The organism is Specibacter cremeus, assembly GCF_003946885.1.
In the GTDB taxonomy this organism is placed as follows: domain Bacteria; phylum Actinomycetota; class Actinomycetes; order Actinomycetales; family Micrococcaceae; genus Specibacter; species Specibacter cremeus.
This window is the reverse complement of the sequence record NZ_RWKQ01000001.1, coordinates 1-57,671: the sequence shown is the minus strand read 5'-3', so window position 1 is coordinate 57,671 and position 57,671 is coordinate 1. Positions and strand designations below refer to the sequence as shown.

44 protein-coding genes and 1 tRNA gene (1 of these 45 running past the window's edge) are annotated in these 57,671 nt (G+C 69.1%); 33 read left to right on the top strand and 12 right to left on the bottom strand.

Going from position 1 to position 57,671, the window contains the following annotated elements:
* Positions 1-3,447, bottom strand: partial view of a multifunctional oxoglutarate decarboxylase/oxoglutarate dehydrogenase thiamine pyrophosphate-binding subunit/dihydrolipoyllysine-residue succinyltransferase subunit gene (locus tag EJC77_RS00225; RefSeq protein ID WP_125609561.1) — the 5' portion only. 327 nt of this gene lie to the left of the window's left edge; 3,447 of the gene's 3,774 nt are visible here — the first part of the coding sequence; the start codon lies at positions 3,445-3,447; its stop codon lies beyond the left edge, outside the window.
* 202 nt (positions 3,448-3,649) lie between these two features.
* On the bottom strand, positions 3,650-4,678 hold the full coding sequence (locus EJC77_RS00220; RefSeq protein ID WP_125609560.1) for a LacI family DNA-binding transcriptional regulator: 1,029 nt from the start codon (positions 4,676-4,678) through the stop codon (positions 3,650-3,652).
* A gap of 247 nt (positions 4,679-4,925) precedes the next feature.
* Here EJC77_RS00220 and EJC77_RS00215 point away from each other — a divergent pair, with 247 nt between their 5' ends.
* Together EJC77_RS00215 and EJC77_RS00210 are read left to right on the top strand one after the other, a co-directional pair.
* A complete protein-coding gene (locus EJC77_RS00215) occupies positions 4,926-5,774 on the top strand; it encodes a sugar phosphate isomerase/epimerase family protein (RefSeq protein WP_125609559.1) in 849 nt (282 codons plus the stop codon).
* Between the two features lie 61 nt (positions 5,775-5,835).
* The gene (locus EJC77_RS00210; RefSeq protein WP_125609558.1) at positions 5,836-6,843 is read left to right on the top strand and encodes a Gfo/Idh/MocA family protein; all 1,008 of its coding nucleotides are present in this window, start codon (positions 5,836-5,838) and stop codon (positions 6,841-6,843) included.
* 199 nt (positions 6,844-7,042) lie between these two features.
* On the opposite strand, the gene EJC77_RS00205 is transcribed toward EJC77_RS00210, so the two are convergent.
* Positions 7,043-8,785 carry a transposase gene (locus EJC77_RS00205; protein ID WP_125609557.1) on the bottom strand — a complete coding sequence of 581 codons (1,743 nt, stop codon included), beginning with the start codon at positions 8,783-8,785 and terminating at the stop codon, positions 7,043-7,045.
* Between the two features lie 408 nt (positions 8,786-9,193).
* Between EJC77_RS00205 and EJC77_RS00200 the strand changes: the two genes are divergently transcribed.
* From EJC77_RS00200 to EJC77_RS00100, 21 genes are all read left to right on the top strand, one after another.
* Positions 9,194-10,723: an ABC transporter substrate-binding protein gene (locus EJC77_RS00200; RefSeq protein WP_125609556.1), complete on the top strand. Its 1,530-nt coding sequence runs from the start codon at positions 9,194-9,196 to the stop codon at positions 10,721-10,723.
* Positions 10,724-10,797: 74 nt separating this feature from the next.
* On the top strand, positions 10,798-11,739 hold the full coding sequence (locus EJC77_RS00195; protein WP_125609555.1) for an ABC transporter permease: 942 nt from the start codon (positions 10,798-10,800) through the stop codon (positions 11,737-11,739).
* Entirely contained in the window at positions 11,736-13,601 is a 1,866-nt protein-coding gene (locus EJC77_RS00190) for a dipeptide/oligopeptide/nickel ABC transporter permease/ATP-binding protein (protein ID WP_125609554.1), read from the top strand. The genes EJC77_RS00195 and EJC77_RS00190 overlap by 4 nt, the downstream gene beginning before the upstream one ends.
* Positions 13,598-14,488, top strand: a complete 891-nt coding sequence (locus EJC77_RS00185; protein ID WP_125609553.1) for an ATP-binding cassette domain-containing protein — start codon at positions 13,598-13,600, stop codon at positions 14,486-14,488. Before EJC77_RS00190 ends, EJC77_RS00185 begins: the two co-directional genes overlap by 4 nt.
* Before the next feature lie 76 nt (positions 14,489-14,564).
* Positions 14,565-15,425, top strand: coding sequence for a sugar phosphate isomerase/epimerase family protein (locus EJC77_RS00180; protein WP_240629590.1), 861 nt, complete (start codon positions 14,565-14,567; stop codon positions 15,423-15,425).
* A gap of 126 nt (positions 15,426-15,551) precedes the next feature.
* Entirely contained in the window at positions 15,552-16,718 is a 1,167-nt protein-coding gene (locus EJC77_RS00175) for a Gfo/Idh/MocA family protein (protein ID WP_125609552.1), read from the top strand.
* A gap of 103 nt (positions 16,719-16,821) precedes the next feature.
* Positions 16,822-17,871 carry a LacI family DNA-binding transcriptional regulator gene (locus tag EJC77_RS00170; protein WP_240629588.1) on the top strand — a complete coding sequence of 350 codons (1,050 nt, stop codon included), beginning with the start codon at positions 16,822-16,824 and terminating at the stop codon, positions 17,869-17,871.
* Between the two features lie 547 nt (positions 17,872-18,418).
* A complete protein-coding gene (locus EJC77_RS00165) occupies positions 18,419-18,838 on the top strand; it encodes a hypothetical protein (protein ID WP_125609551.1) in 420 nt (139 codons plus the stop codon).
* 156 nt (positions 18,839-18,994) lie between these two features.
* Positions 18,995-20,419, top strand: coding sequence for a glucuronate isomerase (uxaC, locus tag EJC77_RS00160; protein ID WP_125609550.1), 1,425 nt, complete (start codon positions 18,995-18,997; stop codon positions 20,417-20,419).
* A complete protein-coding gene (locus tag EJC77_RS00155; RefSeq protein ID WP_125609549.1) occupies positions 20,416-21,840 on the top strand; it encodes a mannitol dehydrogenase family protein in 1,425 nt (474 codons plus the stop codon). Before uxaC ends, EJC77_RS00155 begins: the two co-directional genes overlap by 4 nt.
* 305 nt (positions 21,841-22,145) lie before the next feature.
* Positions 22,146-23,639, top strand: coding sequence for a glucuronide transporter (gene uidB / locus EJC77_RS00150; RefSeq protein ID WP_338069443.1), 1,494 nt, complete (start codon positions 22,146-22,148; stop codon positions 23,637-23,639).
* Between the two features lie 35 nt (positions 23,640-23,674).
* Positions 23,675-24,904 carry a D-mannonate dehydratase ManD gene (manD, locus tag EJC77_RS00145; RefSeq protein WP_125609548.1) on the top strand — a complete coding sequence of 410 codons (1,230 nt, stop codon included), beginning with the start codon at positions 23,675-23,677 and terminating at the stop codon, positions 24,902-24,904.
* Between the two features lie 44 nt (positions 24,905-24,948).
* Positions 24,949-27,210 (top strand): gluconokinase, GntK/IdnK-type, encoded by a 2,262-nt coding sequence (locus EJC77_RS00140; protein WP_125609640.1) that lies wholly within the window; start codon positions 24,949-24,951, stop codon positions 27,208-27,210.
* A gap of 328 nt (positions 27,211-27,538) precedes the next feature.
* Positions 27,539-29,044 (top strand): GMP reductase, encoded by a 1,506-nt coding sequence (gene guaB1 / locus EJC77_RS00135; RefSeq protein ID WP_125609547.1) that lies wholly within the window; start codon positions 27,539-27,541, stop codon positions 29,042-29,044.
* 80 nt (positions 29,045-29,124) lie between these two features.
* Positions 29,125-29,688 (top strand): gluconokinase, encoded by a 564-nt coding sequence (locus tag EJC77_RS00130; RefSeq protein ID WP_125609546.1) that lies wholly within the window; start codon positions 29,125-29,127, stop codon positions 29,686-29,688.
* Positions 29,689-29,975: 287 nt separating this feature from the next.
* Positions 29,976-31,310 (top strand): hemolysin family protein, encoded by a 1,335-nt coding sequence (locus tag EJC77_RS00125; protein WP_125609545.1) that lies wholly within the window; start codon positions 29,976-29,978, stop codon positions 31,308-31,310.
* Complete coding sequence (locus EJC77_RS00120; protein ID WP_125609544.1) at positions 31,307-32,362, top strand: hemolysin family protein; 1,056 nt, start codon at positions 31,307-31,309, stop codon at positions 32,360-32,362. The genes EJC77_RS00125 and EJC77_RS00120 overlap by 4 nt, the downstream gene beginning before the upstream one ends.
* Before the next feature lie 107 nt (positions 32,363-32,469).
* The gene (locus EJC77_RS00115) at positions 32,470-33,387 is read left to right on the top strand and encodes a metal ABC transporter solute-binding protein, Zn/Mn family (protein ID WP_240629586.1); all 918 of its coding nucleotides are present in this window, start codon (positions 32,470-32,472) and stop codon (positions 33,385-33,387) included.
* Positions 33,388-33,438: 51 nt separating this feature from the next.
* Positions 33,439-34,266 (top strand): metal ABC transporter ATP-binding protein, encoded by an 828-nt coding sequence (locus tag EJC77_RS00110; protein WP_125609542.1) that lies wholly within the window; start codon positions 33,439-33,441, stop codon positions 34,264-34,266.
* Complete coding sequence (locus EJC77_RS00105; protein ID WP_125609541.1) at positions 34,263-35,156, top strand: metal ABC transporter permease; 894 nt, start codon at positions 34,263-34,265, stop codon at positions 35,154-35,156. The genes EJC77_RS00110 and EJC77_RS00105 overlap by 4 nt, the downstream gene beginning before the upstream one ends.
* 113 nt (positions 35,157-35,269) lie before the next feature.
* Positions 35,270-36,736: a lipase maturation factor family protein gene (locus EJC77_RS00100; RefSeq protein WP_125609540.1), complete on the top strand. Its 1,467-nt coding sequence runs from the start codon at positions 35,270-35,272 to the stop codon at positions 36,734-36,736.
* Positions 36,737-36,757: 21 nt separating this feature from the next.
* On the opposite strand, the gene EJC77_RS00095 is transcribed toward EJC77_RS00100, so the two are convergent.
* A complete protein-coding gene (locus EJC77_RS00095; RefSeq protein ID WP_125609539.1) occupies positions 36,758-37,198 on the bottom strand; it encodes a MarR family winged helix-turn-helix transcriptional regulator in 441 nt (146 codons plus the stop codon).
* Between the two features lie 94 nt (positions 37,199-37,292).
* Between EJC77_RS00095 and EJC77_RS00090 the strand changes: the two genes are divergently transcribed.
* Positions 37,293-38,420 (top strand): YhgE/Pip domain-containing protein, encoded by a 1,128-nt coding sequence (locus EJC77_RS00090; RefSeq protein WP_125609538.1) that lies wholly within the window; start codon positions 37,293-37,295, stop codon positions 38,418-38,420.
* A 13-nt stretch (positions 38,421-38,433) separates the two neighbouring features.
* On the opposite strand, the gene EJC77_RS00085 is transcribed toward EJC77_RS00090, so the two are convergent.
* Entirely contained in the window at positions 38,434-38,853 is a 420-nt protein-coding gene (locus tag EJC77_RS00085) for a Fur family transcriptional regulator (protein ID WP_125609537.1), read from the bottom strand.
* Between the two features lie 76 nt (positions 38,854-38,929).
* Here EJC77_RS00085 and EJC77_RS00080 point away from each other — a divergent pair, with 76 nt between their 5' ends.
* Positions 38,930-39,574 carry an MBL fold metallo-hydrolase gene (locus EJC77_RS00080; RefSeq protein ID WP_125609536.1) on the top strand — a complete coding sequence of 215 codons (645 nt, stop codon included), beginning with the start codon at positions 38,930-38,932 and terminating at the stop codon, positions 39,572-39,574.
* 39 nt (positions 39,575-39,613) lie between these two features.
* Here EJC77_RS00080 and EJC77_RS00075 read toward each other — a convergent pair whose 3' ends face one another.
* Together EJC77_RS00075 and EJC77_RS00070 are read right to left on the bottom strand one after the other, a co-directional pair.
* Positions 39,614-41,014, bottom strand: coding sequence for an APC family permease (locus EJC77_RS00075; RefSeq protein ID WP_125609535.1), 1,401 nt, complete (start codon positions 41,012-41,014; stop codon positions 39,614-39,616).
* A 57-nt stretch (positions 41,015-41,071) separates the two neighbouring features.
* Positions 41,072-42,745: an amidohydrolase gene (locus EJC77_RS00070; RefSeq protein WP_125609534.1), complete on the bottom strand. Its 1,674-nt coding sequence runs from the start codon at positions 42,743-42,745 to the stop codon at positions 41,072-41,074.
* A gap of 140 nt (positions 42,746-42,885) precedes the next feature.
* On the opposite strand from EJC77_RS00070, the gene EJC77_RS00065 reads away from it, so the two are divergent.
* From EJC77_RS00065 to EJC77_RS00045, 5 genes are read left to right on the top strand one after another with little or no spacing between them, the layout of a single operon-like run.
* Positions 42,886-43,497: a TetR/AcrR family transcriptional regulator gene (locus EJC77_RS00065; RefSeq protein WP_125609533.1), complete on the top strand. Its 612-nt coding sequence runs from the start codon at positions 42,886-42,888 to the stop codon at positions 43,495-43,497.
* A gap of 10 nt (positions 43,498-43,507) precedes the next feature.
* The gene (locus EJC77_RS00060; protein WP_125609532.1) at positions 43,508-44,341 is read left to right on the top strand and encodes a sulfurtransferase; all 834 of its coding nucleotides are present in this window, start codon (positions 43,508-43,510) and stop codon (positions 44,339-44,341) included.
* A 22-nt stretch (positions 44,342-44,363) separates the two neighbouring features.
* Positions 44,364-45,413 carry an NAD(P)-dependent alcohol dehydrogenase gene (locus EJC77_RS00055; protein ID WP_125609531.1) on the top strand — a complete coding sequence of 350 codons (1,050 nt, stop codon included), beginning with the start codon at positions 44,364-44,366 and terminating at the stop codon, positions 45,411-45,413.
* Between the two features lie 15 nt (positions 45,414-45,428).
* Positions 45,429-45,857: an HIT family protein gene (locus EJC77_RS00050; protein ID WP_125609530.1), complete on the top strand. Its 429-nt coding sequence runs from the start codon at positions 45,429-45,431 to the stop codon at positions 45,855-45,857.
* A gap of 7 nt (positions 45,858-45,864) precedes the next feature.
* On the top strand, positions 45,865-46,608 hold the full coding sequence (locus EJC77_RS00045) for a nucleoside/nucleotide kinase family protein (RefSeq protein ID WP_205786729.1): 744 nt from the start codon (positions 45,865-45,867) through the stop codon (positions 46,606-46,608).
* Positions 46,609-46,666: 58 nt separating this feature from the next.
* Here the strand turns inward: EJC77_RS00045 and hrpA are convergent, their stop codons facing one another.
* Together hrpA and EJC77_RS00035 are read right to left on the bottom strand one after the other, a co-directional pair.
* Positions 46,667-50,695 (bottom strand): ATP-dependent RNA helicase HrpA, encoded by a 4,029-nt coding sequence (gene hrpA, locus EJC77_RS00040; protein WP_125609529.1) that lies wholly within the window; start codon positions 50,693-50,695, stop codon positions 46,667-46,669.
* A 27-nt stretch (positions 50,696-50,722) separates the two neighbouring features.
* The gene (locus EJC77_RS00035; protein ID WP_125609528.1) at positions 50,723-51,358 is read right to left on the bottom strand and encodes a class I SAM-dependent methyltransferase; all 636 of its coding nucleotides are present in this window, start codon (positions 51,356-51,358) and stop codon (positions 50,723-50,725) included.
* Between the two features lie 168 nt (positions 51,359-51,526).
* Between EJC77_RS00035 and EJC77_RS00030 the strand changes: the two genes are divergently transcribed.
* Both EJC77_RS00030 and EJC77_RS00025 read left to right on the top strand, forming a co-directional pair.
* Positions 51,527-52,711: an SLC13 family permease gene (locus EJC77_RS00030; protein WP_125609527.1), complete on the top strand. Its 1,185-nt coding sequence runs from the start codon at positions 51,527-51,529 to the stop codon at positions 52,709-52,711.
* 35 nt (positions 52,712-52,746) lie between these two features.
* Entirely contained in the window at positions 52,747-53,244 is a 498-nt protein-coding gene (locus tag EJC77_RS00025; RefSeq protein ID WP_125609526.1) for a PRC-barrel domain containing protein, read from the top strand.
* 6 nt (positions 53,245-53,250) lie between these two features.
* Here EJC77_RS00025 and EJC77_RS00020 read toward each other — a convergent pair whose 3' ends face one another.
* The 3 genes from EJC77_RS00020 to EJC77_RS00010 form a co-directional block, all read right to left on the bottom strand.
* Positions 53,251-54,840 carry a sensor histidine kinase gene (locus tag EJC77_RS00020; RefSeq protein WP_125609525.1) on the bottom strand — a complete coding sequence of 530 codons (1,590 nt, stop codon included), beginning with the start codon at positions 54,838-54,840 and terminating at the stop codon, positions 53,251-53,253.
* Between the two features lie 27 nt (positions 54,841-54,867).
* Positions 54,868-55,566: an ankyrin repeat domain-containing protein gene (locus EJC77_RS00015; RefSeq protein ID WP_205786721.1), complete on the bottom strand. Its 699-nt coding sequence runs from the start codon at positions 55,564-55,566 to the stop codon at positions 54,868-54,870.
* A gap of 392 nt (positions 55,567-55,958) precedes the next feature.
* Positions 55,959-56,031 (bottom strand) — tRNA-Arg (locus EJC77_RS00010).
* Positions 56,032-56,181: 150 nt separating this feature from the next.
* Here EJC77_RS00010 and EJC77_RS00005 point away from each other — a divergent pair.
* Positions 56,182-57,495 (top strand): MFS transporter, encoded by a 1,314-nt coding sequence (locus EJC77_RS00005; protein WP_205786719.1) that lies wholly within the window; start codon positions 56,182-56,184, stop codon positions 57,493-57,495.
* The last annotated feature ends 176 nt before the right edge of the window (positions 57,496-57,671 follow it).

Genomic DNA, 57,671 nt, shown 5'->3' with positions numbered 1-57,671 from the left:
CCCCGAGACCAGCAGGACCCGGTCCACGGCGGTGTCGTCGCTGATCGTGGCATCGCCGATGACGGTCCGGAACGTGCCCTGCGTGAAGTCCTCCACGCTGGACGCGGCCGCCTTCAGGCGCAGCAGTTGCTTCGGGGTGAAGATGACCAGCGGCTTGCGCGGCTTGCTGTAGGCCTGGCGGCGCAGCAGGTGGAAGTGCGACGCCGGCGTGGTCGGGTTTGCGATGACCAGGTTGTTCTCCGCGCACAGCTGCAGGTAGCGCTCGATGCGGGCGGAGGAATGGTCCGGGCCCTGGCCCTCGTAGCCGTGGGGCAGCATGAGCACCAGCGACGAACGCTGCCCCCACTTCTGCTCGGCGGAGGAGATGAACTCGTCAACGACCGTCTGGGCGCCGTTGGCGAAGTCGCCGAACTGGGCCTCCCACACGACCAGCGCGTCGGGACGCTCCACCGAGTAGCCGTACTCGAACGCCATGGCGGCGTACTCGGACAGCAGCGAGTCGTAGATCCACAGCTTCGCCTGGTCGTCGCTCAGTTCGCGCAGCGGCGTCCACTCCTTGCCGTTGTCACGGTCGTGGAACACGGCATGGCGCTGGACGAACGTGCCGCGGCGCGAATCCTGCCCGGCCATCCGAATCGGCACGCCCTCGACGAGCAGCGACCCGAACGCGGCCAGCTCGCCGAAGCCCCAATCGATCTGGCCCTCGCGCGACATCGCCTCGCGCTTCTCGAGCAGCGCCATGAGCTTCTGGTGGACCGTGAAGCCCTCCGGGATGCGTGTGTGCGCGGCGCCGATGCGGGCCAGCAGCTCCGCGGAGATGGCCGTCGAGCGCGGCTCGTTGAAGCCGGCGTCGGCCTGCTGGGCAATCGGGCGTTCCAGGTCGGAGACGGCCTGCGAATCGGAGGTGATGATCGGGATGGGCGACGTCTGCGCCGCATGCGTCTCGGCGAACACGCGCTCCAGGCGTTCCTGGTAGTCGCGCAGCAGCTGCGTGGCCTCGTCCTCGGTGATGTCGCCGCGGCCGATCAGGGCCTCCGTGTACAGCCGGCGCACGGACCGCTTGGCCTCGATCAGGTTGTACATCAGCGGCTGCGTCATCGACGGGTCGTCGCCCTCGTTGTGGCCCCGGCGGCGGTAGCACACCAGGTCGACGACGACGTCCTTGTGGAAGCGCTGCTGGAACTGGTAGGCCAGCTCGGCGACGCGGACCACGGCCTCCGGGTCGTCGCCGTTGACGTGGAACACGGGCGCCTGGATCATCTTCGCCACATCGGTCGAGTACACCGAGGAACGCGACGACGACGGCGCCGTCGTGAAGCCGACCTGGTTGTTGACCACGACGTGGATGGTGCCGCCGGTGCGGTAGCCGCGCAGCTGGGACAGGTTCAGCGTCTCGGCGACCACGCCCTGGCCGGCGAACGCGGCGTCGCCGTGCACCATGATCGGCAGCACCGGGAACTTCTCGCCCTGGTCCAGACGGTCCTGCTTGGCCCGCACGATGCCCTCGAGGACGCCGTCGACGGCCTCCAGGTGGGAGGGGTTGGCGGCCAGGTAGACCTTCGTGACGTTGCCGGCGTCGGAGGTGAACGTGCCCTCCGTGCCGAGGTGGTACTTCACGTCGCCGGAGCCCTGCACGCTGCGCGGGTCCTGCACGCCCTCGAATTCGCGGAACACCTGGGCGTACGTCTTGCCCGCGATGTTCGTCAGCACGTTCAACCGGCCGCGGTGGGCCATGCCGATGGCGACCTCGTCGAGGCCGTCGTCGGCCGCGTCGGAGATGATCGAGTCCAGCAGCGGGATCAGCGACTCGCCGCCCTCGAGCGAGAAGCGCTTCTGGCCGACGAACTTGGTCTGCAGGAACGTCTCGAACGCCTCGGCGGCGTTGAGCTTGGAGACGATGCGCAGCTGCTCCTCGCGGCTGGGCTTCGAATACGGGTGCTCGAGCTGATCCTGGAACCAGTCGCGCTGCTCCGGCTCCTGGATGTGCATGTACTCGACACCGGTGGTGCGGCAGTAGGCGTCGCGGAGCACGCCGAGGATGTCGCGCAGCGGCAGCTTGGTCTTGCCGCCGAACCCGCCGGTGGGCCATTCGCGGTCCAGGTCCCACAGGGTCAGGCCGTACGTGAGCACGTCGAGGTCCGGGTGCTTGCGCTGGCGGTACTCCAGCGGGTCGGTGTCGGCCATCAGGTGCCCGCGCACGCGGTAGGAGTGGATCAGCTGCTGGATGCGGGCGACCTTGTTGATCTGGTCGGCCGGGTCGACCTGCCGGTCGGTGCTCCAGCGGACCGGCTCGTACGGGATGCGCAGCGATTCGAAGATCTCGTCGTAGAAGTCCTGGCTGCCGAGCAGCAGCTGGTGGACGATCCGCAGGAATTCGCCGCTGCCCGCGCCCTGGATGACGCGGTGATCGTACGTCGAGGTCAGTGTCAGGACCTTGCTGACGGCGTTCTGCGCCAGGATCTTCGGGCTGGAGCCCTGCGAGTCCGCCGGGTAGTCCAGCGCGCCGACACCGATGATGGCCGCCTGGCCCTTGGACAGGCGCGGCACGGAGTGCACGGTGCCGATGCCGCCCGGGTTCGTCAGCGACACGGTGGTGCCGGCATAGTCGTCGGCGGTCAGCTTGCCGCTGCGGGCCCGCTTGATCAGGTCCTCGTAGGTGTGCCAGAACTCGGAGAAGTTCATGGTCTCGGCGCGCTTGATGTTCGGCACCACGAGCAGGCGCGACCCGTCCGGCTTGGGCATGTCGATGGCGATGCCGAAGTTCACGTGCGGGTGTTGGATGGCCACCGGCTTGCCGTCGATCTCGTCGTAGGAGACGTTCATCGACGGGAACTGGCCCAGCGCCTTGATCACGGCGTAGCCGATCAGGTGCGTGAAGGAGACCTTGCCGCCACGGGCGCGGGCAAGGTTGGAGTTGATGACGAGGCGGTTGTCGATCAGCAGCTTGGCCGGGATGGCGCGCACGCTGGTGGCGGTGGGCACCTCGAGGCTGGTGATCATGTTCGCGGCGATGGCCTTGGCGGGGCCGCGCAGCACGGTGGTGACGGACTCCTCGGCGGCGGACATGTCCCGTGCCGTCTTGGGCAGTTGGGCGGGGATCGGGGTGGTGCCGTCACGGGCGGCGTCCTTGGCGGGGGCCGCGCGGCGGGCGGCGGGAGCGGCGGCCGGGGCCGGGGGAGCGGACGACGGCGGTGCCACAGGGGGTGCCGCGGGCGTGGGGGGAACCGTGGCCGCAGGGGCGGCGGGGACGACCGGGATCTCGCGTGTCACCGGATTGGCGTGCCGGCCGTTGCCGGCCGCGGCATCGGAATCAAACTCCGCAAACAACGGCCACCACTTGGAATCCACCGAGTTCTTGTCCGCCTGGTACCGCTCGTACAGCTCATCGACGAGCCACTCGTTTCCGCCAAATTCTTCCGGTAGACGGTGACTTGATTGCTCTGGCACGTGTAATACGCCTCTTCCATGAGTTCTAATGGCCCGCTGTCGCACGGATCGTCCGCCCGGCGCATCGTCGTGGTATGGCGACATGCAACCCATACCGTGTGCAAGTCTAGTGAGCTAACCGGGCTCCCGGCCAATCTGCGAGGTGAGTCACACAGTGTGTCGGGAACTTTCCGCCGAAGGGTTTGTCCGGCGCGGGATTGCCCTACGGCCGGTCGGCGGGAACCGGCCCGGTGGAGGCCCGGATGGTCAAGTGGGTCGGCACCACCGAATGACGCCGCGGCGATACGCCGTAGCCGGGATTTATCTTTCCCAGCAGCATGGTCACGGCCACCCGGCCGGCCTGCTCCACGGGTGCGGTGACGGTGGTCAGCGGCGGGCTGCAGAAGTCCGCGCCGAAGATGTCGTCGCACCCCACGATGCTCATGTCCGTGGGGACGCGGACACCGCGTTCGCGCAGGCGTTGCAGCATGCCGATGGCGATGAGGTCGTTGAAGACGATGCACGCGGTGGCGCCGCTGTGCACGGCGGCGTCGGCGGCGGCGGCGCCCGAATACGTTCGTGGCGCGAACGGCCCCAGGCGGGTGACGTCGGCACCACGGTCCTGCGCGGCGGCGGACAAGGCCGCCCAGCGCCGTTGGCTGGAGCTGGAGCCGTCCGGCCCGGCAATGAAGGCGATGCGTTCGTGGCCGAGGGAAAGCAGGTGGTCCAGCGCCTGGTTCGTCGCCGTCGGCGTGTCGAGGACGACCGAGGGGATGCCGGGGATGTCCCTGTTGATGGTGACCAGGGGGAGCTTGTCGGCGGCCCGGGCCAGTGCCTCGTCGCCGAGGCGGGGCGCGGTCAGGATGACGCCGTCGGCGGTCTGCCGCAACTGCTCCAGCGTGATGGCCTCGACCTCGTCCGACTCCTCGGTGTCCACCAGCAACTGGGTGTAGCCCGCGGCCTTGAGCTGGAGCTGCGTGCCGCGGATGATGTCGAAGAAGAAGGGGTTCGTGATGTCGGCCACGAGGACGGCGACGGCCTTGGTGCGTCCGGAACTGAGCGCCTTGGCCTGTGCGTTGGGGACGTAGTTCAGCTGCGCCGCCGCGGCCTCGATGCGGGCACGGGTGCGGAAATTCACCCGCTCCGGCATCGACAGGGCACGGGACACGGTGGAGGCCGCGACGCCACACAGGGCGGCCACGTCGTGGATGGTGGCGGGCCGGTCCGGCGAAACGCCTGTGGGAACAGTCATGATGGGCACGTCCTAGGAGGGATCCAGCAGGTTGCGGGCAGAATCACGAGGGACATCGATGTGATGGACGACACTGTCCTGCACTGCCACCATAGAACCATTGCCACATTTTGGCAATCGGTTGTCAAAACTCGCCTGAATGCCCTAGGCTCGGTGTAACGCATTAGCATGTGTGGTCGGTCACACCGCAAGGTGTTGCTCTAGCCCGAGCCGCCGACCCCGGCTGAAGAATCGTATGGAGGCCCGTATGTCCAACGCCAACCACGCAACCTGGACGCTCTCCGGCTTCGGGGACGAGATCGACCCCGATCCGGCGGTCCAGGCGGCCGTCATGCTCGCCCTGGGGGCTGGCCACATCGAGGTTCGCAGTGCGTGGGGCACGAACGTTGTGGAGCTTGAGCCGGTGCAGGTGGCCCGGCTCAAGGAGATCCTCGACGGCGCCGGGCTCAAGGTCTCCGCCGTAGCCAGCCCGATCGGCAAGGTCGACGTCGGCCTGCCGGCCGACCACGAGGTGGTCCGGCTGCGTCGCATCATCTCCGTGGCGCAGGCCCTGGACACCCGCTACATCCGCATCTTTTCCTACTTCCGTGGGGCGCAGCAGACGCTCGAGGACATCCGCGATGCCGTCATGGAGCGCATGAAACTGCTTGCGGCGGAGGCCGAAAAGGCCGGCATGGTGCTGCTGCACGAGAACGAGAAGGACATCTACGGAGACACCCCGGAGCGTGTCCTGGACATCATGCAAACGGTGGACTCCCCGGCCCTGCGCGCGGCGTGGGACAATGCCAACTTCGTCCAGGTGGGCGTCCGGCCGTTCACCGACGCCTACGCCATGCTCCGGCCGTACCTGGAATACCTGCAGGTCAAGGACGCCATCGCCGGCAGCGGCGAGGTGGTGCCCACCGGTCAGGGCGACGGCGAACTGGAGGAAACGCTGGCCGCCCTCATCGCCGACGGGTACGCCGGTTTCGCCTCGCTCGAACCCCACCTGGCCAGCGCGCACGAGCTGGGCGGCTTCTCCGGGCCCGGCGCGTTCGGCGAGGCCGCACGCGCCTTCCGCACCATGACCGACCGCCTCGGCGCCACGCTGGCCTGATTCCGGTGCCGGGCGTGAACACGGTGAACAATCGGCCAGCACAAGAAACTTGGGAGTCCACATGCCACGGGTAGCCATTATTGGATGCGGGGACGTCTCCACCGTCCACTTCGACGCCATCGACGCGATCGACGGCGCCGAGCTGGTGGCCGTGTGCGACACCGATCCGGACCGGTTGTCCGCGGCCGTGGCCACCCGGCGCGTGCCGGGGTACCAGGACCACATGACGATGCTCACACAGGCGAGTCCCGACGTCGTCCATGTCTGCACCCCGCACAACCAGCACGTGCAACCGGCCGTCGACGCGCTGGAACGCGGCGTGAATGTCATTGCCGAGAAGCCGCTGGCCAACACCCTCGAGGAGGGCCGGCGCCTGGTTGAGGCCGCCGCAAGCAGCTCGGCGCGGATTGGCATCTGCTTCCAGAACCGCTACAACGCCACCGCCCAGGCCATGCACGCGATGTTGGCGACGGGGGAGTTGGGCCGGGTGCTGGGCGGCTCCGGCACCGTCATGTGGCACCGCGGTGCCGACTACTACCGGAACCGGCCCTGGCGCGGCAGCTGGGCGGGCGGCGGTGGCGGGCTGCTGATGAACCAGGCCATCCACACCCTCGACCTGCTGCAATGGCTGGTGGGCGATGTCACCGCCGTCCGTGGCAGCGCGGCCACCCACGTGCTCGGCGACACCATCGATGTGGAGGATACGGCCGAACTGGTCCTGACCCATGCCACGGGTGCCAGCAGTGTCTTTTATGCCACGCTTGCCAACGCCGTCAATGCGCCCGTCACGGTCGACATCGTGACCGAGGCCGCGACGCTGAGCCTGCGCGGGGACCTGACCGTCACCTATGCCGACGGTCGCGTCGAGGTGATCCCGGAGCGTCGCGCCGAGAGTGGCGGCCGGGACTATTGGGGCGTCTCGCACCGGCTCCTCATCGCCGATTTCTACGCGCAGCTGGGGCAGAACGGCGCGTTCTGGATTGACCCGGCCGAGGCGCAGAAGACACTGCGGATCATCAAGGACGTATACCGCCAGAGCTATCCGGATGCGGTGGCGCGGGTCTCCTAGGTGGGTGGTGTCGAACGGCTGTTTATGTTGCGTCGTTGCGGGTGGGGGTCAATTTTTCGGCGCTGTGAGGACGGTCGGCGCCGCAGGGGTTTGGTCGGATTTTGCCGCCGGCACCCATTTTCGGGCCTGCAGGGGGCGGCTGGGGGCCGGCGAGGCCCTTCCCGGGGCGGCCTGGGTCCGGGAAGCACCTTCCCGGCCCTCATGCCGGGACCACCGCCGGTGCGGAGGGGGCGATCCGGCTGATTTTGAGCACGCCAAGCCGGGCGATGTTGACGGCGGCGGCCAGCAGGGAGAAATCGGCCTTTACCTTGGCCAGGCCCCGGACCCTTGCCCGGCGCCCGCCGTGCTTGCGGCGCATCAGGTGGCCGATCTTGCGTTCGACCTTCGGGCGGGTGGCCCGGTACTCGGCCAGCCACCCCGGATCCTGTTGTGTGTGGCGGGCCCTGACCAGTTCGGCCTCGTACGGGCCGATGCTGATCGTCCGCCCGGACCTGGAGGCCGTGCAGGCGCCGGCCAGCGGGCAGGCCGCGCAGGCGGCACCGAAGGCGGCGGTTCCGCCGCCGGCCTTCGCCTGGCGGATGGGCACGGTCACCCCTGCGGGACAGGTCACCGTTCCGGCAGCGGTGTCGACGGTGAAACGGTCCTTGGCGTAACGCCCGCCCGGGGCCACCGGCGGCTGAACCTTCACCATCACGGTAGCCCCGGCCGCCTCAAGCGCCACCAGCAACGCCCCGGCCCCGTACGCGGCATCCCCATACACGGCCAGACGATCCTGCTCCCGGGCGCCGCCGCCGTCCACGCCCCGGCCGGCCTCGTCGCCGGCATCCGGGGCGGGCTCGTCGTGGCCGTCGCCGGCCTCGATGGCCGGTCCGTCGTGGCCGTCGCCAGTGTCCTGGCCAAGGTCCTTTTCCGTGTCCTGGCCTGCGGATTCATCCGCCGGATCCGGGGAGGCAGGGATGCCCAGTTCGCCGGCGAGGAGTCCGGCGGCCGGGTCCGCGTCGCCGGTGTTCCCGGCCGTGGCATCGGTCGCGGTGATGATCTCACTGTCCGGGTCGATCGCCAGATGGCCCTTGTACCCGTCGAAGCCGCGCGCGGCGGTCTTGTGCCCGTGCCGGGCCTCGAGGTCGACGGTGGAAATCACCCGGTCCTTCGCGACCCGCCGGGCAATGCGGAACACCCCGTCCACGCAATCCAGGTCCTGGCCCAGAACGGTCGCCAGCAGTTCCCCGACCCGGGCCACAACATCCGATACTTGCTGCCCGTCAAGCAGGGCCAGGGCCGCGTGCCCGTCCTTCGCCAACGCATCCACGACCTCCGTCCGGGCGGCCGCATCGTCCCAGGCGCAGACCGGCTTCCCCGCCGAAACATACTCATCATCGCGGGTGAGCACGGCGCGCAGCCGGGCCTCCAGGCCCGCGTCGGCGACCCGCAGCAGGCCCCGGATTGCCGAGCGGATAAGCGTCACGGTGTCCATCGTGGCGACCGCATCATACAACGGGGTCGAATCCAGCACCCGCTTGCGCCCCACCAGCCCGGCAGCCCTCGCCGCCTCCAGGGTCGCCTGAAAGATCCGGTCCGGAGCATCCGAGGCGGCCAGGCGCGCCCGCATGTCCACCAGCACCGTGTGCACGAACCCCGGATGGTCAAAGGCCAGCCCGCCGGCGGCGTACTTCCACCGTGCGTCAAAGGCGAACCGGTCCACCGCCTCCCGGTCCGAACAGCCCTCGATCCGCTGCAGGACCATCACGACCGCCACGATCATCGGCGGCACGGAGCGCCGGCCCACATCGGTGAACAGGTCAGCGAACATCCCGTCCGGGAAGAGGTTAAAGCACTCCCGATGCAGCACCGCATAAATCGAGTCCTCCGGCACCAAGCCCTGACAATAGCCGACGGTGCCACGCAGCAGGTCACCCTGCGTCGGCGCCAGACCCAACGTCATCGATCACTCCTGAGTTCCGGGAATCTGTCCACCTCAATTTTCCCAAGGAGACAGCCCACGCCCGTTGACCGCCACGCCACCAAACGAAAAACACCACCCACCTAGTCCGTCGGTGGTCAAGCTTGTCGAGACCCATGCGCGAGTCCTCCCGCACTCGCCGCCCGGCATGCACCGCACGGACCTCGTATGCCCCACGCTCGGTCGCTCAGGCAATCGGTTCCCGATCCGCATTGGCCGAAATTCCAAGGAATCTCGGCCCAATGAAACCATGGCCTGGAACTTCAGCAAACTTCTATGACAATCGGTTGCCAAAAGCTGCCAACGCCAGTACTGTGAGACGTATGCCACATCGGGTGGCGTTCACCACGATCGGCAAAACGTCTACTTTTCAACCATTAGGAGCCAACGATGAAGTTTGGTCCAAAATCCTCGGCACTGGCAGTTCTTGCCGCCGCAGCCATTGCCCTGACCGCCTGCGGCGGCGGCACGAGCGCTAGCGGCGGCGGTGGCGGCGCGGCCGCCACGACGCTCACCCTGGCCAGCCTCCAAGACTTGAAGACCTTCGACCCCACGGATGCACACATCGGCCACCGGATGCCGATCTACCAGGCGGTGTATGACTCCCTGATCCGCCGGGCGCCTGACGGCAAGCTCGTGCCCATGCTGGCCACCGAGTGGTCCTACAACAAGGACAACACCGTCCTGACGCTGAAGTTGCGCACGGACGTCACCTTCAGCGACGGAGCCAAGTTCGACGCCGCTGCCGCCAAGGCCAACCTGGACCACTTCAAGGCAGCCAAGGGCACTGACGCCTACCAGGCAGCCTCGATGAAGAGCGTCGACGTGGTGGACCCCTCCACCATCGCCATCACCCTGAATTCTCCCGACCCGGCCTTCAGCTACTACCTGACCCAGGCGCTGGGCCTTCAGGCGAGCCCCAAGGCGATCGGTACGGACGGCATCAAGACCGTTCCGGACGGCTCGGGCCCCTACGTCTACGACGCCAAGAGCTCCGTGAAGGGGTCCCAGTACGTCTTCACCAAGCGCTCCGGCTACTGGGACAAGGACCTGCAGAAGTTTGACAAGGTCACCATCAAGTACCTGGTGGACCTGACGGCACGCACCAACGCCCTGGTCTCCGGGCAGGTCGACGCCGCACTGCTGGACCCCAAGTCCGGCAAGCAGGCTGAAGGCGCCGGCATGGTGCCCCACAAGAGCCAGGTGGACTGGCAGGGCATTCTGCTTTACGACCGCGACGGCAAGATCAACCCCGCCTTGGCCAACGTCAAGGTGCGCCAGGCCATGAACTACGCCTTTGACCGCAAGACGATCCTTGCGCAGCAGTACCTGAACGAGGGCACCGTTACCGACCAGGTCTTCGGCCCCGAGAGCGGCGCCTATGTCCCCGAGCTGGACAACACCTACCCCTACGACCCCGCCAAGGCCAAGGCACTGTTGGCCGAAGCCGGGTACCCCAAGGGATTCACCCTGAAAATCCCGACTGTTGCGAGCTACGACCCGATCAACGCCGTGTTCAAGCAGCAGTTGTCCGACGTCGGCATCACCCTGCAGACCGAGTCCATCCCGGACGCCAACTATGTTTCCGACATGGCTGCGGGGAAGTACGCCGCAGCAACCTTCAACCTCTACCAGGGCGAGCCGTGGGTGGCCATCAACCAGATGGTCTCCACCACTGCGTTGTACAACCCCTTCAAGAACGAGGACCCGGAGCTGACGGCGATGATCAAGGCCGTCCAGAACGGCGGGGCGAACAGTGCCGAGCTGGCCAAGAAGGTCAACGAAAACGTCACCAAGAACGCCTGGTTCGTGCCCATGTTCCGTTTGAACCAGATGTACTTCAGCAACAAGAAGATTGACGTCCAGCCCGAGCTTCAGCAGGCCGTGCCGTCCATCTACAACTACGCTCCCGCAAAGTAGCGGCGCACGTGCCGGGGGCGGGCCCCGCCCCCGGCACACCTCCCCACCCTTGATCCCTCCACCTGGAGCACCCCATGGTTTCCTTCATCCTCAAACGAATTGCCTCCGGCATCTCGGTGCTTGTGGCCATCTCCTTCTTCACCTACTGCCTCCTGTACTTCTCCAGCGCCAACATCGCCCGGAACATCCTCGGTGAGTACGCCAGCCAGGAGCAGGTCCAGGCCAAGGAGATTGCGCTTGGACTCCATCGGCCGCTGCTGACCCGGTTCTTCGAATGGGCCGGCAACGCGTTGCACGGCGACTTTGGCGTCTCCTGGTTCACTTCCGAACCCGTGGTCAGCGCCATCACCACCCGGCTGCCCATCACGCTGACCCTCGTCATCGTCTCGATAGTGTGCATTGCCATCGTGGCGACCCTCCTGGGGATGGCCGCGGCCGTCAAGCGCGGCTGGATAGACCGGCTCGTCCAGGGTGCCGCCGTCGTAGGCGATGCCATTCCAGACTTCGTTTTGGCGATCGTCCTGGTCTCCGTATTTGCCATCACCCTGAAGATTTTCCCGGCCACCAGCAGCATCTCCCCGGACTCCGGCGCAGACGCCTGGGCGGCTTCCATGACCCTGCCCGTCATCGCCCTGCTCATCAACGGAATCGCCAGCATCGCCCAGCAGATCCGCAGCGCAGTCATCAAGCAGCTTGAAAGGGATTACGTGCGCACACTGCGCAGCCGCGGCATCCCCGAGTGGGAAATCCTCTTCAAGCACGTGCTGCGCAGCGCCGCCCCGGCCGGGCTGACGGTCCTGAGCCTGAAGTTCGTGGGCATGCTCGGCGGCGTCGTGATCATTGAGCAAATCTTCGCGTTGCCCGGCATGGGTGCGCTGGCAGTGCAGTCCACCAGCATGGGCGACATCCCGCTCGTCATGGGCGTGGTGCTGTACACCGTCATCATCGTTATCATCGTCAACTTGTTGGTGGACCTCATCAACGGCTGGCTGAACCCCAAGGTGCGTGTGTCATGAGTGTGCCAGTCGAGCTCGTCGGCCAGAGCGGGACGGTGGTCCGTTCCAACGTCATCAAGAAGATCCTGAAGAACCCCCTGGGCCTGTCGGCCGTCGTCGTCCTGCTGTTCATGGTGGTTCTGGCGGTGCTGGCCAATGTGCTGACCTCCTTTGACCCCAACTTCGCCAACATCGGCAAGACCCTGGCATCCGGCGACGCCGTGAACCTGCTCGGCACCGACAGCGTGGGCCGCGACGTCTGGAGCCGGCTCGTGTTCGGCGCGCGGACCACCTTGCTCTCCGCACTGCTGTGTGCCGCCGTCGCCATCGCCATCGGCCTGCCCTCCGGCCTCGTCGCCGGGTACTACGGCGGCAAGTTCGACGGCGTATCCAACTGGCTGGTCAACGTCCTGATGAGCCTGCCCGGCATCATCGTGCTGCTGACCGTCCGGGCCGCCCTGGGGCCGTCCGTATGGCTCTCGATGGTTGCCTTCGGCATCCTGATGGCGCCCGGCTACTTCCGGCTGACCCGCACGGCCGTCCAGTCCGTTCGCAACGAGCTGTACGTCGATGCCGCCCGCGTGGCCGGCCTTAGCGACACCGCCATCATGTCCCGGCACATCTTTTCCGTGGTGCGCGCCCCTATCATCATCCAGACAGCCGTGATCTGCGGGGTGGCCATCGCCATCCAGTCCGGCTTGGAGTTCCTGGGGTTGGGCGACCCGTCGGTGGCCACGTGGGGCGTCATGCTCAACGAGGGCTTCAAGAACATCTACCTCAGCCCGCTCCTGCTCGTATGGCCGGCCCTGGCGATCGGCCTGACCATCGGCGCGCTGGTGCTGCTGGCCAACGCCATCCGCGATGCCCTCGAGGACGCCGAGAAGATCAAGGCCCCCAAGCGCGGAGGCAACACTGCACAGGCTTCCCTGGCCACGGTCCGGCGCCGCCCCGACCGCACCTTTTCAGCCGTTGTGGAGGCCGGCACCGAACACCATCTGGTCAAGGTCTCCCACCTCGGCGTCGGCTACCCCCAGGCCGACGGTTCCATCAAGAAGGTTGTGGACGACGTCTCCTTCCATGTTGATCGCGGGGAGGTCCTGGGCATCGTGGGCGAATCCGGCTCCGGCAAGTCCCAGACCGCCTTCTCCATCCTGGGACTGTTGCCGGACGCAGCCCGCATTGTGGGCGGCAGCATCCAATTCGACGGTAAGTATACGGTGGCCCCCACCGATGACCGCGTCAGCCAGACGCGGCTGAGCGAATACCGCGGCAAGCGGATCTCCTACATCCCCCAGGAGCCCATGAGCAACCTGGACCCCGCCTTCACCATCGGCTACCAGCTCGTCACCCCCATGATGCGGGTGCTGAAGATTTCCAAGTCCGAGGCCACCAAGCGCGCCCTGAAGCTGCTGGACGACGTAGGCATCCGCTTCCCGGAGAAAACATTTGAGGCCTACCCACACGAAGTATCCGGCGGCATGGCACAGCGCGTTCTCATTGCCGGGGCCATCAGCTGCGAACCGGACCTGATCATTGCCGATGAGCCGACCACGGCGCTTGACGTCACCGTACAGGCGGACGTCCTGGACCTGGTCCGGGACCTGCAAAAGCGCCTGGGTGTTGGCGTGATCCTGGTGACCCACAACTTCGGCGTCGTCGCCGACCTGTGCGACCGCGTCGCGGTGATGCAGAACGGCCGGCTCGTTGAAGACGGCGACGTCCGCGACATCCTTCGCAACCCGAAGGACCCCTATACACAAAAGCTCCTGTCCTCGATGCTCGAAGACAAGGAGCCCATGACCATGCTGGTTTCCGCTGGCATGCCAGCCGCGCAAGCCGCTGCACGCAATGACGAGCGTGACGAGAAGGAGATGGCCCGATGAGTACCACCAAACATCATGGCGCCGCTTCCGGAGCCGAGCTGCTCACCGTTTCCGGCCTGGACGTTGAGTACCCGCTCAAGGGATTCCGGCGCAAGCCGTTCCGGGCACTGACCGACATCAACATCTCCGTCAAGCCGGGGGAAACCCTCGGCCTGGTCGGCGAGTCGGGCTCCGGCAAGACCACGCTGGGGCGGGCGGTGCTGGGCCTGGCCCCTGTCACCCGCGGCACCATCACCTTTGAAGGCAACGACATCAGCCATGCCACGCGCGCCGAACGCCGGCGCCTGGGCAGGGACCTTCAGGTCGTGTTCCAGGATCCCTACACCTCGCTGAACCCATCCATGGAAATTGGCTCCATCTTGGCCGAGCCGCTGGGTGTCCAGGGCCAGTCCCCGGCACAGGCCAGGGCACGGGTGCGCGAACTGCTGGACCAGGTGGGCCTGCCCTCCGATGCCATCAACCGCCTGCCGCGGGAGTTCAGCGGCGGCCAGCGCCAGCGTGTCGCCATTGCCCGGGCCCTGGCATTGTCGCCGAAGCTGATTGTATGCGACGAACCCGTCAGCGCTCTTGACCTGTCGACCCAGGCCGTGGTGCTGGACCTGTTCCTGCAGATCCAGCGCGACACCGGCGTGTCCTACCTGTTCGTTTCCCATGACCTCGACGTGGTCCGGCACATCAGCCACCGCGTCGCCGTCATGTACCACGGTGAAATCGTCGAACAAGGGCCTGCACACGTGGTTACGCGGAGCCCGGAACACCCCTATACCCAGCGGCTGCTGCTGGCGTCGCCCGTGCCTGACCCGGACCGCCAGGCCAAGCGGCGCAATGACCGGCACCGGCTCCTGGATGCACAACGCCTGGAAGAAGCCAGCCCGATCTCTGCGTAGCCCGCGCACAAGATTTACAGTCTGGAACGACCGCCGGGACGAGCCCCACAGGGCCCCGGCCGAAGAAAGGAATGACATGGCCAAAATTGGTGTGCAGGCGATGATGCTCAGGGACAGCTTCGCTGAAGTAGGCGCCTTTGAGACGCTCCGCAAGGTCAGCGCGATCGGCTACAACGCCGTCGAGATCTCCCAGATCCCGATGACCCCCGAAAACGTGGCGGAACTGGAGAAATCCCAAACCGAACTCGGCATGGACATCGCCTCGCTGTCCGTGATGATGGAGAAGCCGGTGGGCCGTCCCGGCGAATCGCTGAAGGACGACTTCGACAAGATCGTGGACGACGCCAAGCGGCTGGACACCAAACTGCTGCGCATCGGCATGCTGCCCTTCCCGGCCATGAAGTCGATCGACGCCGTCGTCGACTTCGCCAAGGAGACCAACGGCTATGCCGAGCGCCTGCAGGAGCACGGTATCAGCCTCTACTACCACAACCACCACATCGAGTTTGCCAAGTTCGACGGCAAATACATGCTAGACATCATCAACGAGAACTCCCCGGCCATGGGCCTGGAGATCGACGTCCACTGGGTCCAGCGCGGAGGCCTGGACCCCGTCCGCACCCTCGACAAGTACGCCGGACGCACGGCCATGGTGCACCTCAAGGACTACCGGATCGGCATACTGCCCGAGTCGGCGTTCGGGCTGCTGGAGACCGGCGATATTGCCGGCTTCATGGCGGAGTTCAAGAACGTGGTCCAGTTCGCCGAGGTGGGCGAGGGCAACCTCGACTTCCCGTCGATCATCGAACACAGCCAGGCCGCCGGAGCGCAGTACCTGCTGGTGGAGCAGGATGAACTGTACGGGCGTTCCGTGTGGGATGCCTTGCAGACCTCCCACGACAACCTGGTCGGCATGGGTTTCAGGGACCTTTTCTGACCCTTCGATCTCGACAGGCTCGATCACCAGTGGTCCCGACTGATTTCGACAAGCTCAATCACCGTTCGGTGGTCGAGCTCGTCGAGACCACACCATGAACAACAGCTGCGAAACGGAGCAGAACACATGAGCAAGAAACTACGCCTCGGCATCATCGGCCTCGGCCAGCAGGGCGGCATGTACGCCAAATTCATCACCGACGGCCTGGTGCCCAACATGGAAATCGGCGCCATCACCGACACCGATCCCGCCAAGCGCGAGGCGGCGTCGGCAACCTACCCCGGCGTCCACGTCTATGACGACTACATCGCCATGCTCGACAGCGGCGACGTCGACGCCGTCGTCACCTGCGTCCCGCACTACCTGCACCCGGAAATGGGCATCGCCGCGCTGTCACGCGACATCCACGCGCTGGTGGAGAAGCCGGCCGGCGTCTACACGAAGCAGGTCAGGGAACTCAACGACTTCGCGGCGACCAAGCCCGGGCTCTCCTTCGGCATCATGTTCAACCAGCGCAACAACCCGCTGTACAAGCGCCTGAAGGAGATCGTCGACGGCGGCGAGATCGGCACCATCCTGCGCACAAACTGGATCATCACCACGTGGTGGCGGCCGCAGGGCTACTACAATTCGAGCGCGTGGCGTGCCACCTGGGGCGGCGAGGGCGGCGGCGTGCTGGTCAACCAGGCCCCGCACCAGCTGGACCTGTGGCAGTGGATCTGCGGTGTGCCGAAATCCGTCTACTCGAAGGTCGCCTACGGCTTCCGCCGCGACATCGCCGTCGAGGACGAGGTGACCGCCGTCGTCGACTACGGCAACGGCGCCACCGGCACGTTCGTCACCGCCACGCACGACATGGTCGGCACCGACCGGTTTGAAATCCTGGGCGATGCGGGCAAGATCGTGGTCGAGGGCAGCAAGACCGCCACCGTCACCCGGCTGAAGAAGAAGGAACGCGAGATCAGCGAGAACATGGGCATGGACGACGTCCACAGGCTGTTCATGGGCCAGCTGGACATGGACGAGTACCTCACCACCGAGGTCATCGAATTCGATTCGCCCTGGGGTGCGCAGCATGCCGGCGTGCTGGAGAACTTCGCCGCCAACGTCCTGGACGGCACGCCGCTGCTGGCGCCGGGCTCCGACGGCATCAACGGCGTCCGCCTCGCCAACGCCATCCACCTCTCCAGCTGGAAGGGCGAGGAGGTGCCGCTCGACTTTAACGAGGACGAGTTCCTGCAACTGCTGAACAAGCGCATCGGCGACGAGGGCAAGTACCCGCAGCGCGGCTAACGGCACACCAGTGCGATACCCGTGCCAGGCGGGGCCGGATATGCGAATATCAGGCCCCGCCTCCGGTTACGATGGCATCTGGAGAATCGTCCCGGAGGATCATTTGAGCGACAGCATGGACATCGCCGACGATGCAACGCGGCCCGTCGCCAAGGCGCGCGGTGGCCGGACGGCGCCGACCATCTACGACATTGCCGCGCTGGCGGGCGTGAACCCGTCGACGGTGTCGCGGGCGCTCAGCAAACCCGGCAGGGTCAGCGCCACGACGCAGAAGAAGGTCGAGGATGCCGCCGCGCAGTTGCACTACCAGGTGAATGTCTTTGCCAGGGCGCTGCCCACCGGGCGCACCAACACGATCGGCCTGATTGTCTCCGACATCACCAACCCGGCGTTCTTCGAGGTCATTCGCGGCGCCGAGGCGGCCGCCGCCGAACGCGACTACACGCTGGTGCTCGCCGAGTCGGCGGAGTCCGCGGAAGGGGAGCTGACCGCAGCCCAGCGCATGCTGGCGACCGTGGACGGCATCGTGCTGGCCAGCCCGCGGCTCTCCGACGAGCAGATCCGGGCGTTGGCGGCGCAAAAGCCGGCGGCCGTCATCAACCGGCGCGTCGAGGGCGTCGATTCCCTGGTTGCCGACACCGACGCCGGGGTCACCGACGCGGTGCGTCATCTCGCCTCGCTCGGCCACACGTCGCTGGCGTATGTCGCCGGGCCGGAGCGGTCGTGGATGTCCGCCCGGCGCTGGGAGAGCATCAAGGCCCGCTGTGACTGGTCCGGCATGTCGGCCACCGTGGTGGCTTCCGGCGTCCCAACGCTCGACGGCGGGCGGCGGGCGGCGGCCGCGGTGCGCGCCAGTGTCGCCACCGCGGTCTTTTGCTACAACGACCTCATGGCGATCGGGCTCATGCGCGAGCTCCAGGGCGCCGGCGTGCGGATTCCCTCGGACCTGAGCATTCTCGGCTTTGACAACATCTTCGGTTCGGACTTCACCACGCCGCCCTTGTCAACCATCAAGTCGCCGCTGCGCGAGTCCGGCGTTGCGGCCGTGCAACGCATCCTCGAGGAACTGGACCAGCCCCGCACCGCCTTTGAGTCCCCCTCGCTGGTGACCGAACTGGTGCTGCGCGGCTCCACCGGTCCGGTGGGCCGGTAACCGCCGGGCCATGATGCGGTCGGGTGGGCGCCGGGTGCCCCTTGCGGCACCGTCGAAGGCGCCATCCATGGTGTCGCACCGATTGGCCGTCGATACGGTCATCACTGCAGATCGGGCGGCGGAGGCCTGCGCGGCCGCCGTCGGCAGGGCATGAGGCCCGCCGTGACATTGTTCAGCACGGGACTCATGTCGGTGACGTTTCGATCCATGTCCATGGTCGACGTCGTGGCCCTCGCCGCCCGGGCGGGCCTGGAGACGATCTCGTGGAGCGCCGATGTGCACGTGCAGCCCGGCAACGCCGCCCAGGCCGAGGAAGCCCGCACGTTGTGCGCCGCCGCCGGCCTGGGTATCGAGGGTTACGCCTCGTATTGGAGGGGGTCGGACAAGGAGTTTGCCCCCATCGTCGAATCGGCCGCCGCCCTGGGCGCGCCGCGCATCAGGGTGTGGGCCGGCAGCGCCGGTTCCGCCGATGTGCCGGTGGCGGAACGGCGGGCCATCGCCGCACGGATCGCCCCGGGCGGCAGACCTGGCCGCCGCCCGGGGGATCGTGCTGCATCTGGAATTCCACCGGGACACGTTGACCGACACGGCCGGGTCCACCCTGGCGCTGCTGCAGGACATCGCGGCCGCACGGGACACAGGAGCCATGCCTGTGCGCACCTATTGGCAGCCGCGCCCCGGCATCGCCCCCGCGGCGGCCCTGGCCGAACTCCGGCGGCTGGCCGGCCGCTTCGACGCCGTCCACGTCTTTTCATGGGATGCCGAGGCCGCCAGGCTGCCGCTGGCCGCGCATCGCGACGATTGGTTGGAACGATTGCGCGCCATGGCCGCATCCGGTGCCCCGGCCATCGACCTGCTGCTGGAATTCGTGGCCGGCGACAACGCCGGACAATTGCTCAGGGACGCCCGGGAATTGCGTTCCTGGCGTGACACGCTGCGCGAGGGGGAGGGGGCCGGCCGCGGCTGAACCCGCAGGAACACGCCCGGCCTGGCCCCATCGCCCGGCCGGCCCGGGGCTGGCGCCATCCGGCCCCATCGGCAGGACCCGCCCGCGCCGCAAAAGGCGCTTGGCAACTCATGGCAACCGGTTGACAAATTGAATCGGGTGTTCCACGATTGATCTATGTCACATCCGACCGCGCCCGCCCTTTCCCTGGCCGCCGACCCCGACCGCCTGCTGCCGGCCGATCCCGGAACGCGGGACATCGCCCGTTCCCTGCTGGCCGACGTCGAGCAGCTGCCCATCATTTCCCCCCATGGCCACGTCGATGCCGCCATGCTGGCCCAGGACACGCCCTTCCCGGACCCCGCAACGTTGCTGGTCACCCCGGACCACTACGTCACCCGGCTCATCCACGCCAGCGGCGTCCCGCTGGACCAGCTGCGCATGGGCGGCACCACCGCCGTCGAACCGCGCGAAACCTGGCGCCACTTCTGCATGTCTTGGCCGCTCTTTGACGGCACCGCCTCCGGCTACTGGATGCGGGACTCCTTCCAGCACGTATTCGGGCTGGACCGCGAACCGAGTGCCGAACATGCGGACGCCCTCTTCGACGAGCTGGACGCGAAACTGCAAAGCCCGGCCTTCCGTCCGCGCAGCCTGTTCGCGGACTTCAACATCGAGGTCCTGGCCACCACGGACGACCCGCTCGATGACCTCGCCGCGCACGCCGCGCTGGCCGCGGATGGTTCCTTTCCCGGCCGTGTGCTGCCCACCTTCCGGCCCGACGCGTACATCAAGTTCGGCCAGCCGGACTGGGCCGAACGCGTCGAGAGGCTGATCTCGTTGGCCGGCGACGGACTCACCGGGCACGCCGGCTACCTCCGTGCCCTGGAAAACCGCCGCCAGTACTTCGTGGACCACGGCGCCGTGTCCGCCGACCACGGATCCCGCACGGCCCAGACCCTCCGGCTCGAGCCGGCCGAGGCGTCGGCCCTGTTCGAAAAGGCCCGGCGCGGGGAGGCGACGGCCGCCGACGCGGACGTCTTCGAGGCGCACATGATGTACCAGATGGCGCGCATGTCCGTCAGCGACGGCCTCGTCATGACCATGCACCCGGGCGTGCTGCGCAACCACCACACGGCGACCTTCAACGGCTTCGGCGCGGACACCGGCCACGACATCCCATTCGCCGTCAGCTACACCGAGGCGTTGCGCCCCATGCTGGAGGACTTCGGCACGGCCGCCGGCTTCCACTTCATCCCGTTCACGATCGACGAGACCGTGTTCTCCCGCGAGATCGCGCCGTTGGCCGGCTTCTACCCGTCCGTGTTCATCGGCGCCCCGTGGTGGTTCCTGGACGCCCCGGACGCCATGCTGCGGTTCCGTTCCGCGGTGACCGAGACGGCCGGCTTCTCCCGGTCCTCCGGCTTCATCGACGACACCCGCGCCTTCTGTTCCATCCCCGCACGGCACAATACGTCGCGCCGCGTCGAGGCCGCCTTCCTGGCCCGCCTGGTCGCCGAACGCCGCGTCAGCGAAGCACGCGCGCACGAGATCATCGTTGACATCGTCGACGCCGCACCCCGAAGGGCCTTCAAGCTGTGAGCACCCAGTCCACCTCCGTCCAACCGTTGACCCGTGCCACGGCGAAGGCCGGACCGGCGGCGCCGGTGCGCATCGTCCACCTGGGCCTGGGCGCGTTCCACCGCGCCCACCAGGCCTGGTACACGCAGCACGCCGGCGACGCCGCCGAGTGGGGGATTGCCGCCTTCACCGGCCGCCGCCCCGACGCGGCGCTCACGCTGGCCGCCCAGGACGGGCTGTATACGCTCATCGAGCGGGCGGGGGACGGCGACAGCTTCGAGCTGGTGACCAGCATCGTCGAGGCCCATGACGGCGCGGACGTCGCCACGCTCGCGCGCCTGGTCGCGTCCCCCGGCACCGCCGTCGTCACCCTGACCATCACGGAGGCGGCCTACAACCTGGACGCGGCCGGCCGGCTGGACACCGCCAACCCGGCCGTCGCCGCCGACATCGACCTGCTGGCCGCGGCGCTGGGGAACGACGACGGCGGGTTGCGTTGGGCGGTGACCGCCGCCGGGCGCCTGGTGCAGGCGCTTGACGCCCGGCGCCGCGCGGGGGGCGGGCCGATCGCCGTCGTCTCCTGCGACAATCTGGCCCACAACGGCGCCGCCGCCCGCGCGGCCATCGTCCCGCTCGCCGCGGCGGCCGACGCGGGGCTGGGCGCCTGGATCGACGCGAACGTCAGCTTCGTGGGCACCTCGGTGGACCGCATCACGCCGCGCACCACGGATGCCGAAATCCAGCTGGTGGCGGCGGCCACGGACTTTGGCGACGCCGCCCCGGTGGTGACGGAGCCGTTCCGTGACTGGGTGCTCAGCGGCGACTTCCCGGCCGGGCGACCCGACTGGGAAAGCGCCGGGGCCGTGTTCGTCGACGACATCGAGGCGTTCGAGAACCGGAAACTCTGGCTGCTCAACGGCGCCCACTCCCTGATGGCGTATGCGGGGCAGCTGCGTGGCCACGGCACCGTGGCGCAGGCGCTGGCGGATCCCGTCTGCGCGGCCATGATCGAGGAATTCTGGGATGAGGCCGAACGCAACCTTCCGGCGACGGGCCTGGGCATTCCCGCGTACCGGGCCGCGTTGCTGAGCCGATTCGGCAATGGCCGGATCGCGCACCACCTGGCCCAGATCGCGATGGACGGTTCCAGCAAGTTGCGCATGCGGGCCGTGCCCGTCCTGGCGGCGGAACTCGCCGCAGGGCGCAGCGGCGCGGGCGCCCTGCGCATGATCGCCTCATGGATCGCCTTCCTGCGCCGGGCCAACCGTGCCGGGGATGCCATCGCCGACGCGGCGGCCGCTGACCTGGCCGCCGCCCTTGCGCTGCCGGGCAACGACGACGTGCGCGCCCTGGTGGGCATCCTGGACGCGGACCTGGCGGCCAACGGCGCCGTGGTCGACGGCATCGCCCGGGCCGCCGCCGACGGCGCCCTGGGCGCCTGAACGATCCCTCGGAGCCGGCCCACCCGTCATCGCACGGGTGGGCTGCTTCCGCGTCGGGGGACGACCAGCACGGGAAGCCGCAAAAAACTGCTGGCAATCGGTTGCCAATTGTTGCTGCAACTGGTTAACTACTAGTAACACAGCTCACAAGCCGGCAAGGATGCCGGGACGGGGTTGTTGACGCGAAACCCGGACACTGTACCCACTGCAAGATTCACTGCAAGAGTCACTGCAAGACGGAGCCGGGAACGCGTCGCACCGCATGGCGACAGCCACCGTGCGGAGGATGGGTGAAGGAGCCCGTGATGACCATGACACTGGACAAGACCGGAACAGCTGCCGGTGGCACGCAGCATGCGCAAGGGCCACTGCGCAAGCTCAGCATCGTCGGCTACGGCGCCGGGGATGCCGCCAACAACCTGGCCTTCACCACCGCCACGATGTTCCTGCTGTTGTACTACACGGACGTGGCCGGCATCAGTGCCGCGGCCGCCGGCACGCTGTTGCTGGTGGTGCGCATCTTTGACGCCTTCTCCGACGTGCTCGCCGGCCGGGTCGTCGACCGGACCTACCACAAGAGGCTCGGCAAGTTCCGCCCGTTCATCATGTTCGGTTCCGTGCCGCTGCTGCTGCTCAGCGTGGCCGCCTTCTCCATCCCGCAGATCGGCCAGTCCGGCATGCTGCTCTGGGCCTATGTCAGCTACGCCCTGCTTGGCCTGGCCTACAGCTTCGTCAACATCCCCTACGGCTCCCTCGCCGGGGCCATGACACAGCATGCAGGCGAGCGCGCCAAATTGGCCAGCGCCCGCACCATCGGCGGCGTGGCCGTCGCTTCCTTCCTGGGCATCTTCATCGCGCCGCTGATGAAGGACGGGGCCCACCTTCAGCCACTGTTCACCACGATGACCATCATTTTCGCCGTCGTCGGCACGGCCCTGTACATGTTCACGGTCTTCAGCACCAAGGAACGCGTTGTCCGCGAGGTTGCCAAGGTCTCCATGAGGCAGAGCTTCGCCACCTTGAAAGGGAACAAGCCGCTCCTGCTGCTGTGCATCAGTTCCTTCCTGTTCCTGACCGGCTATCTGGCCGTCGGCACCGTCCAGATCTACTACTTCCGCGACGTGCTGCACTCCCTGGAGCTCTACGCCGTCATGTCCATCATCAACATCGTCCTGACCTTCGGCCTGGCCAGCATCATGCCCCGACTGGTTCAGGCCTTCGGAAAGAAGCAGATGTACTTGGCTGCCACGGTCCTGATGGCTGCCGGCGGACTGATCGTCTTCCTCGCGCCTGCCAACATGGTGTGGCTGGCGTTCACAGGCGTCATCGTCACCCAGATAGGCGTCATGCTGGTCAGCATGGTGGTCTGGGCCCTGGAGGCGGACACCGTCGAATACGGTGAATGGAAGACCGGCATCCGCACCGAGGGCATCACGTACGCGTTGTTCTCCTTCACCCGCAAGACCGGCCAGGCCGTCGGCGGCGCGCTGGCCGCCTTCGCCCTCGCCTGGGGCGGCTACACTGCCGGCGTCGGCCAGCAAAGCGCCCACGCACTGCTGGGCATCCGCGCCGGTGCCGGCCTGCTGCCCATGGTCTTCGCCATCCTGGCCCTGCTCGCCATGCTCGCCTACCCCCTGACCGACGCCAAACACAAGCAAATCGTGGCCGAAATCAGCGACCGCCGCGTCATCCGCCTCCAGACCGCCCGCTTGAAGGCGGCCGAATCCGACGCCGCCGACACGACCGGGACGGTGCGGCGCCCCACCGACGGCCCGGCGTCCGAGACCCCGTCCCACTGATTCCCACCCACCCCGAACACCGGAAGGCACTTCTCGTGAAAATCGTTTCCGCCGAAGTCTTTGTCACCAGTCCGTCCCGCAATTTCGTGACGTTGAAGGTCACCACCGATGAAGGCGTGGTCGGCATCGGCGACGCGACGCTGAACGGGCGCGAACTCGCGGCGGCGGCCTACCTGAAGGAACACGTGGCCCAGCTGCTGGTCGGCCGCGACCCGCACCGCATCGAGGACACCTGGCAGTTCATCTACCGCAGCTCGTACTGGCGCCGCGGCCCGGTCACCATGGCCGCGATCGCCGCCGTCGACATGGCCCTGTGGGACATCAAGGGCAAGATCGCCGGGCTGCCGGTGTACCAGCTGTTGGGCGGTGCGTCCCGCAACGGGCTGCGCGCCTACGGCCACGCCTCGGGCACCGATCTGCCGCAGCTGTTCGACTCGATCCGCGAGCACCTGGAACTCGGGTACAAGTCCATCCGCGTCCAGACGGCCATCCCCGGCATCAAGGCCGTCTACGGTGTCGCCGCGCAGGCGCAGGCCAGCGGTGAACGCTACGACTACGAGCCGGCCGGCCGTGGCGCCTACCCGCAGGAGGAGGACTGGGACACCCGTGCCTACCTGCGCCACCTGCCCACCGTGTTCGAGGCCGTGCGCAACGAGTTCGGCCCGGAAATCCCGCTGCTGCACGACGGCCACCACCGGATGACGCCGATCCAGGCCGCGAAGCTCGGCAAGGCGCTGGAACCGTACGACCTGTTCTGGCTGGAGGACTGCACCCCGGCCGAGAACCAGGAGGCGCTGCGCCTGGTCCGCTCCCACACGACCACGCCGCTGGCCATCGGCGAGGTCTTCAACACGGTCTACGACTTCCAGACGCTGATCAAGGAACAGCTGATCGACTACGTCCGGGCGGCCTCGACCCACTTCGGTGGCATCTCGCCGTTGAAGAAGGTCATGGACTTCGCCGCGCAGTACCAGGTCAAGTCCGGCTTCCACGGCCCCACCGACATCTCCCCGGTGGGCTTCGCCGCCCAGCTGCACGTCGGCCTGGCCATCCACAACTACGGGATCCAGGAGTACATGCAGCACTCGGACGCGACCAACGAGGTCTTTCACCAGTCCATGACGTTCAAGGACGGCTACCTGCACCCGGGCGAGGCGCCTGGCATCGGCGTCGAGTTCAACGAGGAGGCGGCCGCGGCCTTCCCGTACCAGCAGGCGTACCTGCCGTACAACCGCCTCATCGACGGAACGGTCCACGACTGGTGAGCCCGCAGTCCACCGCCGCGGCGCCTGCACCCCAAGTCGTCGTGATGGGGGTGTCCGGCTGCGGCAAGACCACCATCGGCGCGCTGGTCGCCCACGAGCTCGGCCTGCCATTCATCGACGGCGACTCCCTGCACCCGGTGGCCAACGTCGCCAAGATGGCCGCAGGAACGCCGCTGGACGACGACGACCGCCGGCCCTGGCTGGCCATGGTCGGCCACGAGCTGGCCAGCACCGGCGGCGGGCTCGTCGTGGCCTGCTCGGCCCTTAAGCGCGGCTACCGCGACGCCATCCGCGCCCAGGCCCCGGGCACGGTCTTCGTGCACCTGGACGGCAGCCGCGACGTGCTCGGCGCCCGGCTGGAGGGCCGCAGCGGCCACTTCATGCCCACGGCCCTGCTGGACTCCCAACTCGCCACGCTGGAACCGCTCGGCGCGGACGAGTCCGGGACCGTGGTGGACATCGCGGCGCGCGTCGCCGAGGTGGTGGGCGCCGCCGTCGTCGGCCTCGGCTCGCTGCGGCCCGCCACGGCCTCCGCCGCCGTACCGGCCCCCATGGCGCCCGGTGCGCGCGAGGTCGACCTCAGGGCCGCCCCGTTCAACCTGGCCGACGCCGACATCGCCTGGGTGGAGTCGACCATCGAGTCGATGACGCTGGAGGAGAAGATCGGCCAGCTGTTCATCAACCACAACAACGACTACTCGCCCGTGTATCTCGACGAGGTGCTGGAGAAGTACCACGTGGGCGGCATGCGGTACCGGCCCGGCCCGTCGGCGGCCGTGCAGGAGCACATCCGCTACGCCCAGTCCAAGACGAAGGTGCCGCTGCTGGTGGCCTCCAACCCGGAGATGGGCGGTGCCGGCAGCTGCGACGACGGCACGTTCGTCTCGACACATTTGCAGGCCGGTTCGCACCCGGACAAATCGATTGCCCGCAAGATGGGGCAGGTGGCCGGCGTCGAGACCGCCGCGCTGGGCTGCAACTGGGCGTTCGCGCCCATCGTGGACATCCACTACAACTGGCGCAACACCGTCATCTCCACCCGCGCCTTCGGCAACACGCCGGAGGTGGTGGTGGAGCGGGCCAAGGAGTACTTCGACGGCATCAGCGAATCCCCGACCGCGTGCGCCATCAAGCACTTCCCGGGCGACGGCATCGACGAGCGCGACCAGCACGTGGTGACCTCCTACAACACGCTCGGCTACGACGAGTGGAACACGACGTACGGGCACGTGTACCGGGAAATGATCGGGCACGGCGTGCAGTCCATCATGGTGGGGCACATCGGCGCCCCGGAATTGTCCCGGCGTTTCCGGCCGGGAATGGCGGACGCGGACATCCTGCCGGCCACACTGGCCCCGGAACTGCTCGGCGACCTGTTGCGCGGCGAGCTCGGATTCAACGGGCTGATCCTCACGGACGCCTCCCAAATGGTCGGCATAACGGCGGCCATGAAGCGCCGGGACCTGGTCCCGGCCGCCATCGCGGCCGGCTGCGACATGTTCCTGTTCTTCCGCAACCCGGAAGAGGACTTCGGCTTCATGCTCGACGGGTACCGCAACGGCGTCATCACCGAGGCCCGGCTGCTGGACGCCCTGCGCCGGATCCTGGCCCTGAAGGCATCCCTGGGCCTGCACCGCAAGAGTCGGGACGAGCTGGTGCCACCGGTGGAGGCCCTCGCCGCCATTGGCAGCCCGGCGCATGTGGCCGTGGCCGCGGAGATCGCGGACAAGACCGTCACGCTGGTCAAGGACACGGCGCACAACCTGCCCATCACCCCGGCCACGCACAAGCGCATCCGCCTGTACGGCATCTCCGGCGGCGCCGACTTCACCCGGGCCGACCCCCTCGGCTACCTCGACCTGGTGCAGGAGGAACTGGAACGGGCGGGCTTCGAGGTCCACCGGTTCCGGACCGCGGACGAGCGAACCGCCGCGGGGGAGGCGGGCGTGAACTTCATGTCCGTCATCGCCGAGGAGGGCACGGCGGACTACCCGGAGAAGTACGACGCCGCGTTCGTGTTCGCCAATGTTAAGGGTTTCGCCCAGGAGGCCGCCATTCGGATCAAGTGGTCCACCCCGATGGCCGCGGAGATTCCGTGGTACACCACCGAGGTGCCCACCGTGTTTGTCTCACTGAACCAGCCCAACCACCTCATCGACGTGCCCATGGTCAAGACGGCCATCCACGCCCACGCCGCCACCCGCGAAGCCATCCGGGCGACCGTGGCGAAGATCCAGGGGCTCTCGGCGTTCCAGGGCACGTTCAACGACAACGTGTTCTGCGACTCGTTCGACACCCGGCTCTGACACCGGTTGTACCCGCACGGCGTGGTCCGCGGCCCCCAGGGGGTCCCGCGGGGCACGCCGTGCAGTGTCCGGCGAACCAGTGGACCGTAACCGCTCGTTTGTGAACTGGTGGGCGGTAGATGCTCGTTTTGCCCGGATTTTCGACATCTACTGTCCACCAGTTGCGTCAGGGGTGGGCGGGGCCTCCACGACACCGTCGTGGCTGCCGGCCGACCCCGGCCAACAATGACGGCCAACGCACTAGACTCGTACTCGGCGGAAACCGGGAACCCGTGCGCTGGTCCGGCGCGCCGCCTTTCGACGCCCGTTGACCCTTTGGAAGTGCCTGATGCGATTTCTGTCCGAACCGACCACCGACCTGACCTACTCGGACGTCTTCCTGGTGCCGTCCCGATCCGACGTGACGAGCCGCCTCGACGTGGACCTGTCCAGCGGTGACGGGACCGGCACGACCATCCCGCTCGTGGTGGCGAACATGACGGCCGTCTCCGGCAAACGGATGGCGGAAACCGTGGCCCGCCGCGGCGGCATGGCCATCCTGCCGCAGGACATCCCGCTGGACGTGCTCCGCGACGTGACCGCCTGGGTCAAGCACCGCGACGTGCTGTTCGAGACCCCCGTGGTGCTGACCGGGGCGGACATCGTGGTGGACGCCGTGCACCTCATGGGCAAGCGGTCGCACAATGCCGTCGTCGTCACCCATGGCGAGGACGGCGCGTTCGCCGGGCTGGTCAGGGCCGCCGACTGCGAGGGCGTCGACAGGTTCGCGTCGCTGCATTCGGTCATGCACGAGAACGTGCTGACCATCGACGTCGCCCCGTTCGACGCGGTCCGGCGCGACGCCGATGCCGGCACCCTCGCCGCGGCCGAGGCCAGGGCGGCGACCGACGCGGCGCTGCGCGACGCGTTCGAGGTGCTGGATGCGGCCGGCACCGATTTCGCCCCCGTCCTGCGCGACGGCCGGGTGGTGGGGGCCCTCACCCGCACCGGCGCGTTGCGCTCGACCATCTATGCCCCGGCGCTCGACGACGCGGGCCGGCTGCGCATCGGCGTGGCCGTGGGCATCAACGGCGACGTCGCCGGCAAGAGCACCGCACTGCTGGAATGCGGCGTGGACACGCTCGTCGTCGACACCGCGCACGGCCACCAGCGCAAGATGCTCGAGGCGCTGGCGGCCGTGAAGTCGCTGCACCCGGGCGTGCCCGTGGCGGCGGGCAACGTGGTCAGCGCCGCCGGCGTGCGCGACCTGGTCGCGGCCGGCGCCGACATCCTGAAGGTCGGCGTGGGACCCGGCGCCATGTGCACCACGCGCATGATGACCGCCGTCGGCCGGCCACAGTTCTCCGCCGTGCTGGAATGCGCGACGGCGGCCGCCGAGCTCGGCGCGGCGGTATGGGCCGACGGCGGCGTGCGGTACCCGCGGGACGTGGCCCTGGCGCTCGCCGCGGGGGCCAGCCAGGTCATGATCGGGTCATGGTTTGCCGGCACCTACGAAAGCCCGGGGGACCTGATGGTCGACGCCGCCGGGCGCCGCTACAAGGAGAGCTTCGGCATGGCGTCCGCCCGGGCGGTGCAGAACCGGACGGCCCGGGAGGGTGCGTTCGACCGTGCCCGCAAGGGGCTGTTCGAGGAGGGCATTTCGACGTCCAAGATGTACCTGGACCCGGCGCGACCGGGCGTGGAGGACCTGCTGGACATGATCACCGCCGGGCTGCGCAGTTCGCTGTCCTATGCGGGGGCCACAACCCTGGCGGAGTTCCACGAACGGGCCGTCGTCGGCGTCCAGTCCGCCGCCGGCTACGAGGAAGGCCGCCCCGTGCCGCAAAGCTGGTAGGGCTGGTGGGGCCCGGGTGAACCTGGTTGACAGGCGGACGACGCTGGGCAAGCCAGACGCCTCTTGATATACAAGGAGTCATGGATACCACCGCTCCGGGCCCCGACGTTCCCGACCCCACCGCGTCGGCCGGACATGCCGTTCCCCGCGTCGTCGTGATGGGGGTCTCCGGGTCCGGCAAAAGCACCATCGGCGCCCTCGTGGCCGACGCCATGAACGCCCCGTTCCTGGACGGCGACTCGCTCCATCCACTCGCCAACATCCAGAAGATGGCCGCCGGGACCCCGCTGACCGACGAGGACAGGTGGCCGTGGCTGTCCATCATCGGTGACGAATTGGCCGGCGCCGGGCCGGCCGGGGTCGTCATCGCCTGCTCGGCGCTGCGTCGCAGTTACCGCGACGCGATCCGCGCCAAGGCGCCCGACACGATCTTCCTGCACCTGGACGGCACCGTCGAGGTGCTCGGCGCCCGGCTTGAGGGCCGGTCCGGGCACTTCATGCCGCCGGCACTGCTCGAGTCGCAATTGGCCACGCTCGAACCCCTGCAGCCGGACGAGACCGCCGTCGTCGTTGACATCGCCGCCGGCGTGACGGCCATCCTCGACGAATCCGTGGCGCGGATCCGGGCAGTCCTCAACGGCTGACCGGGCCCGTTGCCGCCGGGCCGTGGCCCCACCGTGGCCGGCCGGGCCCACATGTAAACTGGCAGTCCTATGGAAAGTAAATCTAGGGGCCGGCACCAACGTCCCGCCCGCGGCCCGCGCCGCGTGCAGGTGGCCGCGGATCGCGCCGGCAAACCCCGAACACGTGCCCGCCGTACGACTTCCTCCGCCCCGGTCGGCGCCCGCGCCGACCACCCCCCACCGGCGCGAACCCCCCGCGGCAACCCGCCCCTCCCCGGGGCCGGGCCGGCTGGAACGGGGGAGAAGTAATGGAATGGCTGCTTCTTGCCGCCGGCCTGGTGCTCATCCTCGGCACCGGCTTCTTCGTGGCCGTCGAATTCTCCCTCGTCGCCCTTGACCAAAGCACCGTCCAGGCCGCCGTCGCCAACGGTGACAAGGGCGCCGAATCCCTGCTGCGCTGCCTGAAATCCCTGTCGACCCAGTTGTCCAGCTGCCAACTCGGCATCACCTTGACCACGCTGCTGACCGGCTTCCTCATCGAGCCCTCGCTCGGTGCGCTGCTCGCCCAGCCGTTCGCCGCCGTCGGACTCAACGCCGTCACCGCGCAGGCGACCGCCCTCGTGGTCGCCATGATCGTGGCCACGCTGCTGTCCATGCTGCTGGGTGAACTCGTGCCCAAGAACATGGCGATCGCCCGGTCGCTGCAGGTCGGCAAGTTCGTGGCCCGCCCGCAACTGGTGTTCACGGCCCTCGTCAAGCCCGCCGTGCTGCTGCTCAACGGCGTCGCCAACAAGGTGCTGCACCTGTTCGGCATGGAGGCCAAGGAGGAGATCTCCGGGGCCCGCTCGCCGGCCGAGCTGGCGTCCCTGGTGCGTCGTTCGGCCGCCCTGGGCACGCTCGACGCCGGCACGGCCCGGTTCGTGGCGCGCACGCTCAGCTTCTCCGACAAGACGGCCGCCGACGTGATGACCCCGCGCACCCGGATGGAGACCATCGGCGCGGAGGCGAGCGTGCAGGACATCATCGACGCCGCCCGGCGCACCGGCTACTCCCGGTTCCCGGTCATCGGCGACTCCTCGGACGACATCCGTGGCGTGGTGCACCTGAAGAAGGCGGTGTCCGTCCCGTTCCGGCGCCGCCCGTCGATCGAGGCCGGCGCCATCATGACGGACGTGCTGCGCGTACCGGAGACCATCCACCTGGATTCGCTCATCCTGGAACTGCGCGAGGGCAACCTGCAGATGGCCGTCGTGCTCGATGAGTATGGTGGCACGGCGGGTGTGACGACGCTCGAGGACCTGGTCGAGGAGATCGTCGGTGAGGTCGCGGACGAACACGACCGGGTCAAGCCGGGCATCCTGCAGGCCGCCACCGGCGACTGGTACTTCCCGGGCCTGATGCGCCCCGACGAGGTGTCCGAGCGCATCGGGCCGCTGACCGTGCCCGACGAATCCAGCTACGAGACCGTGGGCGGTTACATGATGGCCATGCTCGGCCGCGTGGCCGCGGTCGGCGACACGGTGGCGGTCGACGGCGGCACCCTGGTCGTGGACCGCCTGGACCGGCGCCGCATCGACAGGATCCGGTTCATCCCCGAACCGGCCCCCGCGTCCGGCGACGAGCGCGACGGGAGCGCGGCATGAGCGCCTGGGCCGGTTTCGCCTGGCTGGTCGTGCTGCTGCTCGGCAACGCCTTCTTCGTGGCCGCCGAGTTCGCCATCATGACGGCCCGGCGCAGCCAGATCGAACCGCTGGCCGAGGCCGGCTCGCGCCGGGCCAGGACGACGCTGGCCGCCATGGAGAACGTCTCACTCATGCTGGCGTGTTCGCAGCTGGGCATCACGGTGTGCTCGCTGCTCATCCTGAACGTGGCCGAGCCGGCCATCCACCATGTGGTGGCCGCGCCGTTCGACGCGCTGGGCATCGGTTCCGCGGTCTCGGGCCCGGTGTCCTTCGTCGCGGCGCTGTTGCTCGTCACGTTCCTGCACGTCACGTTCGGCGAGATGGTGCCGAAGAACATGTCCGTCTCCGCGGCGGACAAGGCGGCGCTGCTGCTGGCCCCGCCGTTGGTGGGCATCGGCAAGGTGGTCAAGCCGGTCATCGTGAGCCTGAACTGGTCGGCGAACCACATCGTGCGCCTGTTCGGGATCGAGCCGAGCGACGAGGTGTCCTCCACGTTCACGCTCGAGGAGGTCCAGTCGATCGTGCGGGAGTCGACGCGGTCCGGCCTGGTCGACGACCAGTCCGGACTCATCACCGGCGCGTTGGAGTTCTCGACCCGACGGGCCGAGGACATCATGGTGCCGCTGGCGCATCTGGTGACACTGCCGACGTCGGCCACGCCCGTCGACTTCGAGCACACGGTGGGCAAGACGGGGTTCTCCCGGTTTGTCTTCCATGACGACACGGACAACCTGCTCGGCTACCTGCACCTGAAGGACGTGCTGCCCATCCCGGTGGACCGCTATGAGCTGCCGATCGGCGAGGGCCGGGTCCGGTCCATGGTCAACCTGACCGGCGACGAGGAGATCGAGGACGCGCTGGCCATCATGCAGCGCACCGGATCGCACGTGGCCCGGGTTGTGGCGGCGGATGGGCTGACGCGCGGCGTGCTGTTCCTGGAGGACGTGATCGAGCAACTCGTCGGCGAGATCCGCGACGCCACGCAGATGCGCTTTCGCCACCACGAGGCCTGACCGTCCCGGCTACATGCGAATGATTCCCAGCTGCGTTATGCTGGACGAAGTCTATTGGTAATCGTTCTCATTAGCTCGCACGTGAGGTGCCCGTGAATCGTCGTCGCTTGTCCCGTCCCGCCGCCCTGGCCGGCCTGGCCCTGGCCACCGCCGTGGCCCTCAGCGCCTGTGGCGGTGCCACCGCCTCCCAGGGGGGCTCGGGCGCCTCCCGCGTCGGCGCGGACGGGCGCATCGGCGTCGTGGCCTCCACCGACGTGTACGGCAGCATCGTCGCGGCGGTGGGTGGTGCCAAGGTGGACGTGCACTCGATCATCACGGATCCGGCGGCCGACCCGCACTCCTACGAGGCGACCGCGCAGGACAAACTGGCCGTGTCGAAGGCGGCCCTCGGCGTGGCCAACGGCGCCGGCTACGACGACTTCTTCACCAACCTTGCCGCCGGTGTGCTGCCGGCGAAGGACATCGTCACCGTCGCCGCGACGCCGGGCCTGGACGCCGCCGCCCCCAACTTCAACGAGCACCTCTGGTACTCGCTGCCGACCATGGCCACGCTGGCCGACACGCTCGCCACCCGGCTGTCCGCGATCGCCCCGGCCGACGCCGGCACGTTCACGAAGAACGCCGCGGCGTTCAAGGCGACGCTGGGCGGGCTCCAGTCACGGCTGGCCGTGCTGAAAAAGAAGAACGACGGCGGCGCCGGGGTGGCGATCACCGAGCCGGTTCCGCTGTACCTGCTGCAGGAGGCCGGCTACTCGAACAAGACGCCCGAGGCCTACAGCAAGGCCATCGAGGACGGGTCCGACGTGCCGCCGCTCGTGCTGAAGGAGACGACCGACCTGGTCAAGTCGTCCGCGGTGCGCTTCCTCGCGTACAACGCGCAGACCGAGGGGCCGCAGACGGCCGAGGTGAAGAAGGCCGCCGAATCGGCCGGAAAGCCCGTGCTCGACTTCACCGAAACGCTGCCGGCAGGGCAGGATTACCTGCAGTGGATGGACGCGAACGTCTCCAGCCTCGAACGGCTGTAGCCTTGCAGTCCACCCTGCCCATCGCCTCCTGACAGATCGGAACCCACCCCCATGGCCACACCCCCTCCGGCGGCCCCGCCTGCGGTATCACTTCGGGATGCGCAGTTGAGTTATGGGCGGCGGACGCTGTGGGACGGGCTCGATCTGGACGTGCGGCCCGGGGAGTTCCTGGCCGTGCTTGGCGCCAACGGCAGCGGCAAGACGAGCTTCCTGAAGGTGCTGCTTGGGCTGGTGCCGCTCACCCGCGGGACCGTGCGGGTCGGGGGAGCGGACGCCCACCGCGGCAGCCGGCACATCGGCTACGTGCCGCAACAAAGGCACTTCGCCCCGGACACGCCGCTGCGCGCCCGCGACCTCGTCGGGCTGGGCCTGGACGGGCACCGCTGGGGCCTGCGCCGGGGCGGCCGGACCCACCATGCCGCCGTCGACGCGCTGCTGGCCCGGGTCGGCGCCACGGAGTACGCGAACATGCCGGTGGGCATGCTGTCCGGCGGCGAGCAGCAGCGCCTGCGCATCGCCCAGGCACTGGCCACCGGCCCGCACGTGCTGCTGTGCGACGAGCCGCTGCTCTCCCTGGACCTGAACCACCAGAAGGCGGTGAGCGCGCTGGTGGGCGAACAGGCCAAGGCCGGCGGGACCGCCGTCGTCTTCGTCACCCACGAGATCAACCCGATCATGGACCACGTGGACCGGGTGCTGTACCTGGCCGGCGGCGGGTTCCGCGTGGGCACGCCGGAGCAGGTCATGCGCACCGAGGTGCTCAGCGAGTTGTACGGCACGCGCGTCGACGTGGTGCGCGCGAACGGGCGGATCGTGGTGGTCGGCGTGCCGGAGACGGCCGGCCACGGGCACCCGGTTGATGTGGACATCGAGCCGTGAACTGGCCCGACTTCGCCAACGCCGTGCTGAACTTCGCCAACTACGGCGAGTTGCTGCCGCTGTTCCGCGACTCGATCCTGGCCGGCGCCGTGCTGGGGATCGTGGGCGGACTGGTCGGCACGTTCGTGATGATGCGCGATCTCGCGTTTGCCGTGCACGGGATCGCCGAACTGTCCTTCGCCGGGGCCGCGTTCGCGTTGCTGGTCGGCGTGGACGTGATCGCCGGGTCGCTGGTGGGGTCGGTGCTGGCGGCCCTGCTGCTGGGTGTCATGGGCGTGCGGGCGCGTGGGCGGAATTCCGTGATCGGGGTCATCATGCCGTTCGGGCTGGGCCTGGGCATCCTGTTCCTGTCCCTGTACCAGGGCCGGGCGGCGAACAAATTCGGGCTGCTCACCGGCCAGATCGTCTCGGTCGACACGACGCAGCTGTCCATCCTGGCGCTGGTGGCGCTGTTCGTGATCCTCGGGTTGGCGGCCATCTGGCGGCCGTTGACGTTTGCCAGCGTGGACCCGGAGATCGCCGTGGCGCGCGGGGTGCCGGTGCGGGCGTTGTCGCTGGCGTTCATGTTCCTGCTCGGCATCTCCGTGGCGTTGTCCATCCAGGTGGTCGGCGCGCTGCTGGTGCTGGCCCTGCTCATCACCCCGGCCGCCGCCGCGCTGCAGGTGACGGCCGCGCCCGGGAAGGTCGTGGTGCTCAGCGTGGTGTTCGCCGTCGCCGCGACGGTCGGCGGCATCCTGCTGGCCCTCGGCGGGCGGATCCCGATCAGCCCGTACGTGACCACGTTGTCGTTCCTGATCTACCTGGCCTGCCGGGGCGTCGGCGCCTGGCGCAGGCGGCGCGGCTGGAGCACGAGGGCCGGTGATTNAGGTAGCGTCATCACGTCGAAGTAGCGGAACATATACCCACCCCGTCGGCGGCTTGGCGCTACCTCGGCACGCAATGGGTCTCGACGGGCTCGACCACCGCTGTTGACGCGGGCCGCGCGTGAGTCCACCGTGGAAGCATGACCGGCGGGGTGGACGCGTTCCTGCACGGCTGGTTCGCGTCGGGCGACTACACGGTGGCGCGGTTCGTGCTGCAGCGGGGGATCGCCGCCGTCTTCGTCGTGGCGTTCGTGTCCACGGCCCGGCAGTTCCCGGCCCTGCTGGGGGAGCACGGCCTGCTACCGGTGCCGCGCTACCTGGCCCGGGTCGGCCGCACGCCGGGTCCCACGCTGTTCCGGTGGCGCTACTCGGACCGCCTGTTGCGAGCGGTCGCGTGGACGGGGGCCGTGGTGGCGCTGGCCGTGGTGGCCGGGCTCCCGCAGCTGGGCCCGGCCTGGCTGCCGCTGCTGGTCTTCCTGGCGTTGTGGTTGCTGTACATGTCGATCGTGAACGTCGGCCAGGTGTTCTACGGGTTCGGGTGGGAGATCCTGCTGCTCGAGGCCGGGTTCCTGGCCGGCTTCCTCGGCTCGGACCGGGTGCCCACGCCCGTCGTCGTCCTGTTCCTGTTTCGCTGGCTCGTGTTCCGGCTCGAGTTCGGCGCCGGCATGATCAAGATGCGCGGCGACACGGTCTGGCGCGACCTGACGGCCCTGTATTACCACCACGAGACCCAGCCCATGCCGAACCCGCTCAGCTGGTGGTTCCACCACCTGCCCAAGCCACTGCACAAGGTCGAGGTGCTGGGCAACCACTTCGCCCAATTGGTCGTCCCGTTCTTCCTGTTCGCCCCGCAGCCGGTGGCCGGCATCGCGGCGATCATCGTGGCCGTGACCCAGTTGTGGCTGGTGCTGTCCGGGAACTTCGCCTGGCTGAATGTTGTCACCATCTTCCTGGCGTTTTCGGCGATGGGCGACGACGTCGTGGCGGGGCTGGTCCCCGGCGCCGGGCCCGCACTCCACCGGGCGGCCGAGCAGGCGGCGAGCCGGGGCACCCCGGCCTGGTTCGCCGTCGTCGTGCTAGCCATGGCGGCGCTCATGGTGGTGCTGTCCTGGTGGCCGCTGCGCAATCTCTTTTCGCGCCGGCAGCTCATGAACGCGAGTTTCAACCGGTGGCGGCTGGGCAACGCGTACGGGGCGTTCGGGTCCATCACGCGCGTGCGGTATGAGATCGCCGTGGAGGGCACGCTCGACGCCAACCCGCGCGACGGCGAGTGGCGCGAGTACCGGTTCCACGGCAAACCCGGTGAACCCGGACGGCTGCCGCGGCAATTCGCGCCGTACCACCTGCGGCTCGACTGGCTCATGTGGTTCCTGGCGCTCGGCTCGCCCGGGCTGGACTGGTTCGTGCCGTTCCTGCGCCGGCTGCTCGCTGCCGATCAGGCCACGCTGAAGCTGTTGCGCGGCGACCCGTTCGACGGCGCGCCGCCCACCTGGGTGCGGGCGCGCGTGTACGGCTACCGGTACACGACGTGGCGTGAATGGCGGGACACGGGGGACTGGTGGGTGCGTGAGCCGCTGGGCATGTTCATCGCGCCGACGAAGGGGTGAGCCCGGTAGTGCCGGAGCGCCTCAGTCGTCGGCGCCCTCGTTGAAGTGGGCCAGCGTCGCGGCCAGCGCCGCGACCTGCGCATCCGTCCAGCCGGACAACCGGTGCGTGAGGATGCGCTGCTGGTCGGCGGCCGTCCGGTCCAGCTGGGCGCGGCCGTGCGCGGTCAACTCCAGCACGCGGCCGCGGCCGGGTTCGTCGTCGTCGTGCGGGAGGTAGCGGACCAGGCCGAGGGTGATGAGCTCGTTGACCTGCCGGGACACGGTGGAGCGGTTGAGCTGGAACGCGGCGGCGATGTCGGTGGCCCGTGTGCCGGCCGTGGCGGCGATGAAGCGCACCAGCGAATGCTGCACGAACGTCAGCGGCTCGCTCAGCCGCCGGGACCGCGCGGTGACCCGCCGGGTCAGGTCGGCGACGTGCCCGTAGACCGCCTCGATGTCCGCCTCGCGCGACCGTTCCGCCATGCATCCATCCTAGGCCTTGTTGCAACACGCAACACAGTGGCGTTGCACACGATTCTGTTGCATTATGCAACAGTAGGCGTATCGTTGAAGGATCATGTCAAGCCACAGCACGCAGATCGCCACCATCGACCTCATCCGTTCCCTGCCGGCCACGCCGCCGGGCCCGCCGGCCGTGCCCGCACACGCGCTCGTGCGCCGGCGTCCGTTCCCGCCGGCCCCGGTGTGGAAGAAGCTTGGCCTGACCATGCTGATCCCGTTCTTCCTGGCCGCCATCATGGGCCTCGCCTATCTGGGCGCGTTCCACCAGCCGGTGCCGCATCACCTGCCCGTGGCCATCGTCGGGTCCTCGGCCCAGGGCAAGGTCTTCGCCCAGACACTCAAGGACGGCGCCGGCGACGCGCTGGATGTGCGCACCGTGCCCGACGCCGGCGCCGCGAAGGCCCTCGTGGCCAGTCGCGGGCTGGCCGCCGCCTACGCCCCCGGCGCCGGCTCCGCCACGCTGTACGTCTCCAGCGCGTCCTCGGAAACCACGGCCAACGTGGCCCAGAAGGTCTTCATGCCCATCGCGTTCGGCCAGCACCTGCCGCTGCAGGTGGTGGACGTGGTGCCGGCCGGCACCCATGACTCGACCGGGCAGGGCCTGTTCTTCCTGCTGGTGGCCCTGAGCATCGGCGGCTACGCCAGTGCCATCCCGCTGGCCGGGGTCATGGGCCGGTTCCGGCTCGGCGCCCGCTTCGGCCTGGCCGCCGCCGCCGGGGCCGTGGTGGCCGCCATCGGCACCGTCGTCGCCGGACCGATCTACGGGGTCATCGCCGCGAACACGTGGGGGGTTTGGCTGTTCTGCTGGCTGTACGTCACCGCCATCGTGCTGCTGGGCATGGGGCTGCACCCGCTGCTGCGGCACTGGACCACACCGGCCCTGACCCTGCTGTTCGTGGCGTTGAACTTCACCAGCTCCGGCGGCATCTTCAGCCCGGACCTGCAGCCGGGCCTGTTCGGCGGGCTGAACGCGTTCTGGAACGGCGCCGCCTGGCTGCACGGCGTGCAGACCATCACGTACTTCCAGGGGCAGGGGTTCGGCTTCGACGTGCTGAAGCTGGCGCTCTGGCTGGTGCCGGGCGTGCTGCTGGTGGTGCTCACGCACGCCTGGAGCGTGCACAAGACGCGGCTGGCCGACGAGAACTCGGCCATCCGGGAGGTCGAGGAGGCCGTGGCCGCCTGAGGGTGGCAACCGGTCAGGCGGCGGAGCACTCCGGGCACAGGCCGTAGATCTCCACGGTATGCTGGACGGCCGTGAACCCGTGCGCTTCGGCCGTGCGCGCGGCCCAGCGCTCCACGTCCGGCGCCTCGATCTCCACGGCCTTCCCGCAATTGCGGCACAGCAGGTGGTGGTGGTGCTCGGTGACGGAGCAGCGCCGGTACACGGCCTCGCCGTCGCCGTTGCGCAGCGTGTCGACCAGGCCCTCCTCGGCCATCGAGGCGAGGATGCGGTACGTGGTGGCCAGCGACACGGACGTGCCGCTGCCGTGCATGAGCCGGTACAGCTCCTGCGTGCTGACGAAGTCGTCCAGCGTGTCCAGCGCCGCGCTGACGGCCAGCCGCTGTTTCGTCACGCGCTGTTCCCTCACGGGTGCGGCGTGCTGGTCCTGCGACATCGAATGAAACTCACTTCCTCACGCCTTTCCGGCCTCATTCCAGCGTAGCGCACGGGCCCGGCGTTAGGCTGGGCCCATGTTGCTGACCAAGTTCTCCCATTCCTGCGTCCGCCTCGAAAAGGACGGCCGCGCCATCACGATCGATCCCGGCACGCTGTCGGAGGCCGCCGAGGCACTGACCGGCGCCGAGGCCGTGCTCATCACGCACGAACACGCCGACCACATCGACATCGACGCCGTCGTCGCCGCGCTGCCCGTGGACGTGTACGCGCCGGCCGGGGTGGCGGCCACCCTGCGGGCCGCCGCGCCCGAGCACGCCGCGCGCATCCGCGACGCCGTCCCCGGCCAGACCATCGAGGCGGCCGGGTTCACGGCGGCCTGCTTCGGCGGCCAGCACGCGCTGATCCACGCCACCGTGCCGGTGGTCGCCAACGTGGGCTATGTGATTGACGACGCCGTCTATCACCCGGGTGATTCGCTGGTGGTGCCGCACGGGGTCGCCGTCTCGACCGTGCTGGTCCCCGTGCACGCGCCGTGGTCCAAGGTGGCCGAGGTGATCGACTTCCTGGTCTCGGTGCGGGCGCCGCGGGCGTTCCAGATCCACGACGGGCTGCTCAACGAGACCGGGCTGGCGTTCACCGAGGCCCACCTGGCCCGTGTCGGGGCGATGTTCGGGACCGAGTACCGCCACCTGGCACTGCGGGAGGACGTGGAGCTGTAGGCGGCGGTCGCGCCGTCGTCGTCCGTCCGCCGTGGCGGCTCAGTCGTGGGACGGGCCGGACAGCGCCGGCGGCGCGACACGGAAGAACCTGGTCCGCCAGAGCAGATAGACGAAGCCCAGCGCCACCCAAATGCCGCCCACCAGCTTGGAGCTCGGATCGAGACTGAGCCACAGGGCCACGTTGATGACCACGCCCAGGGCCGGCAACACGAGGTAGCCGACGGCGGAGCGCCAGCCCCGGTCCCGGACGAAGCGGAGGTAGGTGAAGATCACGGCGAGGTTGACGAAGATGAACGCCACGAAGGCGCCGAAGTTGATCATCGAGGCCGCCTTGCCCAGATCCAGGAACATCGCCGAGCAGGCCAGGAGCGCGACCAGGATGACGTTCGCGGCCGGCACGCCGGAGCGGTTGAGCGAGCCGAAGAAGCGTTTGGGCAGGGCACCGTCGCGGCCCATGGCGTAGAGCAGCCGGGCCGCGCTCATCTGCTGGGTGATGCCGCAGCCGAGCACCGCCACCATGTACCCGCCGATGAACACGGCCTGGAACGCCGCCCCGCCGATGTACCTGGCGATCTCCGGGGAGGCCCCCACGATGGTGCCCACCTTCGAGACGTCCGGGAAGAGCACCTGCATCACGTAGGTGACCCCGATGAAGAAGACGCCGGCAATGCCCACGATGATGAAGATCGCCCGCGGGATGTCGCGGCGCGGGTGCTCGGCCTCCTCGGCCATGGTGCTGACGGCGTCGAAACCGAGGAAGGAGAGGGCCAGCACGGCCGCCCCGGCGGCGATTGCCGGGACCTGGGTCCCCGCGGAGACGAACGGGGCGAAGGAGAACGCCGCCCCGTTGGCGCCCTCGACGATGTTCTTGATGGTGAAGCCCACGAAGGCCACGGCCACCACCACCTGGATGACCACCAGGATCAGGTTCGCCTTCGCGGCGATCTGCACGCCGACCAGGTTCATCGCGGTGCACACCACGATGGTGGCCAGCACCCACACCCAGGAGGGGACCGAGGGGAACGCCGCCGACATGTAGATGGCCGAGAGCAGGGCGTTGATCATGGGCAGCAGCAGGTAGTCGAGCGTGGCCGCCCAGCCGACGAGGAAGCCCAGGTGGGCGTTGATCGCCTCCCTGGTGTAGGCGTACGCGGATCCGGCGACCGGGAAGAACCGCACCATTTTGGCGTAGCTCAGGGCCGTGACCAGGACGGCGGCGAGCACCACCACATAGGCGAGCGGGACGTGCCCGCCGGTGGTGTCGGCGACGATCCCGAAGGTGTCGAAGACGGCCAGCGGCGCCATGTAGGCCAGGCCCAGGAAGACGATGTGCCGGAGCTTGAGCGTGCGGCGCAGTCCCGTCGGGCGGGCGGCGTCGGGGCCGGTGCTATCGGACGGGGCCGACGGCGTCGCCGCGGTGCGCGTGTCACTTGCGTTCATGATGGCTGCTTTCGTGTGAAGGGGGAGCGGGCCGGTGCCCTGTGTTCACTTCTCGGGTCAGTGCGTGCCCGCGGAGCAGTGCGTGCGTTCCCCATACGCAATGAGCAGGGGCGCCGCGGTCGCGGCGTCGTGGACGATCCGACCGGCGACCACTGTCAGCTCGGCGCGCTGGTCCAGCAGGGCCGCGGGCTCGTTCTCGTGCTGGTAGAGGTTGTCCGACCAGGCGACGACGTCGGCCCGGGCGCCCTCGCGGATGACGCCGAGTTCGTCGTCGGCGTGCCAGGCCCAGGCACCCTCGCGGGTGTAGCCGCTGAGGGTGGCATCCAGGCCGAGCCGTTCTGCCGGGGTCCACGCGGTGCGCCCGTCGAGGCCGGCGCGGGTGAGCGCCGAGTAGAAGCCGACCAGGGGGTCCATCTCGCCGACCTGCCAGTCGCTGGAGAGGGCCACGTGGGCGCCCGATTCGACAAGGGAGCGGAACCGCCAGGCGCGGTCCCAGCGCTGCTCGCCGACGTTCTCCATCCAGGTGCCGGCAACCAGGTCGGGGGAGCAGTGCCGGGGCTGCATCGCGGCGGTGACGCCGAGGCCCGCGAAGCGGTGCAGGTCATCCGGGTGCAGGCACTCGACGTGCACGATGCCGTGGCGCCGGTCGACCGTGCCGTTCGTGCGGGTGGCGTGCTCGATGGCGTCGAGCGCGATGCGGATGCCGCCGTCGCCCGTGGCGTGCGTGTGGGTCTGGAACCCCAACCGGTCGAGTTCCGTGATGATTCGCGTCAGCTCGCCCAGCGGCGCGCTGGGATGGCCGCGGTGGCCGGGGCGATTGGCGTAGTCGTCGAGCATCCACGCGGTGTGCGGCTCGATCACGTCGTCGGCGTAGAGCTTGACCGGGCCGAGCCGGAGCAGTTCATCGACCGGGGCGGAGTCCACCGCCTCGCGCAGCTCGCGGCGGAAGGCCGCATCCGCATCCATGGGGTGGAACAGCGCGGTGATGACGCGCGAGCTCAGCCGCCCTTCGGCGCGGGCGCGGTACATCAGGTCCAGCTCGGCGAGCGGGACCTGCGGTTCCACGACCGTGGTGATGCCGCTCGCGGTGGCGAGGGCCAGGCTGGAGAGCAGCTTGCGGTAGCGCCGTTCGGGGGAGTACATCGGGATGTCGCGTTGCAGCCCGGCGAGCCCGGCCGTGGTCATGGCGCTGGTGTAGAAATCGGTCACCCAGCCGGTGGGCTCGCCGGACTCGTCGCGTTCCGGCCGGCCCCAGTGGATGTCGCCGCCGTCGGCGATGCCCAAGGCGCGAAGTGCGGCGTCGTTGAGCCACACCGAGTGCTGGTCGTAGGTGGTCACGAACACGGGCCGGTCGGTGAGGCCGGCCAGGTCGCCGGCGTTCGGGCGGCGGCCATGGACCACCGAGTAGACGGCGTTCTCGGCGCAGATCCAGTCCAGGTCCGGGCGGAGGGCGGCGAGCTCGCCGATGCGGCGCCGCACTTCCGCCAGGGTTTCGGCGCCTTCCAGGCTGACGGCGTCGGCGTCGAAGCCGAGCAGCAGGTGGTTGTGGCTGTCGATGATGCCCGGGGTGACCAGGGCCCCGCCCAGGTCACGGCGTTCCTTCGCCGCGGGCGCCGATGCGGCGGGCCCGACGTAGCTGATCCGGCCCCCGGTGATGCCCACGGCCTCGGCCCACGGGAATTTGTCGTCGAAGGTCCGCACGGTTGCGTTGGTCAGGAGCAGGTCTGTCATCGCTGTCTTTCGTAGGGGTATGCGTCGGGGGAGGCCGTGCTGCGCGAAACGGCACAGAAGTTCTTTGACACATGAGTTTTTTGACACATGCGTCAAGGAATGATTGGAGTATTCCAGATCACTTTCGGTAGTGTCAAGGAATGGCCAGACCACGAAGACAAGAAGAGCGGCGCGCGGGGCTCGTCGAGGCCACCATCACCGCGATCTCCGAGCACGGGCTGCGGTCCTTGTCGCTGGCGGACGTGGCCGAACAGGCCGGCCTCACCCGAGGGGCCATCCTCTACTACTACGAGGACCTCGACCAGTTGCTCGTGGAGACCCATCGCGCCGGCATCGAACGCTTCTGCGACCAGCGCGACGCCGTGGTGGCCGGCATCGCGGAGCCGCAGCTCCAGCTGGCCTCCGCCATCCGGGCCGGACTCCCCAGCGGTCCCGACGACGCCCTGATGCGCCTGCTCTACGAGTTCGACGTGCTGGCGGGCTCGTCCACGCTCCACGACGAACTGGTGGAACGCATGTACACCCGGCAGCTCGCCACCTACACATTCATCCTGAAGAACGGCGTCGCGGCGGAGGTGTTCGCGCCGGCGATCCCCCTCGACATGCTGGCCATGAACCTGGTGGCGCTCGAGGACGCCTACGGTCTGCACATTGTGGGCGGCAACAGCCTCATCGACGTCGAGACGGCCGAGGCGGCCATCCGCGCCGTGGCGGACAATCTCGGCGCGCCGACCTCGCTTGAACAGTCCTGAAGGAGCCCCCATGACAGTCCTCATGAACGTCGACGCCCTCAACGCCCGGCTGCACTCCGGGGCCCGCACCGTGCTGCTGGACGTGCGCTGGGCGCTGGGCGACCCACACGGCCGCGACCATTACCTGGCCGGGCACCTTCCAGGCGCCGTGTTCGTGCCGCTGGACACCGAGCTGGCCACCCACGGGGACCCGCGTGACGGCCGGCACCCGCTGCCCGCCGAGGCGGACTTCCAGCGGGCCGTACGCCGGTGGGGAGTAAACACCGGGGACACCGTGGTGGTGTACGACGACACCGGCGCCGCCGCGGCCGCCCGGGCGTGGTGGCTACTCGGCTACGCCGGCATTCCCGACGTGCACCTGCTGGACGGCGGGCTGGGCGCGTGGCGCGCCGCCGGCCTCCCCGTCGACACGCGAGACGAGGCACCCGAGCCGGGCGACGCCGTCGTCCGTTACGGGGCGAAACCGGTCATCGACGTCGCGGCAGCGGGCGACTGGCCCGGACACGGGGTGCTGCTGGACGCGCGGGCGGGGGAGCGGTTCCGCGGCGAGACCGAGCCGATCGACCCGCGGGCCGGGCACATCCCGGGCGCCGTCAGCGCCCCGACCACCGGCAACCTGGCGGCGGACCAGTCGTTCCTGCCGGCGGCGGAGCTGGCGGCACGGTTCGTCGGGCTCGGCGTGGCGCCGGACACCGACGTGGCCGTGTACTGCGGGTCGGGCGTCACGGCCGCGCACCAGATCGCCGCGTTGGAGATCGCCGGGTTCCGCGCCGCCCTGTTCCCGGGGTCCTGGTCCGCGTGGTCCAACCGGCCGGAGCTGCCGGTGGCCACCGGCGAGGGATGAGCCCCGGGTTAGGCTTGATCCCATGACTGTTGCCCGCGCCTACGCCGCCACGTCCGCCACCTCCGGCCTGCACGCCACGACGATCGAACGCCGCGAACCGGGCCCGAACGACGTGGAGATCGCGATCGAGTTCTGCGGGCTGTGCCACTCGGACGTGCACACCATCCGCGGCGAATGGGCCGGCACCACGTACCCGCTGGTGCCCGGGCACGAGATCGTCGGCACCGTCCGCCGGATCGGCGCGGGCGTGCGCACGTTCGCCGTGGGCGACGTGGTCGGCGTGGGCTGCCTGGTCGACTCCTGCCGCGAATGCGACTCCTGCCTGGAGGGATTCGAGCAGTACTGCGAGAACGGCAACACCGGCACGTACGGGGTCCCCGACCGGCGCAACGGCGGCGGCATCACGCAGGGCGGCTACGCATCGTCCATCGTCGTGGATGAGAACTATGTGCTGCGCATCCCGGAGGGCATGGACCGCGCCGCGGCCGCGCCGCTGCTGTGCGCCGGCATCACCACGTACTCGCCGCTGCGCTACCTCGACGTCCAGGACGGCGACACCGTCGGCGTGATCGGCCTCGGCGGCCTGGGGCACATGGCCGTCAAGATCGCCAAGGCGCTCGGCGCGACGGTCACCGTGTTCACGACGTCTCCGACCAAGGCGGAGGCGGCCATTGCGCTCGGCGCGGACGAGGTCGTGGTGTCCACGGACCCGGACCAGATGGCCTCCGCGAAGTACTCGCTGAACGCGATCATCGACACCGTGGCCGCCGTCCACGACCTGAACCAGTACCTGCGCACCCTGGGCCGCGACGGGGCCCTCATCCAGCTGGGGCTGCCGCCGGGACCCATGCCGGCCATCAACCCGGGCGCGCTGATCCGCAAGCGGCTGGCGTACGGCGGCTCGCTGATCGGCGGCATCGCCGAGACCCAGGAGATGCTGGATTTCTGCGCCGAGCACGGCGTCGTCTCCGACATCGAGCTGGTGACCGCCGGCCAGCTCGACGAGGCCTACGACCGCATGGTGGCCGGCGACGTGAAATACCGCTTCGTCCTTGACACCGCCACACTCTGACCCAAAGGAACCCGTATGAGCACGCTGTTCACGAAGATCATCAACGGGGAGATCCCCGGCCGGTTCGTGTGGAAGGACGACGACGTCGTCGCGTTCCTTTCGATCGGTCCCCTCACCGACGGGCACACGCTCGTGGTGCCGCGCGTCGAGGTGGACCGCTGGACGGACGCCGCGCCGGAGCTGTTGACGAGGCTCATGCTGGTGGCCCAGACCATCGGCCACGCCCAGGTCGCGGCGTTCGGCGCGGCCCGCGCCGGGCTGTCCGTGGTCGGGTTCGAGGTGGAGCACCTGCACGTGCACGTGTTCCCGGCCAACTCGATGGCCGATTTCGACTGGGCCTCGGTGGACCACCACCCGGACCCCTTGCGCCTGGACGCGAACGCCGAGAAGCTCCGCGCCGCACTGCGCGCCGACGGCCACGGGGCGGCCGTCCCGGAGGCGTAGGTTCGCGGTGGTCGAGCTTGTCGAGACGTCGGTGGTCGAGCTTGTCGAGGCCGGATTTCGGCAGGCTCAATCACCGGTGGTGGTCGAGCTTGTCGAGACCAAGCTTGTCGAGACCCTGGCGGCTGAGACCCCGCGTCGGCCGGATGGCTACACGCTCGTGGCCGTCGACGGCGTGGACGGCAGCGGCAAGACGACGTTCGCCGGTGCCTACGCGGCCGCACTGGACAGCGTGGGCCGGCACGCCGTCGTCGTCCATGCCGACGACTTCCTGAACCTGCGTGCCGTGCGACACCGCCGCGGCCGCCACTCGCCGGAGGGCTTCTGGCTGGACACCTACGACTACGACGCCCTGGTGCGGGACGTGCTGGAGCCATTTGGGCCCGGCGGTGACGGGGTCCACCGGGCGGCGGCGACCGATCACTGCCGCGACGCGCGGCTGGATCCCGAGCCCGTGCAGGCCCCTCCGGGCACGGTGTGCATCGTCGAGGGCATGTTCCTGCACCGCCGCGAACTGGCCGGCCGGTGGGACTACTCGGTCTTCCTCGACGTCCCGTTCACCGAAACCGCCCGGCGGATGGCCGCGCGCGACGGCACGCCCGCCGACCCCGGGCATCCGGGCATGCGACGCTACGTCGAGGGCCAGCGGCTTTATTTCACCGAGGCCAGCCCGTGGCTGCGGGCGTCCCGGGTCGTCGACAACACGGACCCCGCAGCCCCGCGGTTCACAGCGGCCCGGAAACGGATCGAGTGATCGATACATGGGGGTGCGGGGCGCCCGCACCCCCATGTATCGATCACTCGAAGGCCGCTTACGCGGCGAGAGCCTTCGACAACGCCACCCGGACGCGTTTCTCCGAGACGGAGTAGGCGGTGCCGAGCTCCACCGCGAACAGGCTCACGCGCAGCTCCTCGATCATCCAGCGCACATGGACCAGCGACGACGCCGCCCGGTGCCCGGGTGCCAACGCCGCCACGGCGTCGTCGTAGTCGTCCTCGAGCCGCTGGACCACGTCCATGGACTGCCCGTCCCGGGCCACGTTGTCCGGCAGCTTCTCCAGCCGGCGCTCGATCGCGGCCAGGTATCGCGGCAGCTGGGTCAGCTGCGCGAACCCGGTGCGGGCCACGAAGCCCGGGTAGACGAGCAGGTCCAGCTGGGTGCGGATGTCCTTCAGCGCGCTGATCAGCGGCAGGCTCGTGGTCGATTTCAGCGTCTTGTTGATGCGCATGGCGCTGGCCAGGATGCGTTCGACGATGCCCGTCACCGAGAACACCGTGTCGATCAGGTCGGCGCGCACCGTCTCGAAGAGCGCGTCGAACTCGGCCTGCGTCCATGGCAGCGCGGTCGGTGTCAGCTTGTCGACGGCGGCAATGGTGCAGTCGGCGATCAGCTCCGTCACGCTGCCGTGCGGGTTCTGGCTGAACGTCAGTTTCTCCGTGTTGCTCAGGTGCTCCAGCACGTACCGGTCGGGGGAGGGCACGCGCAGCGCCAGCAGGCGGATCACGCCGCCGCGCATCGCCGCGGCCGCATCGTCCGGGTGCCCGAACACGCGCACGCCCGCCGTCGCACCCTCATCGACCAGGGCCGGGTAGCCGGTCACGGTGTGCCCGGCCACCAGCCGCTTGACGTCCTTCGGCAGCTCTCCGACGGTCCAGGCCGTCAGGCCCGACTGTTCACGGATGCCGTCTGATCTCGACAGGCTCGATCCACGACCGGCGCTCGATCCACGACCGGTGCTCGATCCCCGATCGGTGGTTGAGCCTGGGCCCACGGCCGCGAGGGACCCGCCGCGAGCTTGCGAGTGGTGGGAGCGGCTGGGGAGCGAAACCCCTGATCTCGACGGGCTCGATCCCCGCTCGGCCGAAACCGTCTTCGGCGTGGCGCCCAGGGACTCGGCGATGGCCCGGCGGGTGGCCGGGGCCAGCTTCTCCTGCAGCGCGGCCAGGTCCTGGCCCTCCTCGAGCACGCGGTCCTTGCCGTCCACCACCTGGAAGGTCATGCGCAGGTGTGACGGCACGGCGTCCCAATTCCACGACCCCGGCGGGATGACGTGACCCTTGAGCCGGCGCAGCGCCAGTTCCAGCGACGGCTCCAAGGCGTCCACGGACGGATCGAAGTCGGCGGCGAGTGCGGAGCTCGCCGCCCTGGCCACGTCCGGGGCGGGGATGAAATTCTTCCGCACGGCCTTGGGCAGCGACTTGATCAGCGCCGTGACGAGTTCGGTGCGCAGGCCCGGGATCTGCCATCGGAAGGGCGCCTCGTGCAGCTGGTTCAGGAACAGCAGCGGCACCTGCACGGTCACGCCGTCGGACGGGTTCGGCGCCGCGCCGGGCGCGGTCGGGTGGAATTCGTAGGACAGCGGCAGGTCGAACTCGCCCTGCGTCCACAGCTTCGGGAACGCGGCCTCGTCCAGCCCGGCGTCCTCGGCCATGACGACGTGCGGGTCGAAGTCCAGCAGCGCCGGATTCTCCCGCCGGGCGTCCTTCCACCACTTGTCGAAGTGCCGTTCGGAGACCACATCCGGCCCCACCCGGGAATCATAGAACTCGAAGAGCGTCTCGTCGTGCACGCGCAGGTCGCGCCGGCGCATGCGCGTCTCCAACTCCTCCACCTCGGCCAGCAGGGCCTGGTTGCGGTGGAAGAACTTGTGGTGCGTGCGCCAGTCGCCCTCCACCAGGGCGTGCCGGATGAACAGCTCGCGGCTCAGCTCCGGGTCGATGCGCCCGTAGTTGATGCGCCGGTCCGCCACGATCGGCACCCCGTAGAGCGTGACCTTCTCGTGCGCCAGGACCGAGCCCATGCGCTTGGACCAGTGCGGCTCGCTGTACGAGCGCTTGACCAGGTCCGGGGCGACTTGTTCGGCCCACAACGGGTCGAACCTGGCCGCCGTCCGGGCCCACAGCCGCGACGTCTCCACCAGCTCCGCCGCCATGACCCAGTCCGGCGACTTCTTGAACAGCGCCGAGCCGGGGAACACGGCGAACCGGGTGCCGCGCGCGCCGGCGTACTCGCGCTTGCGCGGATCGTACAGGCCGATGTGGCTGAGCAGGCCGGCCAGCAGGCTCATGTGCACGGCGTCGTGCCGGGTCACCGGGTCCACCTCGCCGGACTCCAGCGTGATGCCGACCTGCTTGGCCATCTGGCGCAGCTGTGTGAACAGGTCCTGCCATTCGCGCACGCGCAGGTAGTTGATGAATTCGGCCTTGCACAGGCGCCGGAACGCGCTCGAGGACAGTTCCTTCTGCTTGTCGCGCAGGTACCGCCATAGGTTCAGGAAGCCGGTGAAGTCCGAATGCTCGTCCGCGAACCGCTTGTGCTTTTCGTCCGCCTGCTGCCGCTTGTCGGTCGGGCGCTCGCGCGGGTCCTGGATGGTCAGCGCCGCCGCCAGCACCATGACCTCGCGGGCACAGCCGCGCCGGCCGGCCTCGACGATCATCCGCCCCAGCCGAGGGTCGACGGGCAGTTGGGAGAGTTGACGGCCGACGGCGGTGATGCCGCCTTCGGCGCTCACCGCACCGAGCTCGCGCAACAGGGTGACGCCGTCGGTGATCGCCCGGGAGTCGGGCGGCTGCACGAACGGGAACTTCTCCACATCCTTCGGGCCCTTGGCCACACCCATGGCGGCCATCTGCAGGATGACGGCGGCCAGGTTGGTGCGCAGGATCTCCGGGTCGGTGAACTCGCTGCGCGCGGCGAAGTCGTCCTCCGAGTACAGCCGGATGCAGATGCCGTCGGAGACACGCCCGCAACGGCCCGAGCGCTGGTTTGCCGACGCCTGGGAGACCCTTTCAATGGGCAGGCGCTGGACCTTGGTGCGGTGCGAATAGCGCGAGATGCGCGCCGTGCCCGGGTCGATGACGTACTTGATGCCCGGCACGGTCAGCGAGGTCTCCGCCACGTTCGTGGCCAACACAATCCGCCGCCGGGTTCCCGGCGTGAACACGGCGTGCTGTTCGGCCAGCGACAACCGGGCGAACAGCGGCAGGATCTCGGCGTCGCGCAGCCGCGGATTGTGCTTGATGCGCCCGTGCAGGGCGTCGGCCGCGTCCCGGATCTCGCGCTCGCCGGAGAAGAAGATGAGGATGTCGCCGGGAGCCTCCCGGGACAGCTCGTCGACGGCGTCACAGACCGCGTCGAGGGGGTCGCGGTCCTCCTCGCTGTTGCCCCCGTCCAGGCGGCGGTCGGCACCCGAGCCGGGCCCGTCGTCGTCGTCGTTCTCCCCGGCGGCGGGGGCGTCAAGCGGACGGTAGCGGATCTCGACCGGGAACGTACGGCCCGAGACCTCCATGATGGGTGCGGGGCCGTCGGGGGACGCGAAGTGCTCGGCGAAACGTTCGGGGTCGATCGTGGCGGAGGTGATGATGATTTTCAGGTCGGGGCGTTGGGGCAGGATCTGCCGCAGGTACCCGAGGATGAAATCGATGTTCAGGCTGCGTTCGTGGGCCTCGTCGATGATGATGGCCGAGTATTTGCGCAGCAACCTGTCGCGCTGGATCTCGGCGAGCAGGATGCCGTCGGTCATGAGCTTGATCTGCGTCTGCGGGCCCACGTGGCCGGTGAAGCGGACCTGGAAGCCGACCTCCTGGCCGATCTCGACGCCGAGCTCGCTGGCGATGCGCTCCGCGACGGTGCGTGCCGCCAGCCGGCGCGGCTGGGTGTGCCCGATCAGGCCCTTCTCCGCCAGGCCAAGCTCCACGCACATCTTCGGGATCTGCGTGGTCTTTCCGGAGCCCGTCTCGCCGGCGATGATGGTGACCTGGTTGGCGGCGATGGCGGCCATGAGGTCCTCGCGGCGCTCCGAGACCGGCAGTGCGGCGGGGTACGTGATTGTCAAAGGCATGGTGCCCCTAGTTTATGGTGCCGTGTTCTATGGTGCTGTAGGGTGGCGCCGCGCGCGCAGCACGGCATCGTGGACGGTGACCGCATGGCCGTCGTCGTCGTGCGCCTGGCGGGGACGGGACTCGCAGGCCACGACCGTCCATTCGTCGGGGTCCAGCGCGTCCGCCACGTCCTGGGCCGCGAAGAACACGTCGGGAAGCTGTGGCCGCCGGATGGTGGTGTGCAGGTCCGATGCGTCATGCCCGACGATCAGCAGCGTGCCGCCGGGGGCGACGGCGGCGGCAAGGCGTTCCTGAACGCTGATTCTTGGCGTGCCGGGCAGGTGCAGGAATTGGGCGGAGACCAGGTCGAAGGCCGCCGCCGGGGGCGTCCAGTCCAGCAGGTCATGGCGGGCCCACGTGATGCGCGATGTTTGGCCGCGCTGCGCCGCGTGGGCCGCTGCACGGTCCAGGGCCACCGCGGAAAAGTCGACGGCGGTCACCCGCCACCCGTGCGCGGCCAGCCAGATGGCGTCGGCGCCCTCCCCGCATCCGGCGTCGAGGGCCGTGCCCGGTCCCAGCCCGGCCGCCTCGGCCACCAGTTGCCGGTTCGGGTTCCCGCTCCATACGGATGCGTTGTCCCGGTAGCGGGCATCCCACAACGCTGCGTCAAAGTCATGTGCCACGGCCTGCGCTCCTTGGTCGGATGAATTGGATCCTAGCGCTCATCGGCGGGTCCCGTCCCGGGAATCACCGATCCATGCACGTTGATTCCTCGCTATGTGCGGGTGTTGGGGGCCCGGACCCGCACATAGCGAGGAATCAATGCGTGGCCCCCGTGTACAGTCCGGGGTATGTCTCTTGCGGTCCTCGGCGGCGTCCTGCTCCTCGCCGGACTGGCGGCCGTGGCCACGGGGGTGCTGCCCGTCCCGGATGTGCTGGCGTTGGTGGACCGGGTGGGCCCCATCCTGGGATTCGTGGCCGCCATGACGGTCGTGACGGAGTTGTGCAGCGAGGCCGGCGTGTTCCGGTGGGTGGCCGGGCGGCTGCGGCACTGGGGCCGGGGCCGGGCGTGGCTGTTGTGGCTGCTGGTCGCCGGGATCGCCGTCGCCTCGACCGTGTTCCTGTCCCTGGACACGACGGCGGTGCTGCTCACCCCGGTCGTCGTGCAGGTGGCGCGCCAGGCCGGGCTGCCGCCCCTGCCGTTCGCGCTGATCACCGTCTGGCTGGCCAACACGGCCAGCCTGCTGCTGCCCATCTCCAACCTGACGAACCTGTTGGCCCAGCGCACCCTCGGCGGCCTCGCCCCCTGGGAATTCGCGGCGGCGACGGCGGCACCCGCGCTCGCCGCCGTCGTCGTGCCTCTTGCCCTGGCCGCGCTCATCTTCCGGCGCGACCTGCGCAAGCCGTACGCGAGCGTCCCGGTGCACCGGCTCGGGGCCGGTTCGGCATCGGCGGCCGCGCCGGACGACCCGCTCCTGCTCGGCACCGGGGCCGTGGTGCTGTGCCTGCTGCTGCCGGCGCTCGTGTCCGGGCTGCCGGTGTGGCTGCCGTCGACCGCCGCGGCGCTGGCGCTCGCGGTGGTGTTCGCCGCGCGCCGCCGCGTGCTGACGCCGATGCTGGTGCCGTGGTCGCTGCTGCTGTTCAGCGGCGGGCTGTTCCTGGTCATGGCTGCGGCCGCGCGGCTGGGGTTGCCGGCGCTCCTGACCGCCGTGGCCGGGCGGGGGGAGTCCGCGGCGGACCTGTTCCGGCTGGCCGGCACCGGCGCGGTGGCCGCGAACGTCGCCAACAACCTGCCGGCGTACCTGGCGCTCGAACCGGTGGCCGGGTCCCCGGACCGGCTCGTGGCGCTGCTCATCGGCGTCAACGCCGGGCCGGTGATCACGCCGTGGGCGTCGCTGGCGACCCTGCTGTGGCACGACCGGCTGGTGAAGATGAACGTGCTCATCAACTGGTGGGGGTACGCCGTGCTCGGGCTGATCCTGGCCCCGCTGGTGGTGGGGCTGGGCGTGCTGGCGCTGGTGCCGGCCCGCGGGTAGCGTCACTGCATGGGCAGCAGGGACTTGGAGGCGCCATGATCTCGCTCGAGGCGATCGACAGCATCGTGGTGGGCGGCGGCATCGTGCGCACCGTCGACGGCTCCCGGCTGGGGTCGGTGGAACAGGTGTTCCTGGCGGAGGACTCCGGCGAACCGGCGTTCGTGACGGTGCGCACGGGCCTGTTCGGCCTGTCGGAGACATTCGTGCCGCTGGCCGGGGCGACGCTCGACGGCTCCGTGATCAGCGTGCCGTATTCACGCTCACTCGTCCGCAATGGGCCGCGGATCGAAAGCAGCCGCGGGGCCATCTCCGCCGATGAGGAGCGGGCGCTGTACGGGTACTACGGGCTGTCCGTCGCCACCGAAGCCGAGGCGTCAACGGACGACGACGCGGCGCCCGCCGCGGGGGCACCGTCCGGGCCCGGGGGACTGCCGCATCCAGGCGGCCCGCCCCCACCACATCCTCATCCAGGCGCCCCGCCCCCGCCGCACCTGCTGCGGCATCCGCTCCCCGGCCCGCCGCCGCCACGTTGACCGGTGTCATGATTCCTCCCCGACGGGTGCGGCGACGGCCGGCAGCACGGCGCTGACGCGGTAGCCGGCCCGCAATGCGCCGGCTTTCAGGGTGCCGCCGTGTTCGCCCAACAATGCGTGCAGGTCCTGCAGGCCGGCACCCGGCCGGGCCCCGGAGGTCCCGACGGTGGAGGTTTCATTGGTGACAGTGACAGTGACAGTGACCGTGCAGCCGCCGGCCGGGCTGTGCACGGCGAGCTGGACGGCACTGCCGGGGGCGTGCCGTGCCGCGTCGAACAGGGTCTCCCGCACAATCCGGTGCACCAGCGGGGCCTGGCGCGGATCGACCTGGTCGCCGTGATCGAGCCGAACGGACAGCCCCGCCGCGCCGACCTGGTCGATCACGGACTGCAAACTCGGCGCCTCCGCAGGGCCACCGCACGAATCCGCCGCCAAGGACGCCATATTCTCGTCCGCCTCCGCGCCGATCACGGCCACGAGCCCCAATGCGCGGCGCGCCGCCGCCGGGTCGCGTTCCCGCAGCGCCGACGCCGCGTTGGCTTGCACGACCATGGCTCCCACCGCATGGCCGGCCAGCTCGTGTGCGGTCCGCGCCACCGCCAGGCGTTCGGACGTCAAGGCCGCATCCAGATCGGCCGTGAACCGCAGCTGCCGGGTTTCGGCCTCCGTGAGCGGCACCTGCTCGGCCCGGCCATGGGCGCGCCACGCATGGGCGGCAAAGGCCGTGAGCGCCAGGATCCCGACCGTGACGGTCATGATGAAGGGATCCCGGAATGCCGGCACCGCGAGCAGTACGGCGGCCAGCCCGGCACACACCGCCAATGCGGCAATCAAGGCTGGGAATGACAAGGCTGGGAATGAACGACGGCGGCCCGTGCGTCGCGCGTCTTCCGCGGCGGCCGCCGGTGCCGGCGCCGCCAGCAGGGAAATGTGCAGCCTCTCCAGCCTTGCGACGGCGTCGGCCCCTGCGCCGGTGAGGCGGTTGATGTCCGCCTCCTCCAGGGTGATGCCGGCCTGTTGCGCGGCGCTGCGCATGGCTCGGATCAAGGTTCCGATGATGGCCAGGGCGTCCTCGGCCATGCGGGCACGGTCGGCGTCGGCCTGCCTGCACGCCAACGTCACGGGATCCTTGGCAGCCAGCCGTGCCGCGGCCATGGCTGCCCGCTCCGATGCGGCAAAGCGACGGCGGACCAGCCTGCCGAAAGCATAGGCCGTTCCGTAGAGCACGGTCGCGACGACCAAGTCGCCGGGCCGGACGTCGGTGCCGGGCAGCACGGCGGCGGCCGGCAACACGGGCAAGGCCAACAGCCCTGCCGCATGCCGGATGAAGCGCCCGCACGAATAAGCGGCAATCACGGACGCGGCCATCGGGGCAGGGTTCTCCAACGGCAGCCCAAGCCACACCCCGCCGGCGAACGTCGCCCCGGCCGCCGCGGCGGCAACCAGCGGGAAACGCCGGGCCACCAACGTGGCACCGGCCCAGCCGGACGCCAGCAGGGCGAGGACGGGTGAAATCGGGGCCAGGAACGCGGCCGACCACAGACCGGCGGCAGCCGCCGTCAGCCATTCCTCAGTGGATATCCGGCCCCATCGCATGCCTTGAGGATACGGGGTGGCGGTGAATCATTCGACCTGCTCAACGGCGGCCCGTCGACCAACGCCCGGGCGATGCGGGCCGAGGTCCTCGGCGGGGCGGGCGCCAAGCGAACGCAGCCATTGGACCACGTCGGTTGCGTGGCTGCGCCGTGCCGCGTCCAGCGGCGTCAGGTTGTCCCAGGACGGCCGCCAATTGACGTCCACCCCGTGGCCGTGGAGGTAGACCGCCACAACATACTGGCCGCCATGGCACGCGTGCCAGAACCCCGCGTTGAGCTCTTCCTGCGAGGGCGGCGCGGCGTCCGGGAGGCATTCGAGAATGCGGCGCCGCAGTCCCACGGCGGCAGCCTGCGCCAACGTGGTGCGGGCGCCGCGCTCGATGAGGTGGCGGGCCGCCTGCCATTGGCCGAACCCGATGGCATCCGCCAGCGGCGTGCCGCCGTCGACAACTCCGCCCGGTGCCTCCATGTCCGCGCCGGCATCCAGCAGGGCGTCGAGCGCCTCGGTATCGTTGCTGCTCGCAGCCCAGTGCAACGGCGTTTCGGGGAAGGGCCCGGTGCACGGGGCATTCACCTCCGCACCCGCTGCGGCGAGCAGGGCTATAGTCTGCGCACAATGGGGGTAGTGGCCGGGCGGGTCGGTGGCCAGGTGGAGCAGCGTGCGGGCCACGCCGTGCGGATCCGTCGCGCCGAACCTGCCGGCGGCCAGGGCCGGGTTGTCATGCAAGATCCTTCTGATGGTCGGAAGGCGGCCGGTGTGGATTGCCCGGACCATGTCAAGCCTCGGCGGGTCCGCAATATCGATCATCTCAAACGCCTCATGACTGTTGCGTGCACCGCGCCATCAAACGGGGACCTGCGGGCGTGCGTCCGGTGAGGTGTGCCCCGGGCTGCTGGGCTCGCGAATGGGCGGCACGGAAATAGGGGAGTTGCCGACGTTTCTCGTGGAAAGCTCGCCGAGCCGGTCCATGAAATTCCTGGACGATGTGCAGCGTGAAGCGGACCGGCGTAGTAGTGCGATTATACGCCCCTGCGGTCACGGCGAACCCGGTGGCCGGCGGGGCCCGGGAGCAAAAACAGCACCCCCGGACTTCAGTGAAGTCCGGGGGTGCTTGCCGGTGCCCTCGATAGGATTCGAACCTACGGCCTTCTGCTCCGGAGGCAGACGCTCTATCCCCTGAGCTACGAGGGCGCGACAACCAACGGCTGTCGATGGGAACGAAGAAGAGCTTACCAGTAACGCGGGGGCGAAAGTAAAACCGGCGGCGCCGGACTGTCGGATGGCGCACATGGGGCAGGATTCCCGGCGGGCCGCCGCACCCCACGCGGTAACGTTGGCCCAATGGTGGAATCACGCGCAACGGGCATCCTCGTGGGGGCCGGCATCATCCTGACGGCCCTGACACTGCGCATGGCCGTGACGGTCGTCCCGCCGCTCGTGTCAACCATCAATCACGACATCCGCCTCGATCCGCCCACCGTCGGCATCCTCGGCATGCTGCCCACGGCCGCGTTCGCCGTGTTCGGTTTCCTGACCCCGTACGTCATCCGCTGGGCATCGCTGGAGAAGCTCGTGGTCGGGTCCATTGTGGTGGGCGTCCTCGGCCAGCTGGCCCGCGTGCTGGCACCTGGCACGTTCGCGTTCCTGGCGTTCTCGGTCGTCGCGTTCGCCGGACTCGGCGCCGGCAACGTCCTGCTGCCGCCGTTGGTGAAGAAGTACTTCCCGCGGCGCGTCGGCCTCATGACCGCCCTGTATGTGACGGCGTTGAGCCTTGGCACGGCCGTGCCCGCGCAGTTCGCCGTCCCCGTCGCCGACGCCGCCGGCTGGCAGGTCTCCCTCGCGTCCTGGGCCGGGATCAGTGTCATCGCCCTCGTCCCGTGGCTCGCCACGGTTTTCACGGCGGGACGCACGACGGCGGCACCCGCCATCGCATCCGACTCGCCCGCCGCCGTGGTGGGGGACCCGCCCGTGGGCGGCGTTTCGGCCGGCCGGCCGGGCCTGACGATTCACGGGCTGGACCGGACCGAGCCCGCCCCGCCCCGCATGAACCTGTGGCGTTCGCCGGTCGCCTGGGGGCTGACGCTCATGTTCGGCTGCACCTCGCTGAACACGTACTCGATGTTCGCCTGGCTGCCGGCGATCCTGACCGAATCCGGCCTGGACCGTGCCCAGGCCGGTTCGATGCTGGCCCTGTTCGCCGCCCTGGGCCTGCCGCTGAGCTTGCTGGTCCCGTTGCTGGCGGCCAGGATGCGCAACCCGTTCCCGGCCGTGCTGGTCATGCTGGCCCTGTTCGTGGCCGGTTACCTGGGGCTGCTGCTGGTTCCGGCCACGGCGACGTGGCTGTGGGTGTCGCTGGCCGGCCTGGGGCCCGGCACGTTCCCGTTGTCGCTGCTGCTGATCAATCACCGCACCCGCACCCAGGCCGGTGCCGGGGCGCTGTCGGGCTTCGGCCAGGGCATGGGCTACGCGCTGGCGTGCACGGGGCCCCTGATGTTCGGCCTGCTTCGGCAGTGGACGGGGTCGTGGGCGGCGCCGTTCGGGTTCCTGTTCGGCACGTTGCTCATCCTGGGCGCCGGCGCGTGGGTGATCTGCCGCCCGCGCATGCTCGAGGACGACTTCGGGCCCGCCCACGCCGTCCAGGCCCCGCTACCCTAGCGCGTACCACCCGGCGCCTCGAAACGTACGGTGCACGAGCGCACCAAAACAGGCTCGAATCGGCTCGAAAGGGTGCGCTTCTGCACCGTAAGTTGGGTCGCGCCCCTATCCGTGGCGCGCCCGGTCGGTTAGCGCGGATTTCCGCGCAGCTGGTTCGGGGCAAGGGTCAGGCGAAC

Coding starts and splice junctions, on each gene's coding strand:
- EJC77_RS00220 (WP_125609560.1), bottom strand. CDS start 4,678: ATGACTGTTCCCACAGGCGTTTCGCCGGACCGGCCCGCCACCATCCAC.
- EJC77_RS00215 (WP_125609559.1), top strand. CDS start 4,926: ATGTCCAACGCCAACCACGCAACCTGGACGCTCTCCGGCTTCGGGGAC.
- EJC77_RS00210 (WP_125609558.1), top strand. CDS start 5,836: ATGCCACGGGTAGCCATTATTGGATGCGGGGACGTCTCCACCGTCCAC.
- EJC77_RS00205 (WP_125609557.1), bottom strand. CDS start 8,785: ATGACGTTGGGTCTGGCGCCGACGCAGGGTGACCTGCTGCGTGGCACC.
- EJC77_RS00200 (WP_125609556.1), top strand. CDS start 9,194: ATGAAGTTTGGTCCAAAATCCTCGGCACTGGCAGTTCTTGCCGCCGCA.
- EJC77_RS00195 (WP_125609555.1), top strand. CDS start 10,798: ATGGTTTCCTTCATCCTCAAACGAATTGCCTCCGGCATCTCGGTGCTT.
- EJC77_RS00190 (WP_125609554.1), top strand. CDS start 11,736: ATGAGTGTGCCAGTCGAGCTCGTCGGCCAGAGCGGGACGGTGGTCCGT.
- EJC77_RS00185 (WP_125609553.1), top strand. CDS start 13,598: ATGAGTACCACCAAACATCATGGCGCCGCTTCCGGAGCCGAGCTGCTC.
- EJC77_RS00180 (WP_240629590.1), top strand. CDS start 14,565: ATGGCCAAAATTGGTGTGCAGGCGATGATGCTCAGGGACAGCTTCGCT.
- EJC77_RS00175 (WP_125609552.1), top strand. CDS start 15,552: ATGAGCAAGAAACTACGCCTCGGCATCATCGGCCTCGGCCAGCAGGGC.
- uxaC (WP_125609550.1), top strand. CDS start 18,995: ATGTCACATCCGACCGCGCCCGCCCTTTCCCTGGCCGCCGACCCCGAC.
- uidB (WP_338069443.1), top strand. CDS start 22,146: ATGACCATGACACTGGACAAGACCGGAACAGCTGCCGGTGGCACGCAG.
- EJC77_RS00140 (WP_125609640.1), top strand. CDS start 24,949: ATGGGGGTGTCCGGCTGCGGCAAGACCACCATCGGCGCGCTGGTCGCC.
- guaB1 (WP_125609547.1), top strand. CDS start 27,539: ATGCGATTTCTGTCCGAACCGACCACCGACCTGACCTACTCGGACGTC.
- EJC77_RS00130 (WP_125609546.1), top strand. CDS start 29,125: ATGGATACCACCGCTCCGGGCCCCGACGTTCCCGACCCCACCGCGTCG.
- EJC77_RS00125 (WP_125609545.1), top strand. CDS start 29,976: ATGGAATGGCTGCTTCTTGCCGCCGGCCTGGTGCTCATCCTCGGCACC.
- EJC77_RS00120 (WP_125609544.1), top strand. CDS start 31,307: ATGAGCGCCTGGGCCGGTTTCGCCTGGCTGGTCGTGCTGCTGCTCGGC.
- EJC77_RS00110 (WP_125609542.1), top strand. CDS start 33,439: ATGGCCACACCCCCTCCGGCGGCCCCGCCTGCGGTATCACTTCGGGAT.
- EJC77_RS00100 (WP_125609540.1), top strand. CDS start 35,270: ATGACCGGCGGGGTGGACGCGTTCCTGCACGGCTGGTTCGCGTCGGGC.
- EJC77_RS00095 (WP_125609539.1), bottom strand. CDS start 37,198: ATGGCGGAACGGTCGCGCGAGGCGGACATCGAGGCGGTCTACGGGCAC.
- EJC77_RS00090 (WP_125609538.1), top strand. CDS start 37,293: ATGTCAAGCCACAGCACGCAGATCGCCACCATCGACCTCATCCGTTCC.
- EJC77_RS00085 (WP_125609537.1), bottom strand. CDS start 38,853: ATGTCGCAGGACCAGCACGCCGCACCCGTGAGGGAACAGCGCGTGACG.
- EJC77_RS00080 (WP_125609536.1), top strand. CDS start 38,930: ATGTTGCTGACCAAGTTCTCCCATTCCTGCGTCCGCCTCGAAAAGGAC.
- EJC77_RS00075 (WP_125609535.1), bottom strand. CDS start 41,014: ATGAACGCAAGTGACACGCGCACCGCGGCGACGCCGTCGGCCCCGTCC.
- EJC77_RS00070 (WP_125609534.1), bottom strand. CDS start 42,745: ATGACAGACCTGCTCCTGACCAACGCAACCGTGCGGACCTTCGACGAC.
- EJC77_RS00065 (WP_125609533.1), top strand. CDS start 42,886: ATGGCCAGACCACGAAGACAAGAAGAGCGGCGCGCGGGGCTCGTCGAG.
- EJC77_RS00060 (WP_125609532.1), top strand. CDS start 43,508: ATGACAGTCCTCATGAACGTCGACGCCCTCAACGCCCGGCTGCACTCC.
- EJC77_RS00055 (WP_125609531.1), top strand. CDS start 44,364: ATGACTGTTGCCCGCGCCTACGCCGCCACGTCCGCCACCTCCGGCCTG.
- EJC77_RS00050 (WP_125609530.1), top strand. CDS start 45,429: ATGAGCACGCTGTTCACGAAGATCATCAACGGGGAGATCCCCGGCCGG.
- hrpA (WP_125609529.1), bottom strand. CDS start 50,695: ATGCCTTTGACAATCACGTACCCCGCCGCACTGCCGGTCTCGGAGCGC.
- EJC77_RS00030 (WP_125609527.1), top strand. CDS start 51,527: ATGTCTCTTGCGGTCCTCGGCGGCGTCCTGCTCCTCGCCGGACTGGCG.
- EJC77_RS00025 (WP_125609526.1), top strand. CDS start 52,747: ATGATCTCGCTCGAGGCGATCGACAGCATCGTGGTGGGCGGCGGCATC.
- EJC77_RS00020 (WP_125609525.1), bottom strand. CDS start 54,840: ATGCGATGGGGCCGGATATCCACTGAGGAATGGCTGACGGCGGCTGCC.
- EJC77_RS00005 (WP_205786719.1), top strand. CDS start 56,182: ATGGTGGAATCACGCGCAACGGGCATCCTCGTGGGGGCCGGCATCATC.